Raw genomic sequence first — 55,972 nt, 5'->3', positions numbered from 1 at the left:
GCCCCGTGATCGAGCGCTACCAGGAGTCGGCGGCCCGGATGTTCCTCGGCGTGTGCTCGGAATGCGGCAGCAGCCTGGCGTTCGAGGAGGCTGCGCGAAGTGCTACGCTTGCGGCCACAGCGAGTGCGGATGACCGTTCGGTTGTAGATTCACCCGGGACGGGGAGCGCCCTTTCCGCCCCCGTCTCCGGAGCGCCGCGATGGTGCCCCGCGACGCACGAACTCCATCGCTGCGGGGGAGCCGCTTGAACACACCCTCCACGTCACGTCGTGCGACGACACCGGTCGATATCGGGGGCGTTCCCGTGGGTGCGCCCCACCCCATCGTCGTCCAGTCGATGACGAACACCGAAACCGCGGACGTGGACGCCACCGCACGGCAGGTCCGGGAGCTGCACGAGGCGGGCTCGGAGATCGTCCGCATCACGGTGAACACGCCGCGCGCGGCCGCGGCCGTACCCCGGATTGCGGAGCGCCTCGCCGACCGCGGCGTCGATGTCCCGCTGGTCGGCGACTTCCACTTCAATGGTCACATCCTGCTGCCCGGCCATCCCGGCTGCGCCCGCGCCCTCGCCAAGTTCCGCATCAATCCCGGCAACGTGGGACGCAAGCGCCGGGACGAGCAGTTCGCGACGATCGTCCGCTGCGCGATCGAGCATGAAAAGCCGGTGCGGATCGGGGTCAACTGGGGGTCGCTGGACCCGATCCTCCTGACGCGCCTCATGGACGAGAACGCGGCGCGGGACGAGCCGCGCGATGCCCACCGCGTGACGCTCGACGCCATCGTCGAGAGCGCCCTCCGCTCGGCCGAAGCCGCCGAAGCCCTCGGCCTCGCACCGGATCGCATCGTCCTCAGCGCGAAGGTGTCGCGCGTGCCGGACCTCGCGACCGTGTACCGCGAACTCGCGTCACGCTGCGACTACCCCCTGCATCTCGGGCTCACCGAAGCGGGCATGGGGCGCAAGGGGACGGTCGCCTCCTCGGCCGCGCTCGCCATCCTCCTCTCGGAGGGGATCGGCGATACGATCCGGGTCTCGCTCACGCCGGAGCCCGGCGCCGACCGCACGGAGGAAGTGCGGATCGCGCAGCAACTCCTGCAATCGCTGGAGCTGCGGAGCTTCAAGCCCCAGGTGACGGCGTGCCCGGGCTGCGGCCGCACGACGAGCACCTTCTTCCAGCAGCTGGCGCTCGATGTGGAGCAGCACATCGCGGACCGTCTCGCGGCGTGGCGCGACCGGTATCCGGGAGTCGAGGAGCTTTCGGTGGCCGTGATGGGGTGTGTCGTGAACGGGCCGGGCGAGTCGAAGCACGCGGACCTCGGGATCTCGCTGCCGGGCGTCGCCGAGGCGCCGACCGCGCCCGTCTACATGGACGGCGAGCATCATTCGACGCTGCGCGGCGAGGGAATCGTGGACGAGTTTCTGCAGATTCTCGACGGGTACGTGGAGCGGCGGTTCGCCGGGTGACCCGTGAGGGAGGCTTGCCCCGGGGCGGTCGGGGCGGTTAGCTGCGGGCCTTCTGGCGCCGCCGCCGCCGCCGCCGCCGTCGCTCCGCGGCCTTCATCTTGCGACGACGGGCCTCGCTCGGCTTCTCGTAGAACCGGTGCTTCTTGATGTCCCGGAAGATCCCGGCCCGCTGGACCTTTCGGCGGAACTTCCGCAGTGCGCGGTCGAGTTCTTCGTTGTCGCGTAGCGTATACTGCAAGTGTGCGCCTCCTCCCCGGCAGGGTGAACCCCCAATTCTAGCGACCCGCGCGAAGGCGCGTCAAATATTCCGCCGGGGCGGGGAGAACCCCGACGATCCCCGGCGGGGCCGGCGCCGGGGAGAGAGGGTGCTCGGAGGTTGCATCGAGAGCCGGTAACGGCATATAGTATGCTCAGGAAGCCCGGGGACCGTGTGGCTGGGGTGGGGAGAATCGAAGAGGATTGTCCATGCCTTCCGGCAACACGGTCTTTTGCGTCTCTGCCTTTGACGTAAGGAGACTGGATATGGCATCTCGGCTTGCCATCTCTTCGGACGGCACCTTCGAAGTCGAAGGGCACGCCTACCTGATCCCCTCCGAGTTCTCCGCCCGCGAAGTCTACAGCTACCGCCGACTCATAGAGCCGATCCCGGACATCCCCGGGGGCACCAGCCTCAACCCGGAACAACGAAGGCGGCAGCGCGCTTACTTTCTCCGCCGGGCCGCCGCCTGTATCATCCCCGGCTTGCAGGTGCAGTCCCTCGAGGGGCTCCCGCTCGGCCAACTGCAGAACATGCACGAGTGGATCGTAGCCCACCGACCTAACCTCTCGGAGGTCGCCCGACTGCCTGGATAGGACCGTGGCCTCCCACCTGATCTGGGCCGCGGATGAGCGCAGGGTTCCGAAGAGCGAAGATCGTCAGCACGATCGGCCCCGCTTCGTGGGAACGGGACGTGCTGTACCCGTTGATCGAAGCCGGCACGGACGCGATCCGCCTCAACTTCACGCACTTGCCGACTTCTCGTGCGGGCGGGGTCGTTCGGAAGGTCTCGGAGGCGGCGCGGGATGTCGGACGCCCCGTCGCGATCATCGGCGACCTCGGGGGCCCCAAGATCCGGGTCGGAGATCTCCCCGGCGGCCGTCTCGAAATCGAGCCCGAAGAGACCTACTGGTTCTTCCCCGAGGGTGAAGACCCCCCTGAGGAAAGTCCGCCCGGCCGGCGGATTCCCACCACCTACCCGGAGTTGTCCGAGGAGGTGGAGCCCGGGACCCGCATCCTCCTCGACGACGGCCACTTCGAGTTCGTGGTGAAGGAGGTGTCCGCCGACGACCCGTCCTGGGTCTCGGCGCGGGCCTTCAGCGTCGGCGTGCTGAAGTCCCAGAAGGGGATCAACCTGCCGGGCGTGCGCGTCGGCGCGCCCGCCCTCACCGAGAAGGATCTCGCGGACATCGAATTCTCCGTCGAACACGTGCTCGACTACCTGGCGCTCAGCTTCGTGAGAAGGCCCGAGGATCTCGAGACCACGCGCCGGAAGATGGACCGCGGGTCCCTGCTCATCGCGAAGATCGAGAAGTCGCAGGCGCTCGAGAATCTCGCGGAAATCCTGCCCCTGAGCGACGCGGTGATGGTCGCCCGGGGCGACCTCGGCGTCGAACTGCCGTACGAGGAAGTCCCCATGATCCAGAAGCGGATCATTCGGCTCGCCCAGGAGCGCGCCCGCCCGGTGATCACGGCCACGCAGATGCTGGAATCGATGATCGAGAGCCCCCGCCCCACACGGGCGGAAGTCTCCGATGTCGCGAACGCGCTGCTGGATGGGACCGATGCGGTGATGCTCTCCGCGGAGACGGCGATGGGTGGGTATCCGGTCGAGGCCGTGCGCACCATGGACCGGGTCATCCGGCGCATCGAGCATGAACGCCTGGGGCGGACGGGCCGGGCCGGGACGCACGTCCAGGGCCTCTCGCAGATCCAGCAGACGACCTCGGGGGCGATCGCCGCGTCGTCGCTGATCGCGGTCGAGCGCGTCGACTCCCCGTTCATCGTCACCTTCACGCAGAGCGGCTATACGGCCCGGATCGTGTCGGCGCAGCGGCCATCCGTCCCCATCCTCGCGATCACCGACCAGTGGAGGACCTACAACCAGCTGGCGCTGGTCTGGGGCGTGCAGCCCGTCCTCTTCCGCGGGGGGATCAGCTACTCCAGCATGCTGGACAAGGCGCGGCATGAGGCTCTCGAACTCGGGATGGGCGAGCCGGGCCAGCGCTTCGTGGTGACGGCGGGGGTGCCGTTTCACGTCCCCGGCACGACGAACATGATGCGCGTCGAAGAGTTGTGATCCGCCTCTTCCGGCGCTGACGGCCGACCGTGAGAGTCCGATTCCTCGGAACCGGTACTTCGTTCGGAGTCCCGGTGATCGGCTGCCGCTGCGCCACCTGTCGATCCCGGGACCCGCGGGACCGCCGCACGCGTCACGGCCTCCTCATCGAAGCGGGGGAGGCCCGCCTCCTGGTGGACACGCCCCCCGAACTTCGTGTCCAGCTCCTCGGCGCGAAGGTCGACCGGATCGACGCCGTGTTCCTCTCGCACGAGCACGCGGACCACACGCACGGGATCGACGACCTGCGCATCTTCTCCCTGCGCCGTGGCGGCCCGATCCCCCTCTACGTGGCGCGTGAGTTCGAGTCAGCGATCCGGCGGCGCTTCTCGTACATCTGGGGCGGCGGCAGGGCGCAGCCCGGATCGGCGGTGCCGCAGCTCGACCTCAGGACCTTCGAGGACCGCGAGGTGATCGCGCCGGCCGGGCTCGAGTTGCGGGTCGTCGCCCTCCCGCACGGCGTGTACCGCAGCTACGGCTTCCGCACGGGAGGGCTCGGCGTGCTCATCGACGCGAAATCGATACCGGAGGATGCCGTCGGAGTCTTCGCGGGCGTGGACGTCCTCATCATGAACGCACTCTGGTTCGGGGACCCGCACCCCGGACACTTCTCGATCGAGGAGGCGGTCGCCACCGCGCGGCGACTGGGGGCGGGGCGGACGTACCTCACGCACATCGCGCACCGAACGACCCACGCCGAGATCGTGCGCCGCGTGCCACCGGGCATCGAACCCGCCCATGACGGACTGGTGGTGGAGCTTTGAACCAGCGACGGATCCGGAACTTCTCCATCATCGCCCACATCGACCACGGAAAGTCGACGCTGGCGGACCGGCTGCTCGAGCGCACGGGCGCGGTGGACCCCCGGAGGATGCGGAAGCAGGTCCTCGATTCCATGGAGCTGGAGCGCGAACGCGGGATCACGATCAAGCTCAACGCCATCCGCATGTCCTACCGGCACCCCGACGGGGAGGAGTATCAACTCAACCTCATCGACACGCCGGGCCACGTCGACTTCACCTACGAGGTGAGTCGGAGCCTGGCCGCGTGCGAGGGCGCTCTGCTCGTCGTCGACGCGACGCAGGGCATCGAGGCGCAGACGCTCGCGAACCTCTTCCTGGCCGTCGAAGCGGGCCTCGAGGTGGTTCCCGTGATCAACAAGATCGATCTCCCGGCGGCCGATCCGGAGCGGGTGAGCGAGGAAGTGTCGGAGTTGCTCGGGATCGATCCCGCCGCGGCGATCCGCGCCTCGGCGAAGGAGGGGGAGGGGATCGACGCGGTCCTCGAAGCCATCGTCGAGCACGTGCCGGCTCCGGGTGGAGATCCGGATGCACCGCTCAGAGCGCTGATCTTCGACTCGCAGTACGACCGCTACCGCGGAGCGACCCCCATCCTGCGCGTGGTCGACGGCCACCTCCGCGAGGGCATGCGCATCGGGTTCGGGCGGCACGACGCGGTGTACGAGGTCGACGAGGTCGGCTTCATGAGCCTCGGCTTCGAGCCGACCGGCGTCCTCGGCTGCGGCGAGGTGGGTTATCTCACGGCGCAGATCAAGAAGGTGGGGCACACCCGCGTGGGGGACACGGTCCTCGACGCGGACGACCGGGCCCCGGACGTCCTCCCCGGCTACCGGGAAGCGAAGCCGATGGTGTTCGCGGGGCTCTACCCGATGGACTCGGACGACTTCGAGGAGCTGCGGGAGGCGCTCGAGAAGCTCCAGTTGAACGACGCCAGCCTCCACTACGAACCCGAGACATCGGGGGCGCTCGGGTTCGGTTTCCGCTGCGGCTTCCTCGGACTCCTCCACATGGAGATCGTGCAGCAGAGGCTGGAGCGCGAGTTCGGCGTCGATCTCATCACGACGCTGCCCAGCGTAGAGTATGAACTGACCCTCACGAACGGAGACGAGATCCGGCTCGAGAACCCGTCGAAGATGCCCGAGCGCGTTCACATCGCCGAGGTCCGGGAGCCGTTCGTCCAGATCCGGGTCGTGTCGCCGGCGGACTACATCGGGGCGATTCAGAGGATCTGCCACAACCGCCGCGGCCGGTACGTCAACCTCCAATACCTGGACCCCACCCGGGTGGAGATCGCCTATTCGATGCCGCTCGGCGAAATCGTGCTGGACTTCTACGACAAGCTGAAGTCCGTGTCGCGCGGGTATGCGTCGCTCGACTACGACATCTCCGGACACGAGCCGTCGGACCTCGTGAAGCTGGACATCCTGCTCAACGGTGACCCGGTGGATGCCCTGAGCGTCATCGTCCACCGGAGCCGGGCCTACGAGTTCGGGCAGAAGATGGCCCGCAAGCTCAAGGAACTCATCCCCCGGCAACTCTTCGATGTGGCGATTCAGGCGGCGATCGGGCGGGATGTGATCGCGCGGACGACGGTGAAGGCGTTACGGAAGAACGTGACCGCCAAGTGCTACGGCGGCGACATCACGCGCAAGCGGAAGCTCCTCGAGAAACAGCGCGAGGGGAAGCGGCGGATGAAGCAGTTGGGTAGCGTCGAAGTTCCCCAGGAGGCCTTCCTCGCCGTGCTGCGGGTCGAGGGCGACTGACAGCCGCGGGCACCGCCGACCCGCGGCCGCGAAGCGTCGGTCTCTTGGAGGGGGCCGGCTCGGCGGTCTATCATTTCCCGGACCGGGCGTTGGAATCCCGCCGAACCCCGGAGAGAGGACGTGGGCGAGAGCGTGAGCGACAGGCGTTACATCATCGGCGTCGACCTCGGGGGGACGACGATCAAGGTGGGGGCGGTGCCGGTGGGCGGCGGCACGGTCCTCGGCATGCGCACGCTCCCGACCGACGCGCACGTCGGCGCGAAGTTCGTCGTCGACCGGATCGTGTCGATGATCTTCGAGGTCAAGCGCGACGCGGCCCGCGAGGGGGGTTTCGGGGAGGACGCCTTCGTCGGAATCGGACTCGGATCCCCGGGACCGCTGGACCGCGAGGCCGGAACCGTGATCGAGACGCCGAACCTCGGCTGGAGGAACTTTCCCCTCCGCGACCTCATCGTGAAGGCGACCGGACTGGAGGCGGAACTCGACAACGACGCCAACGCGGCGACGCTCGGCGAATGGTGGCAGGGGGCGGGGCGCGGGGTCGACCATCTGGTCGGGGTTACGCTCGGGACGGGGATCGGCGGCGGGATCATGCTGGGCGGGGAACTCTACCACGGGACATCGGATGTGGCCGCGGAGATCGGGCACATGACGATCGACTTCACGGGGAGAAAGTGCGGCTGCGGGAACTACGGGTGTCTCGAGGCCTACGCGTCGGGGCCCGCCATCGCGGCCCGGGCGCTCGAGGGACTCGAGGCGGGCGCCGCGAGCCTGATCCCCGACCTGGTGGGGGGCGATCTGCGGGCCGTCACGGCGGAGATCGTGTCGGACGCGATCGTGGCCGGAGACGACTACGCCGTTGACGTGATGCGGGACACCGCGGCCTTTCTGGGGACCGGCCTCGCGAACCTCATCAATATCCTGAACCCGGAGATGATCGTCGTCTCCGGGGGGGTCACGAGGGCGGGGAAGCATCTGTTCGATCCGCTCCGGAACGAAGTGCGAAAGCGGGCGTTTCGGCCCGCGGCCGAGGCCTGCCGGATCGTGAGCAGCGAACTCGGGGGCATGGCCGGCGTGATCGGCGCCGCCGCCACCTACCATCTCGCCCGACTCGGAGGCCTTTGAGTTTCGAATGCCGCGGCTGGGGATCGTGGGGACGATGGTGTGGGATACGATCCGCGCGCGCCATATGGGCCGGGAGGCGCCGGTCCGCGAGTGGGGCGGGATCGCCTACGCGCTCGCCGCCGCCGATGCGGCGCTCCGGGAGGACTGGTCCCTCTTCCCGATCATCAAGATCGGACAGGACATGCGTGAGGCCGCTGACGTCTTCCTCGGGAGCCTCGAGCGTCTCGACTCCCTCGACGGCGTCCGCACCGTGCCGGAACCGAACAATCGGGTCGAACTCGTCTACCGCGACGAGGCGCGGCGGTGCGAGAAGCTCACGGGCGGGGTGCCGGGATGGACCGCGGAGGAGGTGCTGCCGCTCGCGCGGTCGTGCGACGCCGTCTACGTGAACTTCATCGCGGGCTGGGAGCTGGATCTGCCGGCCGCCGCCGCGCTGCGGCCCGCGACGGCCGGTCCGGTCTACGCCGACCTGCACTCGCTGATGCTGGGGGTCGGGGCGGACGGCTTTCGTGCGCCGCGACCCCTCGCTGACTGGCGGGCCTGGCTCTCGTGTTTCGACATCGTGCAACTCAACGAGGACGAACTCATGACGCTCGCCGCGGGCTGGGACGACCCCTGGGCGCTGGCCGCCGATGTCGTCGGACCGGTGACGCGCGGGCTCCTCGTCACCCTCGGCGAGCGGGGCTCGGCCTGGGTCGCGACGCGCGGTTTCCGGGAGGCGCCGACCGCGCCGCGCCTTCCCCTGCACGCGCTGGGACCGGCCGAGGCCCTGGTGAGCGGGAAGGTCGAGCCGGAGTCCGCCGTCGCGGGCGGTGACCCCACAGGCTGCGGAGATGTATGGGGGGCCACCTGCTTCGCGAGGATGATGGGCGGGGAGGGTCTCGAGGACTCGATGCGCGCCGCGACGGGGGCCGCCCGGCAGAACGCCGGTTTCCGCGGAGCGACGGGCCTGGGAGAATTCCTGCGGTCCGAGACGGGCCTGCTCACCGGCGCCCCGCGCGGGCGGGAGCGAGGTCCCGCGTGAGCCGGGTCGTCCGGGTCCCCGCCACGCTGGACGAGGCGGCGTTCGAGGTGCTCATCGGCCGCCTGCGCTCCGGCTGCGACGAGCAGGCCCGGCTGCTGCTCGACGCCCGGGCGGTGCGCTGGGTGTCGCCGTACGGGCTCATCGGCCTGCTCGCGGTCGGGCAGGAAGCGCGCCTCCGCACCGGGCTGCCTCCGCTGATCGAGCCTCCCCGGGATGCGGAGGTCCGCTCCTACATCAACCGGATGCACTTCTGGACCGCGGCGGCCGAGGTGTTCGACCTCAAGGCGGTGCCACCGCGCCCGCCCAGCATCACCGAGGCGCTGATCGAAGTCACGGCGATCCGTTCGCACGAGGATGTGCATTCGGTCGTGGAGGGCGTCCGCGAGCGCGCGCAGCGGATCCTCCACCGGCGGCTCGGCTACCCGAGGCCGGCCGTGATCCACTTCTCGGTCATGCTGTCGGAGGTATGCCAGAACATCCTCGAACACGCCGGCTCGATCGGCTGGGTTTGCGCCCAGCGCTATCGGTGGAAGCGCCGCCTCGGCCGCGACGTGGTCGTGCTCGCGGTGATGGACGTCGGGGTCGGGTTCGAGGGCTCGCTGGGCGCCGAACACGCGCGCCGCACGGGCGAATCGTGGTCGGCCGCCTCGGTGCTCGAGGCCGCCTTCCTGCGCGGCGAATCGAGGTTCGCCGACCCGGGGCGCGGCCAGGGGCTGCAGGCGATTCGGAGCCAGGTCATCAAGTGGAACGGCGTCGTCCGGATCCGGAGCGGCGACGCGATGATCGCCCGCGTTCCGGCGTGGGACGACGCCGAGTCGCTCCGGACCGGGCTCACGCGATTCCCGGGCGCTCAGGTCCTCATCGTGCTGCCGGAGCGGGTGGGTCGGGGGGAGTCGTGATGCCATGAGACCGGCGATCGCCCACACCAGGCTCTTCAGCTATCTCGTCACCCGGCCCACCGGCCGTACGGTGCGGACGAACGTCGAACGCCAGATCGCCGCGGCGGGCCGCACCGTCCTCGCGGTCCTCGACCTCCGCCACGTCCCCGTGATCGATTTTTCGTGCGCGGACGAGGTCGTGGCGAAGCTGGTCCTCCTCGCGTCCGACCCTTCGACCCGGCGTCGGTTCGTCCTCTTCCGCGGGATCGCCGAACATCACCTCGAGCCGATCGAGTCCGCCCTCCGGCGGCAGGGCCTGGCGGCGGCGGGGGAGAGCGCGGACGGGCAACCCCTGCTCATGGGTGCCCTCGACTCGGGCACGGTCGCCGTGTGGCGGGAGATCTGGGTGCTGGGTCGCACCCGTGCGTCTCCCCTCGCGAACCGGCTCGATCTCCCGGTGGAGCGGGTGCGGGGGGTGCTCGAGGACCTCGTAACCCGCGCGCTCGTGATCCGCGATGGCGACCGGTACGTGTCGCTCGGCCGGGCGCTGCGCGACGCGGGCCCGCCTCCGGATGAGGAGCGCGAGGACCGGTGAGGCTGCGTCGCCGGACGACCGCGGTCCTCGCGGCGCTGGGGGTGGCCGGGGGGCTCGTCGCGACCTTCGCCTTCTTCCAACTGCAGCGGTCGATACAGCCACGTTCCGGCGAACACGCGATCGCGGGCCTCACCGGGGCGGCCGCGGCGACCTTCGACGAATGGGCCATCCCCTCCATCTCGGCCGCCACCGAACTCGACGCGATGCGGGTCCAGGGATTCGTGCACGCCTCGGAGCGGCTGTGGCAGCTGGAGTTCTTCCAGCGCGTGGCGCGCGGGCGTCTGGCGGAACTCTTCGGCGAGGCGGCGCTCGACGCGGACCGGCTCATGCGGACGCTCGACGTGTGGTCGGCGGCCGGCCGGGAACTCGAATCCGCGACGCCCGCGGACCGGGCCGTCGTCGAGGCCTACGCGCAGGGCGTGAACGCCCGCATCGCGAGCTGGCGCGGGCCGTGGCCCCCGGAGTTCCTCCTGCTCGGGATCGAGCCACAACCGTGGAGCGCGCAGGCCTCGCTCTCGATCGGCCGCATCATGGCGCTGGATCTCACCGAATGGCGCACCGAACTGTCGCGGACCCGCGCGCTGGCGACGCTGGACGTCGCCCATCGGCGTGCCCTCGGCGCGGGCTATCCGGCGTGGGGGCCCACGATTCTCCAGGACACGCTCCCGGCGGGGACCGCGCCCCCGCGCCTCGCAAGAGGCTCGGAGCCGGAGGTCGCGGAGATCGCCGCCGCGTCCGTATCCGGAAGCGCTCCCAGCGGCGGGCCGCCCCGCCTGTCCCTGCTCGATCTGGGCTTCCGGGCGTCGAACTCCTGGGCCCTGGCGGGATCGCGTACGGCGGACGGGTACCCTCTGCTCGCGAACGATCCCCACCTGGCGCTACGCGCCCCCTCGACCTGGTATCTTAACGCCATCGCGTGGAGGGAGCCCGAGCAAGCCGTGGCCGGACTCTCGATCCCGGGCGTCCCGGGCGTCGTCATCGGACTCAATCGCGATGTCGCGTGGGCGTTCACGAATGCCATGGTCGACGACGCCGACTTCATCGTCGAGGGGACGAACCTCGACAGGTCGATGTACCGGGATACCGACGGGTGGCGCCCCTTCGAGTCGCGGACCGAGGAGATCACGGTACGGGGCCGGGACGAACCGGAGACGTGGGTCGTCCGCGAGACCGTCCGCGGGCCCGTACTCACCGACCTCGTGCCTGCCGGCGGTCTCACGCTCTCCATGCTTTGGACCGGGCTCGAGCCCGGCGGTGCCGTGGCGGGCCTTCGCGGCATGAACCGGGCGGGCGATGCGACCGCTTTCGAGGCGGCCGTGGCGCGCTTCCGGTCCCCGCACCAGAACGTGATCTACGCGACGCCGGAGGGGGAGATCGGATACCGCATGGGAGGTTCCGTCCCGAACCGGCCGCCCGGCTCGGGGGCGTTGCCGATCTCCTTCGAGCGCATGCCGGCGGGCTGGACGGGATTCTGGCCTCCCGACGCGATGCCGGCGCTTCGTGCGCCCGGGAGCGGCTACCTCGTCAGTGCGAACAACCTGCAGTCCCGGCCGGCATACGGCCGGGTGGGCGTCGACTACCCGGCCCCCTTCAGGGCGCGGCGCGTCGAGGACCTCGTCTCGAGCGCCACGGACTGGACCGTCGACGAGATGCGGTCGACCCAGCTGGACAGCTACAGCCTGTGGGCGGAGCGTTACCGTCCGCGCGCGGTCGGCGCGGCCCGCCGCGCGGGTCTCGACTCGCTCGCGGCCGTCCTCGAGGCATGGGACCTGCGCACGGAAACCACGTCGCTCGGAGCGGCGCCCTTCTACACCTGGCTCTACCGGCTCCGCGAACTCCTCGTCGCGGATGAGTTCGCGGAAGGAGATGGCTGGTTTCCCGACCTCGCCTTCATGGAGATCGTCGAGAACGATGTGACCGTCTGGATCGACGACCCCGGGACGCCCGGGATCGAGACGCTGGAGACGCTGGAGGAGGAAGCCGCGCGGACCGCCGCGGGGTCGCTCGGCCGTGCCTGGGGGGAGGTCCACGGCGAGCGCTCGGCCCACCCGCTCGGGACCGTCGGACTCCTCGACCGCGTCTTCGGCTTCCACGTCGGTCCGTACCCCTCCCGCGGCGGACGTCACACCGTGCGCCCCGACGCCCCGTCGCTGAGAGCCCGGCTCGACTCGACCGCGTGGCACCTTCCCGTCGTGAGCGAGTACGGGCCCAGCGCGCGGTTCGTCGCCCGCGCTGCGCCCGGCCGGATGACGGGCCACTTCCTCCTCCCGACGGGCCAGTCCGGCAACCCTCTCGACCCCCACTACCGCGACATGGCCGCCGTGTGGGCCGAGAGCCCGCTGATCGAGCTTCAACCCGGCCGGCCGCCCGACCCCGCTGCGGACACGCTCCACTTCCTTCCGCGCGAAGCGCCGGGGATGTCCTCGGATCCCCCTCGCTCTCGTTGACCGCCGGACGGCGGAATCCTAACTTTCGCCGGTGCCATGGGAGCCGGTTTTCAGGGCACCCGAGGGGTATGGAATCGCCCCCGACCCGCGCCAGGACCCGACTGACTTGAGTACCGCCACCGGCGAGAGCACGCTCGACCAGATCGAGAAGATCCTCGACGACATCCGCCCGGCTGTGCGGGGCGACGGCGGCGACATCCAACTCGTCTCCTTCGAGCCCGAGCACGGCCTCGTCGAAGTTCGACTCGTCGGCGCCTGCTACGACTGTCCCATGTCCACTGCCACCCTCCGGGCCGGAATCGAGCATCAGTTGCGGCACGCGCTTCCCGTGGTCCACTCGGTCGAGGCCGTCGCCTAGCCAGGCGCCGAACCCCTGTGTCCGACACCCCCGCGCGCGGCCCCCGGCCGCTCCCGATCATGGACCCGGCGCCGAAGCGTCCCGCCCCTCCTCCCAAGGGGGATGACCGCGAAGCGTCCCGCCGGCACCCATCGGAGGCCCCGCCCATGCCGGGCGTCCGGCGCGTCGTCGCCGTCAGTTCGGGGAAGGGGGGCGTCGGAAAATCCACTGTCTCGACGAATCTCGCCGCCAGCTGGAGCCGCGGCGGACACCGCGTCGGCCTGCTCGACGCCGACATCTACGGTCCCGACATCCCGACCATGTTCGGCATACAGGAGAAGCCCCGGATCGATCGTGAGGAGGTCGTGCCGCTGGAGGCGCACGGGGTGAAGCTCATGAGCATCGGGTTTCTGATCGAGGAAGATGCTCCGGCGATCTGGCGCGGGCCCATCATCATGGGAGTGATCCGGCAGTTCCTGCAGCAGGTGGCCTGGGGCGAACTCGACTACCTCGTCATCGACCTCCCCCCGGGGACCGGCGACGCTCAGCTGTCGCTCTGCCAGCTCGTGCGGGTGGATGGCGCCGTGATGGTCACGACGCCTCAGGATGTCGCCGTCGGCGGCATGCTCCGCGGCATCCGGATGTTCGAGAAGCTGGAGGTGCCCGTCCTCGGGATCGTCGAGAACATGCGCGGCTTCGCGTGTCCCGGGTGTGGAGAGACGCACGACATCTTCGGCGCGGGCGGGGGGGAGCGGCTCGCCGCATCGATCGACGTTCCCTTCCTGGGGGCCGTCCCGCTCGGCGTGGCCGTCCGCGAGGAGGGCGACCGCGGAATCCCGACCTCCATGGGGAGGCCGGACGCGCCGGAGGCCCGGGCATTCGGTCGCATCGCGACGACCGCCACGGCCCGGCTGGAGGAGCTGGAGGCGAAGCGGGGCCGGACTCGGGCGTAGGCGGCTATCCGCGCTCGACCGTGACGCTCCCGAGCCCCGCCACGAGGGTGATCTCCAACCGCACCCGAGCCGATTCCCAGTTGGGGCTCAGGTAGGCGTCCCCCACCTTCCGGAAGTCCTCCGCCGCAAGGGATGCGAGTCCGCGCCGCCGCACGCGCACGCCGATCTCGGACGGAACCCGCATGACCAACTCGCCCAGCGCCATCCGGACCTCCGCCTCGGCGCTGGAGCGCCATGCACCCGAAAAGTCGAGCACGACATCCCCGACGACGCCGTCGAACTCCATGCGCTCGAAGCGGGCATTGCCGAGGTTCTCGGCCACGAGCCCCGTCGCGCCCGACTTCATCGACAAGAGTTCCATCGGCACCCGGTTCTCGCGCGCGAAGCCGATCCGGACGTCGCCGGCGCCCGTCAGGAACTCGAACGCCGTGAGCGTCATCCCGCCGAGCTCGAGCCGGGCCCGCCCGGCCCCCACGCCGACCCGAAGCGTAGTGGGCACGGACGGGTGGACGGAGAACGCGAGACGTCCGCCCTGATCGAGACCGCGGTCCAGGTCCGCGAGGTCGAAATCCGGATCCCACTCGTCCAGGCGAGCCGCGGCGTCCTCCTCATCCCCGCGTTCGGGGAGCAACGTCGTGCCGAACCACAGCCGTCCGGTGTCGCCGTCGCGGCGCCAGTTCCGGCCGGGTGCCGAGCGCCCGGCATCATAGAGGAGCCGCGCGTCGTAGAGCAGCGCCGGTTCCCCCGGAGAGACCCGCAGGGTGCCCCCCGCGTAGAGCAAATGCACGTCCAGCCCTTCCACATCCCCGACCTGTCGCGCCGACCGGAAGTCATGCCATTCCTGCCCGGCTGCGGGCGAGGCCGCACAGATCGGGATCAGGGAGAGGCAGGCCGCCGTCAGGGCTCGGCAGGGGCCCGAATCAGGCATCGGGGGCCGGGCCGGAAGGCTCATCGCCGACATCGACCTCGATCCCGACGTCTGCGGGCTCGGCTCCGGCCGACCAGTCGACGACCACGCTGCGGCTGCCGGCGCGCGTGAGCAGCACGCCTCCGAACCCCGCTGTGACCAGGACCCAGGTCCCGAGGCCCGCCACGAAGAAGATCAGGCCGCGTACGAAGCCCGCCGCGCCGCCGAACACCCACAGGAGCGCGCCCGCGGCAAACGGGAGGATGAGCAGGACGAGTCCGCTGCCGACGTAGTAATAGGAGTTCGATCGCCGGAGTCCCTCCAGCCACGCGTAGCGATAGCGGCGGCGGGCGAACATCTCGCCGGCGCCGTGCGCCACCGCGACGTACCCCGCGAGCCCGGCGAGCGCTGCCGTGAGCACGAAGAAAGGCACGACGGGCCACGTGATGAGGAATACGATGAGCACGAGGAGGGCGGGGAAGAAGAGGATCTGTCCGGCGAGCCCCATGGCGAAGGAGCGAGCGAACTCGCGCCGCACCGTATCCGAGACGGTCTCGAGCCGGCTCCGCGCGAAGTAGACGAGGAGCAGCCCCAGCACGACGAGGCCGACGAGGGTGGAGATGGCCCCGATCAGACCTTCGACCGCGTTGCCCAGGTTGCGGACGAAGCGGGACCCGGGCCCCTGTCTGCGTGGACGCTGCCGGGCCGAGGCGGTGACCACCTCGGCCGCCGCACCGGGCGGCGATCGCGGAGCGGCCTCCGTGGCGGGGTCGGGCTCGGCGAGCGCGATGTCGGACAGGATCTCGCCCCCGACCGTGGCCATCTCCCCGCGGAAGAGGAGTTCGCCCCCGACCCGGAGCACATCGCCCTCCACCCGGGCAGCGTCGGCGAGCAGGAGCGTTCCGTCCAGCAGCAGCACATCGCCTTCGACCGCGCCGGCCAGGCTCAGCGTCCCGTCGAGAATCGCGATGTCCCCCGTGATCGTCGTCTCCGCCGGGATCCGGTAGTCTCCGTGCACGATCATGGCCAGATCGCCTTCGACGGACTCCCCGGCGGTGCCCAGCCGACGGAGCGCCTCCCGCAGGCGTTCCAGTCGGTCGCCGACATCGAAGCCAAGTCCGCCGGGGACGATCTGCAACGACCCGGGGCGCAGCCCCGTCTCTCCCTCGTCAGCCCTCGCGACGGCCGGGGCCTCCACGGCAGGCTCGAGGATCTCTTCCAGCCGGAGACCCAGCGCCCGGGCCGCGTCCCGTTCGGACCCGGTCTGGACCGTGGCCCACTGGGCCAGCAGGGCGCGGAAGCCACGGAGGCCCTCGCGCACCCTCGCGCCGTCCTCCCCGGCGTGCTCGCGAAGGAACTCACGCCAGCCGACGACGATCGTGCCGGGGTCCCCGTAGGAGCCGATCACTGCGCCGTCGAGCTCGATGGTCTCCCCCTCGAAGCGCAGCCGATGCTCGGTTCCGTCCTCCAGCTCGAACCACAGCTCGGCGCGCCCGCCGGCGGAAAGCGTGATCACGGCGTCCGCGATCTCGACCTCCTGCGCGCTCGCCGGGAGCGGTCCCGGGAAGCAGGCGAGAAGCGCCACGAGCGGGACGACGCCGGCCGTTCCGCGGAGCCGGACCGGCTGGCGGGCCGGCCGCCGGAAGAGCGCGGTCATGACCCACAGCGACGCCATGCCGGCGAGGCCGGACAGCGCCAGGCTCGTGAGCGCCGCGGCGGGGCTGATCCGATCGAGGACCGACCCGCCGGCGTCCACGAGACCCAGGCGATACCCGACCCGTCCCGCGGCCAGCGCCGCGTCCACGAGCACCGTCCGCGCGCCATCCAGCGTGAACGCGAGGAGTTGGCCGGGCGCGAAGCCTCCGGCTCCGAACAGCCAGGCCGCGACCCCTGCCGAAACGCTCAGCGTCGCGGCGCCGGCCGTGGCGAGCGCCGCCCGGCGCCGGCGCGCGAAGCGAAGCAGACGTTCGGGCCACGGCACCGGGAGCCGCACGCGGGCCAGCACCGCGGACGCGAAGCCGGGCGCCGGCAACCAGCCGGGGAGCCGGCCCAGTTGGCGATCCAGTGCGGCCGCCGCCAGGTCGATCCGGCGCGCCACACCGTCCGCGAACCCGGCCGCGGGTCGATGCCGTTCCATGCCATCGAGACGCACGAGCACGGCGCGAAGCGCCTCGACTTCTCGCCGACAACGAGCGCACGACGCCAGATGCCGCCCTGCGCCCCGGGGCGGGGGCGAAGCGCCTCGCTCTTCGGCGCGTCGCTGGATTTCGTCAGGCGTCAGATGCCGCACGTTCGCTCCTGTTTCCGCGAGGCGGTCCCGGGGTCCACATACGTTCGCCTTCGCGGGCCGGTTTCGTCACGCGCGCGCGTCGCCGCTCTCGGTGCGACGCGGGGTTACTCCACGGACTGCCAGGCTAGGCTAGGGCTCGGTCAGATGTACGAGAGCGGCCTTCAGTTCGTTTCTGCCCCGATGGATGTAGGTCTTGACCGTCCCCAGCGGGATGTCCATGACGCCGGCGATCTCGTCGTACGTGTGCCCCTCGACGTGCCTGAGGAGGATCGCCGTCCGGTATTCGGGCCTCAACCGCCCGATCGCCTTCTCGATCTCGGACCCGAGTTCGCGCGCCTCGAGAAGCTCATCCGGCCGCTCGTCCGGCGACACCAGGGTGATCTCCGTCGCGGCGCGCCGGTCCGGGGTCACGGCGTCCGGCGCTCCATGGATCGACACGACGTTCAGTTCCTTCTTCCGGAGATGGTCGATCGTGAGGTTGTAGCCGATCTTGAAGATCCAGGAGGAGAACTTGTAGGAGGGGTCGTAGCGGCGGAGGTTGTTCAGCGTGCGGACGAAGGTCTCCTGGGCCAGGTCTTCGGCCAGTTCGCGATCACGAACCATGCGCAGGATGAGGGAGAACACCGGGCGCTCGAAGCGCAGCACGATCTCCCGTGCGGCCCGCTCGTCGCCGTGGAGACACATCTCCACCAGCGTCTGATCGCTGTGATCCGAGTAGCCCACTCCATCTCGCCCGTTCGAGTGGCGGCGACAGGGCCCGCGACATGCGGGCCGGCGGCGTTGCTCTCCGACTTCCGGCCCACTCTACCCGCGCCGGTGCTCAATATGCGGGCGGCGCCCCGCGGACCGCATCGCCGGGCGGCGGGGACGCGGCTCCCGGTCAGCGCTGGCAGTCGGCGCAGAAGAAGGAACTCCGCCCCGCCTGCACGATCCGCACGATCGACCCGGAGCAGCGCCGGCATCTCGATCCTTCGCGCTGGTAGACGCGAAGTCGGGTCTGAAAGGACCCCGAGAGCCCGTTCACGGCCCGGTAGTCCCGGAACGTCGTTCCCGCGTCCGCGAGCGCCTCGCGCAGGACGGCCCGAACCGCGCGCTGCAGCCGGCGCGTCTCGGACGTGTCGAGCGAGCCGGCGGCCCGCTGCGGGTCGATGCGGGCGCGGTGCAGCGCTTCGCTCGCGTAGATGTTCCCTACGCCCGCCAGCCTTCTCTGATCCAGAAGGACGTTCTTGATCGGGGCGCGTAGCGGCGCGAGTATCCGCGCCAGTTCCGCGGCGGTGAACGCACGGTCCAGCGGTTCGGGTCCCAGCGCCGCGGCGCGCGCCTCCCACGCATCCGGCGTCAGCAGGTCGAAGCCGCCCAGCCGGCGCACGTCGTCGTAGAACAGCGTCCGGCCGTCGTCGAGGACGAAGTCGACCCCCGGGTGCCGGAAATCGGGCCCGTCCGGTCGGTCGGCCGCGAGCGCGAACCGGCCGGTCATGCGCACCTGCACGCGCATGACGCGCTCCACGGGACCCTCGAGGTCGTTCGCGGCGTGCAACGGGAAGAGCAGGTACTTCGCGCGCCGTCCCGCGCTCCCGAAGGTGCGGCCGCGAACGGCGCGCCGGAACGCAGGTCCCGTCATGCCGCCCAGGATGAGGTCGTCGTGGTGGACGCGTACGCGCGCGATGCGCCGGCCTCGCAGCAGCGGGGCGAGGTCGCGCCGCATCGTCTCGACCTCGGGAAGCTCAGGCACGATCGGCCGGTTACGGCCTCGGGTCCCCGGGGGACGCGATCAGCGCGCGCTCGCCCGCGGGGAGCCGGGCGGGCTCGAGTTCGTGCCAGCCGATGTCGGCGCGCGAGTGCGCCCCCTCGAACCGGATGTGTTCGACGGCCTTGCGGCTCCGTCGCGCCGCCTCCTCGAGCGTGGTGCCGAACCCGGCGACCCCGAGCACGCGCCCGCCCGCCGTGACCAGCCGGTCCCCGCGAATGGCCGTCCCGGCATGAAACACCTTGACCTTCTCCGGGTCGAAGGCCGGAATCTTGATCGGCCGCCCCGAGTCGGAGCCCTCGGGATAGCCGGCGCTCGCCATGACCGTCACAAGGGCCGCGCCGGTCGCAGCTTCGGGGTGCCAGCCGCGAAGCGAATCGTCGTGAGCCACGCGGAGCATGGGTTCCAGCAGGTTCGAGCGCGTGAGGGGGAGGACGACCTGGGTCTCCGGGTCCCCCATGCGGCAGTTGAACTCGACGACCCGCGGCCCCTCCTCCGTGAGCATGAGGCCCGCGTAGAGAAAGCCGCGATACGGCGCGCCCGCCTCGCTCATCGCCTCGAGGACCGGCTGGGCGATCGTCCGCCGCACCCGCTCGATGAACGCCGGCCCGGACGGCGCGGCCGGGGCGTACGCCCCCATCCCCCCGGTGTTGAGTCCGCGATCTCCGTCTCCCACCCGCTTGTAGTCCCTCGAGGTGAGGAGGGGAACCGCCCGCTCCCCGTCCGCGACGAAGAAGACGGACAACTCGACGCCCCGCATGAACTCTTCGATCACGACGCGTGCGCCCGCCTCGCCGAACCTGCCTCCGATCATCATCTCCCGGATGGCGGTCCGCGCCTCCGCACGCGACTCGCAGGCGATGGCGCCCTTCCCGGCGGCGAGTCCGGAGGCCTTGACCACGAGCGGCTCGTCGTGACCCGAGACGTAGTCCAGCGCGGCTTCGGGATCGTCGAACGTCTCGTGGTCGGCGGTGGGCACCCCCCGCTCGCGCATGAGCCGCTTGGCGAAGGCTTTCGAAGCTTCCAGCCGGGCCCCGGCGCGGTCCGGCCCGAACACCGGAAGCCCGGCCTCCCGGAAACGGTCCACGATCCCCGCGGCGAGCGGCGTTTCCGGCCCGACGACGGTGAGATCGACGCGGTGCTCGACGGAGAACTCGACCAGCGCGTGGATGTCTCCGGCCGGGATGTCGACGAGTTCGGCCGTGCCCCGCATGCCCGGATTGCCGGGCGCCGCATGGATCGTGGCGTCGGGGGCGTCTCGCCGCAGACAGTCGGCGATCGCGTGCTCGCGGCCGCCGCTCCCGATGATCAGAAGGTTCATGGCGGCAGGATGACGGGCGAGCGCCCGCCCGGCAACGGGCTAGCGTTCCTTGCGGCCCCGGAACGTCTCCGAGATCCGGTCGCGCAGCCGGTCGACCGCGGCGTCCACCTCGTCGAAGATCTCGCGGGCGCCCTCCTGGTAGCCCGTCATCGCCTCCTTCAGATCCTCGCGATAGGGGCGGTCGTCCTTCTCGCCGCGACGCTGGTACTCGCCCGAGAGGATGCGCTCGTACTCGCCGCCTTCGATCCAGTCCCGCAGTTCCGCGACGCGCATGACCGCGAACGGGTGCGTCTGGCCGAGCACGTTGAGGATCTTGTAGACCGCGTCGAGGAGATCGCCGCCCTCACGGTATTCGTCCGACTGGGCGATGAACTCGTCGAGGTCGAGGTCGACGCCCCGGGTGCCGCCCGCGAGTTGCATCAGCGCCGACATCGTGACCCGGGGGTTCTGCACCGCGAGCACCCCGGCGCGGTCCGAGGAGAGTTCGCTCTTCCGGTACCACTCCCAGAGGGCCATGAGGATCGGTCCGAGCGCGAGGCCGGCGAGCGTGTAGCGGACGAGGACCAGTTTGAAGATCAGGATGAGCAGCGTCCGGTAGAACACGTGGCCGGAGAGGATGTGTCCGACCTCGTGACCCAGCACGGCCTCGACCTCGTCCTCCGAGAGCACCTCGAGCATGGAGGAATTGAGGACGATGAACGGCTCCCCGAAGCCGACGGCGCCCGCGTTCACGATCGGGGTCTGCGAGATGTAGCACTCCGGCGGATTCTCCAGGTCCAGGACTTCGCATACGCGGGCCAGCCGCGCGTGGATCCAGGCGTACTGCTTCTCCGATGTCCGCACGGCGTTCGCCTTGAAGGCGAGCCTGAGCGCGCGCTCCCCGAACAGCGCGAAGATCTTGCGCAGGACGAGGTCGAACCCCGGAATCCTGCGCAGCGCGTTGAGGGCCGCCCGGTCCGCCGGGTGCTCCCACGAAATCGGGGCGATCTGCGTGAGGATCCGTCTCTGGTTGTCTTCGCTTGCCGCCATGGGTCACTCTCCTGCGCGCCACACCGTTTCGCGTTCGGCCCGCCGCCCTCGCGCCGGGCCCGCCGTCAGCGCCCCCGCTCCTACGTCAGGCCCCCGTCGCCTGTTTCAGGCATCCGGACGCCCGCTCGGAGGGCGGCGAGCGCCTGCGTGATGTCGTCCACGAGGTCGTCGCCGTCCTCCACCCCCACCGAGAGCCGCACGAGTCCCGGACCGAGTCCGATCTCCTTCTTCTTCTCCTCCGGCACCGAAGCGTGGGTCATGGACGAGGGGATCGAGACGAGACTCTCGACGCCGCCGAGGCTCTCCGCGAGCTGGAAGAGCCGGGTCGAGGCGGCGAAGCGGTTCGCCCGTTCCTCCGAACCGAGATCGAAGCTCACCATCGACCCGAAGTCGCGCATCTGACGCTTCGCGAGCTCATGCTGCGGGTGGTCCTCGAGACCCGGGTAACGCACGGATTCGACCTCGGCGTGTCCGCGCAGAAGGTCCACGACGCGTCTCGCGTTCGAACAATGAGCCGGCATGCGGAGGTGCAGCGTCTTGGTGCCGCGCAGGACCAGCCAGCAGTCGAAGGGGCCCGGGACGGCACCGGTCGTCCTCTGCTGAAAACGGAAACCCTCGGCCAGCTCATCCGAATTCGTGAGGAGCGCCCCGCCGATCATGTCGCTGTGGCCGTTGAGGAACTTCGTCGTCGAGTGCATCACGATGTCCGCCCCCTCGTCGAGCGGGCGCTGGAGGAAGGGCGTCGCGAAGGTGTTGTCGACGGAGAGCACGGCCCCCGCGGCGCGCGCGATCCCGGCGCAACCCGCGATGTCCGTGATCGTCATCGTCGGGTTGCTCGGCGTCTCGACGTGGATGAGCCGCGTTTCGGGCCGGATCGCGGCCCGGACCCGGTCGAGGTCGGTCGTGTCCACGAAATCGAAGGCGACCCCGAACCGGACCCACACGTATCGCAGCATGCGGTCGACGCCTCCGTAGACGTCCGCCCCGCAGATGAGGTGGTCGCCGGCGTCGAGCACCGTCTTGATGATGGCTTCCGTGGCGGCCAGGCCCGAGGAGAAGGCGGCGCCGTGCCGGCCGTTCTCGAGCGCGGCGAGGTTGGCCTGCAGCGCGTCCCGGGTGGGGTTGCCGACCCGCGCGTAGTCGTATCCCCCGCGGGGCGAACCGACGGCGTCCTGGACGTAGGTCGACGTCTGGAAGATCGGCGTCATGATCGCGCCGGTCGTCGGGTCGGGTCGCTGCCCGGCGTGCACGGCGCGCGTCCCGAAGCGCTGGGCGGCTGGGTCCACGTCGTCGTCTCCGGTTCGGGTCGAGGCCTGCGGCGCGCGCAGCGGCGCGTCGCCGGGTTGTCGGGGGGGGAAGGTATTCCCGGAATCCGGGCGGGGCGACCGGAGGCGGCGGTCGGCCTCGCCAAGCCGGGGCGACGCCCGGCTATTACACTACGGCCGTCCAGCTCGCCCGCCGCGCCGAAAGGGGTCGGCCGCCATCGGGCCGCTCCCCGCCGGCCGCATCCCGAAGACCTCGAAAGGGGGGGGTACGCGAAGCGTGTCCAGATCGCTCATGGTCTCCGCCTCCGGCATCCGCGGCATCGTCGGACGGGGGCTCACGCCGGCGATCGTCGCCCGCTACGGCGCCGCCTTCGCCGCGCACGTCGCCGCGGGCAGGCCCGGCCGCGGGGTCGTTCTCATCGGACGCGACAGCCGGGTCTCCGGACCCGCCCTGCTCGACGCGGCGTCCGCCGGCGTACGGGCCGTGGGGTTCGACGTCCACGACCTGGGCATCGTCTCGACGCCCACGGGCCTCCTGGCGGTGGGAGGAGACGAGGACGCGGCCGGCGGACTCCTCGTCACCGCCTCGCACAACCCGGCGGAGTGGAACGGACTCAAGCTCGTGTCCCGCGAAGGACGGTTTGTGTCACCGGCCGCCGGGCGGGACATCCAGCGCCGCTTCGAGGGGGAGATCGCGTACGCGGGTCCGATGGAGATCGGGACCCGGACCGCGCGCGAAGGGGCGATCGCCGCCCATGTCGCGGCGATCCTCGCGCTCCCGCTCCTCGATCCCGCGCGCATCGCGGCGCGCGGCTTCCACGTCGCGCTCGATTGTGTCCGCGGGGCCGGCGGGCTGATCCTTCCGCCGCTCCTCGAACGGCTGGGCTGTCGCGTCAGCGGCCTCGATCTCGAAGCGGACGGTCGGTTCACACGGCCTCCCGAACCGGTGCCCGAGAACCTCGGGCGGCTCTCGGAACTGGTCACGGCGACGGGGGCGGATGTGGGGTTCGCGGTGGACCCCGACGTGGACCGGCTCGCCCTCGTCGATGAGAGCGGCCGGCCCGTGGGGGAGGACTGGACGCTGGCGCTGGCGGTCGAACTCGTGGCGGCGCGCGAGCCGGGGCCGGTCGTGACGAACCTCTCCTCGAGTCGCTCCGTGCAGGATGCCGCCGAGCGGGTCGGCGCCCCGTTCCACCGCACGCCGGTGGCGGAGGCCAACGTCGTCGCCCGCATGCTCGAGGTCGACGCGAGCATCGGCGGTGAGGGCAACGGCGGCGTGATCTATCCCGGGCTGCACCTCACACGTGACGCGCCGCTCGCCGCCGCCCTGATCCTGCAGTTCCTGGCGGAAAGCGGGTCCTCACTCGGCCGTCTGATCGACGAGCGGTCCTCGTACCGGATCGTCAAGCGAAAGGTCTCGCGAGAGGGCCTGGGGGTCGATGAGGCGCTCGCGTCGATCGCGGCGGCGGCGGGGCCGGAGAGCGGCAGGGACCTTCAGGACGGGATCCGGCTCGACTGGCCGGACGGGTCGTGGGTGCACGCGAGGCCGTCGGGGACGGAGCCGGTCTTCAGGATCATGGCGGAGGCCGCGGACGAGACGCTGGCGAACGCCCGCGCGGACTGGGTCGAACGCCTCGTGCGCGGCGCCGGCTGAGCGGCCGATGTGCGGCATCGTCGGATACGCGGGTCAGGGGGAGGCGCCGCCGGTTCTGCTGAGCGGGCTGCGCCGCCTCGAATATCGCGGATACGATTCCGCGGGCCTCGCCGTCGATGGTCCGTCGGGGCTCGAAGTGCGCAAGTCCGCCGGGCGGATCGACAACCTCGCGGCCCTTCTCGAACGGCGGCCGGTCCGCGGGACGACCGGCATCGCGCATACGAGATGGGCGACGCACGGCGCCCCCACCCGGAACAACGCCCACCCGCACACGGACTGTGAGGGCCAACTCGCGCTCGTCCACAACGGGGTGATCGAAAACTGCGATATCCTCCGGACCAAGCTCACCGAGATCGGACACCGGTTCGCGACGGACACGGACACGGAGGTGCTCGCCCACCTCATCGAGGAAGCGTTCGAAGGGAACCTCGAGCGGGCCGTGGCCGCCGCGCTGACGCAGGCGGAGGGTACGCTGGGGATCGCCGTCATGAGCAACGCCGACCCCGCCAAGATCGTGGTCGCGCGCCGCTCGGCGCCCCTGCTGCTCGGGATCGGCGAGGATGGCGACGGCGCGACGTGGGTGGCTTCCGATGTCGCCGCTATCCTCGGGCACACGAGACAGGTCGTCTATCTGGACGACGATGAGATCGCCGTGCTCACGCCGGCCGGATACGAGACGATCGAACTCGGGGCGGAGCGCCGTCGGGTCGGCCGGGAACCCATCCGGAAGGAGATCAGTCACATCGACTGGGACCTCGAACGGATCGAGCGGGCGGGATACCCGCACTTCATGCTCAGGGAGATCCACGAACAGCCCAACACCCTGCGCGATGCGACCCGCGGCCGGCTGCTCGAGGAAGAAGGCACGGCACGTCTCGGTGGGCTGGATGAACTGGAACCGCAGATCTCGCGCGCCGGGCGCATCATCCTCACCGGCTGCGGGACCAGTTGGCACGCGGCGCTCGTGGGCGAGTACCTCATCGAGGCCCTCGCCCGCGTCCCCGTGGAGGTCGAGTACGCCTCGGAGTTCCGCTACCGCAAGCCGGTCCTGGCCGCGGACACGCTGGTGGGCGGGATCTCCCAGTCGGGGGAGACGGCGGACACGCTGGCGGCGGTGCGCGAGGCCAGGCGGCGTGGCGGCGTGGCGTTCGGGATCGTGAACGTCGTGGGGTCGACGATCGCGCGGGAGACGGACGCGGGCGTCTACCTGCACGCGGGACCGGAGATCGGCGTCGCCTCCACCAAGGCCTTCGTGGCGCAGATCACCGCCCTCGCCCTCTTCGCCCTCATGGTCGCGAGGCGGCGCGGGATGGACCGCGAGGCCGGGCGCCGGTTCGTCCGGGCGATCCGGGGGCTCCCGGCCCTCCTCGAAGAGGTGCTCGAGAGCGAGACGCGCATCCGCCGCGTGGCGGAGGAATTCGGGGATGCCCGGAACTTCCTCTATCTGGGGCGGGGCCCGAATTTCCCGATCGCCCTCGAGGGCGCGCTGAAGCTGAAGGAGATCTCCTACATCCACGCCGAGGGGTATCCGGCCGCGGAGATGAAACACGGGCCGATCGCGCTCATCGACGACGAGATGCCCGTCGTCTTCATCGCCCCCCGGGACTCGGTCTACCCGAAGGTCCTCCTCAACATCGAAGAGGTGAAGACCCGCGGCGGGCGCGTGATCGCCCTCACCACGCGCGGGGACGAGGGTCTCGCCGCGAAGGTGGACCACCTGATCCGGGTGCCGAAGACGCTCCCACTCCTCCAGCCGATCGTCAACGCGGTGCCGCTCCAGCTGCTCGCCTACCACATCGCCGTCCTTCGGGGGTGCGACGTGGACCGGCCGAGGAACCTCGCCAAGACCGTCACGGTTGAATAGCCGGCCGCCCCACCGATAGTTTGTCCGGGCGGCGCGGGCCTGCCGGTGAGCGGGCCGCGTCTCACGCCGAGGAATCCACGGGAGCGGGAGCGGAAGGGATGCGGAGTGCGTACCTCCAGGGGCTGACGGAGCAGGTGGCCAAGTACGCGGGCACCCTGCGTGACGTGGTCATCCTCGCCCCCGTCTACGGGATGCTGATGTTCACCCTCATGAAGGATCCGCGCCTGGGCCGGCAGCAGCGCCTCCTGGTGGACGCGGCCATCGCCTACCTCGTGAGTCCCGATGACGTGATCCCGGAGGATGAGGTGGGGCCCTACGGCTTTCTGGATGACGTGTTTTGCTGCGCCTACGTGGCGCACCGGATCGGAGAGGAACTTGGCTGGGATGTGGTGGAGGAGCATTGGACGGGCGAACGCTCGGCGCTCGAGGTCTCGAACCATCTGCTCGCCCGCGAGCGGGAACTGCTCGGCGGGGCGGGCGACGACGTTCTCGAGTTCGCGGGGCTCCTCGAGCGGCGGCCGGACTCCGATGCGGAACGCGGGCCACTCGGACTCACTCCGGTCGGCTAGCCGCTCCGCTCGCGGGAGAGCCGCGTTCGTGCTCCTGGTCGGGCTGTCGGCCGGCATCGCCGCCGCCACGCCGGCCGAGGCCCAGTACCGTCTGACGGCCCCTTCCGGCGCGGTGGTCGAGTTCGAAGCGGACCGTCTCCTTCGCTTCCGCGACCGCTCCGACTCCCTGATGACCGACCTCGTGGAAGATCCCCTCGTCCTCTACTACCGGTCCTTCGGGCGTGATCTCGACGAGTCCGAGGCGCGGGATGCCTGGCCGTGGAACGCGGCCGAGGTCGTGACCGACTCGCTCGCGGCACTCGTGATGCCGGGCAACCTGCGTGAAGCCGGCCGCGCGTACGAGAGCTACGTCGTCCTCCGGATGCACGCGGTGCGCCAGGACCCGGACGTGCCCTGCGAAACGCTCCTCGGGCGGGAGATCGATGCCCTCGACGGCTTCATCGACGGGTGGATCGTGACGAGGCTGCTCTTCGGCGGGCCCGCGTACGAGCCGCTCGATGAACTGGTGTTCGCGCGCGAGGCCGAAGTTCTCGGCGGCCTGATCCTCGACCGGTCGAACCGTCAGCTGGGCGGGTGCCTCGCCGTCGTTCGTCAGCGACGCGAGGACGAGATCGCCGCCTACCGATCCTGGCGGGCGGAGAACTACCTCCCGCCCCGCGGTCGATGAGTCTTCGGCTGCACGACTCCCTCACGCGGAGACTCCGCCCCTTCGAAACGGTCGAACCCGGCCGGGTCCGGATGTACACGTGCGGGCCGACGGTCTACGACCGCGCGCACATCGGGAATTTCCGCGCGTTCACCTGGGAGGACCTCCTCCGGCGCCACCTCCGGTTCAAGGGGTACGAGGTCGAACAGGTCATGAACCTGACCGATGTCGACGACCGCACGATCGGCGCGGCCCGGGCGCGCGGCGTCTCGCTGGCGGAGGTGACCGATCCGGTCATCGAGATGTTCCTCGAGGACTGGCGCACGCTCGGGCTCGAGGATCCGGAACACGTCCCCCGCGCGACGCGACACGTACCCGGGATGATCCGGCTCATCGAGGCGCTCTCCGACTGCGGGCTCACCTACGAGAGCGAGGGTTCCGTCTACTTTGCGATCGGGCGTTTCCCCGGATACGGGCGGCTGGCCGGCATCGACGCCGCCGAAGTGGCGACCGCGGGCCGCGCGTCGGGCGACGAGGAATACGACAAGGACGACCCCAGGGACTTCGTCCTCTGGAAGGGCGGGGACCGGGGGGGCGAGGGCGCGGTGGCGGCGTGGGAATCGCCGTGGGGGACCGGCCGGCCGGGCTGGCACCTCGAGTGCTCGGCGATGGCCATGCACTACCTGGGCGAGACGCTGGACATCCACGCGGGCGGCGTCGACAACCTGTTCCCGCACCACACGAACGAGATCGCGCAATCCGAAGGGGCCACGGGGAAGACGTTCTCGAAGTTCTGGCTGCACGCCGAGCACCTCCTGGTGGAGGGGCGGAAGATGTCGAAGTCGCTCGGCAACTGCTTCACGATCCCGGAACTGACCGCGCGTGGACACGCGCCCTCGGCCATCCGGTATCTCCTCCTGAGCGGACACTACCGGACGCAGCTGAACTTCACCTTCGAGGGCCTCGAGGCGTCGGCAAAGGCCGTGACCCGACTGCACGAATTCCGACGACGCCTGCGCGCGGCGATCGAGGCCGGGGTCGGACGGGGCGACGGACCGGCGGACCTCGGCACGCTCGCGGGGCGGAGCCGCGACGCCTTCGAGGCCGCGATGGACGACGATCTGAGCGTGAGCGAAGCCCTCTCCGCCGTGTTCGGGCTCGTTCGGGAGGCGAACCAGACGCTCGACGTCTGCCGTCCCCACGCCCCGTCGGGGGCCGAGGCCGTCCTGGCCGCGATCGACGCCTTCGACCGCGTGTTCGGCGTGCTGGCGCTCCGCGACCTCGAGTCCACGGGGGCCGACGAAGGACTCGTGGAATGGGCCAGGGCCCGCGTCGGCGACCGCGAGCGTGCCCGCGCGAACCGGGAGTTCGCCCGGGCCGACGCGATCCGGACGGAGCTGGAGGCGCGCGGCGTGGTGGTGGAGGATCTGGCGGACCTCACCCGTCTCCGCGTGGGGTCGCATACCGTCCTCGTGCCGCGGGTTCCGCGATAGCGGCCGCCGCCGGGAATGCCGGCTCTCGATGCTTGACGATCGGGCCGGAGGGTCCGTATGTTAGCAAACTGTTCCGTGGACGGGTCGCTGGCGTAGCTCAACCGGTAGAGCGTCGGATTTGTAATCCGGAGGTTGTGGGTTCGAGTCCCACCGCCAGCTCGGTCGAGTTCGGACGAACAGCCACCCCGAAGCGATCGGGTGTACGGCGCCGGTGGGTGGGGTACCGAAGCGGCCAAACGGGGCAGACTGTAAATCTGCTGGCTTATGCCTTCGGAGGTTCGAATCCTCCCCCCACCATTCTTGTCGAGCAACTGACGAAACAAAGGGCGTAGCCCGCTTGGGGCCGGGGATCGCGCGCGTCGGGCAGACGCGCAAGAGGCGAAACCCGCGCAGGGCGAAACCCCACCGTGAGGAGAAACAGGGGCGATGGCGAAGGAAAGGTTCGAGCGGACGAAGCCGCACGTGAACGTGGGCACGATCGGACACGTGGACCACGGGAAGACGACGCTGACGGCGGCGATCACGCAGGTACAGGCGACGAAGGGATACGGGGAGTACGTGGCGTTCGACCAGATCGACAAGGCTCCGGAGGAACGGGAGCGCGGGATCACGATCGCGACGGCGCACGTGGAATACGAGTCGGAGGGCCGGCACTACGCGCACGTGGACTGTCCGGGGCACGCGGACTACGTGAAGAACATGATCACGGGCGCGGCGCAGATGGACGGGGCGATCGTGGTGGTGTCGGCGGCGGACGGTCCGATGCCCCAGACGCGGGAGCACATTCTGCTGGCCCGGCAGGTGAACGTGCCGTACATCGTGGTGTTTTTGAACAAGGTGGACCAGGTCGACGACGAGGAGTTGCTGGACCTGGTGGAGCTGGAGGTCCGCGAGCTGCTGAGCGAGTACGAGTTTCCGGGCGACGACGTGCCGGTGATCCGGGGCTCGGCGCTGCGGGCGCTGGAGAGCGGGGATCCGGAGGCGGAGGAGACGGCGTGCGTCGCGGAGTTGATGGAGGCGCTGGACACGTACATCCCGGTGCCGGAGCGGGCGACGGACAAGCCGTTCCTGATGCCGGTGGAGGACGTGTTCACGATCACGGGCCGGGGGACGGTGGTGACGGGCCGGATCGAGCGCGGGGTGGTGAAGACGGGCGAGGGCGTGGAGCTGGTGGGGCTGGGCTCCGAGAAGAAGACGGTGGTGACGGGCGTGGAGATGTTCCGCAAGATCCTGGACGAGGGCCGGGCGGGGGACAACGCGGGCCTGCTGCTGCGGGGCGTGGCGAAGACGGAGGTGGAGCGCGGGATGGTGATCGCGCACCCCCGGTCGATCACGCCGCACCGGAAGTTCAGCGCGGAGGTGTACGTGCTGACGAAGAACGAGGGGGGCCGTCACACGCCGTTCTTCAACGGATACCGGCCGCAGTTCTACTTTCGGACGACGGACGTGACGGGCTCGGCGGAGCTTCCGGAGGGGGTGGAGATGGTGATGCCGGGCGACAACGTGAACATGGCGGTGGAGCTGATCGCGCCGATCGCGATGGAGGAGAACCTGCGCTTCGCGATCCGCGAGGGCGGACGGACGGTGGGTGCCGGCGTCGTCACCGCGATCCACGACTAGCCCGACGCCCCGGCCGGGGCGCGGACCATTCACGCCGCCCGGCCGCTCGTCGGAGTTCGGCCACGATCTTCGGGAGACGCATAAATGAGGGTTCGGATCACGCTCGAATGCACGCAGTGCAAAGAGCGAAACTACACGACGACGAAGAATCGGCGGACGCACCCGCAGCGGGCCGAGCGGAAGAAGTACTGTCGGCGCTGTAACGGCCACACCACGCACAAAGAAACGCGGTAGAGAGATTCGATTGGCCGGGATCGTCAGGAGAACCCAGGAGTTCGCGGAGCAGGTGCAGGTCGAGATGCGTCGCGTCACGTGGCCCGACAGGGATCAGCTGCGCGGCGCGACGATCGGCATCCTGATCTTCGTCATGATCATGGCGGTCATCATCGGCGCCATGGACTCCGTGTTCGCTGCGTTCGTTCGTTTCGTCGTCGGAGCCTTCAGTGGCTGAGCGAACGGGCGCGGAGGCCGGGACGACGGACGCTCCGAACGACGATCTGCGGTGGTACGCGCTGCAGACCTACTCCGGCCACGAGCGGAAGGTGATGACCCTCCTGGAGCAGAAGATCCAGGAGTACGATGGAGAACCGCCGATTCGGGATGTGATCGTCCCGACCCAGGAAGTAGTCGAGATCAAGGGCGGCAAGCGCGTCAAGTCGACGAAGCGGCTTTACCCGGGATACGTGCTCATCCAGATGCTGCTGGATCAGAACACGATGTACGTCGTGAACAACGTCCCCGGCGTGATCAAGTTCGTGGGCAGCGGGAAGGCGCCGCAGCCCCTCAAGACCGAGGAAATGAACAAGATCCTCGGCATCGCGGACGAACTCGAACAGGCGGGCCCGGAAGCGGAGATCCCGTTCCGGCCGGGACAGGTCGTCGAGGTGATGGAGGGACCGTTCAGCGATTTCAGCGGAACGGTGGAGGAAGTGTTTGCGGAGAAGGGAAAGGTGCGCGTGCAGGTGAGCCTGTTCGGGCGCCCCACATCGGTCGAACTGGACTACACGCAGCTGCAGGGCTTCTGAATGCCCCGCGCAGCACACGGCCGGCAACCCATCGACACGGACGGCTAGATGCCGCCTAGGAAACAGGCCACGGGATTCATCAAGCTGCAGATTCCGGGTGGGCAGGCGAACCCCGCTCCGCCCGTCGGTCCGGCGTTGGGCCAGCACGGCCTCAACATCATGGACTTCTGCAAGGCGTTCAACGCGCAGACGCAGCAGGACGCGGGCACGATCATCCCGGTCGAGATCACGATCTACAAGGACCGGACGTTCAGCTTCATCACCAAGACGCCACCGGCGGCGGAGCTGCTCAAGAACGAACTGGGTCTCGATTCGGGCTCGGCGGAGCCCAACCGCGACAAGGTGGGGACGGTCACGGGTGATCAGCTGCGCAAGATCGCCCGGATCAAGATGAAGGATCTGAACGCGGCCGACGAGGAAGCCGCGATGCGGATGATCGAGGGCACCGCGCGATCCATGGGGATCGAGCGCGCAGACTGATCGGGAGAAATCGGGGAAGATGCCGAAACGCGGCAAGAAATACCGCTCCGCGGCCGCGACCGCTCCGCGGAACGGTTCGCTCGCGCCTCGCGAAGCGCTGGAACGCGTCCGGACGATGGCGTTCGCGAACTTCGACGAGACAGTGGAGGCCGCGGTGCGTCTGGGAGTGGACCCTCGCAGGGCCGACCAGATCGTGCGGGGCACCGTCATCCTGCCGGCCGGCACGGGACGTCCCGTCCGCGTACTGGCGCTCGTCCCGGCGGATCGGGAGGAGGAGGCCCGGGCGGCCGGAGCGGACTACGTGGGCACGGACTACATCGCCCGGATCCAGGATGGGTGGCTCGACTTCGATGTCGCGATCGCGACGCCGGACCTCATGAAGAACGTGGCCCGGCTCGGTCGCATACTCGGTCCCCGCGGCCTCATGCCGACACCCAAGGCGGGCACGGTCACGATGGACGTGGGGCGCGCCATCCGGGAATCGAAGGCCGGCAAGATCGAGTTCCGGGTGGACCGCACGGGCAACGTCCACGCGCCGATCGGCAAGGTGAGCTTCGAAATCGACCAGTTGGCCGGGAACTTCGAGGCTCTCATGGACGAGATCGTGCGCTTGAGACCGGCCGCGGCGAAGGGGCGATACGTGAGGAGCGTCACCGTGGCGAGCACCATGGGCCTCGGTGTTTCCGTAGACGAAGACATCTATCGGTAGATCGAACCGGCATATCGATGAGACTCGAAGAAAAGCAGCGCGTCACCCGCGAACTGAGCCAACAGCTCGAGGCGAACGGGACGATCTACCTGACCGACTTCACGGGATTGAACGTGAAGGCGGTCACGGAGTTCAGGGCCCGGCTCCGGGAGCAGGGGCTGACCTACCGGGTCGTCAAGAACACGCTCATGAAACGGGCGCTCGAGAATGTGGACCTTCCGGACCTGAGTCCGCACCTGGAGGGCCCCACGGGGCTCGTGCTCAGCGAATTCGACCCCGTCGTTCCGGCCAGGATCCTCAAGGAGTTCGCGAAGGCGCACGAGGATCGGCCGGTGGTGAAGGTAGGCGTCATCGACAGGGTGGAGGCGACGCCGGAGGATGTCGGACGATTGGCCGATATCCCGCCGCGCGAGGTGCTGCTGGGCGGCATCGCCGGTGGGCTGACGGCGAGTGTGGGCGGCATCGCCGGTGCACTGGGGGCGCTCATCCGCGACATCGCGGACATGATCGAACAGGTCGCGAAGAAGAACCAGGCCGCTTGAGGCGGGGGCGCGCCCGCGACGTGCGGGCGCGCGGAATGCGTGCATAAAGGATCGAGGGAACGGTAGAACATGTCCAAAATCGAAGACCTTCTGCAGCAGATCGGCTCGCTGACGGTGCTCGAAGCCGCCGAGTTGAAAGACAAGATGGAAGAGACCTTCGGGGTCACGGCCGCCGCACCGGTCGCCATCGCCGTCGGGCCCGGCGGCGACGGTGGCGCCGCCGAAGAGGAGAAGACGGAATTCGACGTCATGCTCACGGCGGTGGGCGACAAGAAGATCCAGGTGATCAAGGTCGTCCGCGAGGTTACGAGCCTCGGACTCAAGGAGGCGAAGGCCGTCGTCGACAACGCCCCCGGACCCGTCAAGGAAGGCGTGTCCAAGGAGGAGGCGGAAGAGATCAAGTCCAAGCTCGAAGCGCAGGGCGCCACGGCGGATCTCAAGTAGTCACGCTGGCAGAGCGTGGCGGGATCCGGCACCGAACTCCATGCCTCGGACCGCGGCTTGACCGCGGTCGGGGCCGCGGTGTCGCGGTCCGACCCCTCACGGTGCATGAACCGGAGCGCCCGCTCGTCGGCGGCCCCGGCTTCTGCGCATCTCCGATGTAAACGAGCGGTTCCCGGGGGAGGTACGATTTGACGGCAAACGGCAGACCCGCAGTCTCGTTCGCCAAGCTCGACCGTCCGATATACATGCCGCATTTCCTGGACGTGCAGCGAGTGGCCTTCGAGCGTCTGTTGCAGACGAAAGAGAGCGAGGATGACCGGAGGGACCTGGGTCTCGAACGGGTCTTCCGCGAGATCTTCCCGATCACGGACGTGAACGACAACTTCTCGCTCGAATTCGTGAGCTACGCTCTCGGAGAGCCGAAGTACGTCGTGGAAGAGTGCATCGAGCGCGACATGACGTACTCGGCGCCCCTGAAGGCGCAGCTCCGGCTCGTCATCTTCGAGACCGTGGGGAGGGACGGCGAGAAGCGTCCCGGCAGCATCCTCGAGAAGGAAGTCTACCTGGGCGACCTTCCGCTGCTCACGGAGCAGGGCACGTTCGTCGTGAACGGCGCCGAGCGCGTCATCGTGAGCCAGCTGCACCGTTCCCCGGGGGTCGTGTTCGAGGAGACCGTGCATCCCAACGGGACGCGCCTCTACTCGTCCCGCATCATTCCGTTCCGCGGTTCGTGGGTCGAGTTCACGCTCGACATCCACGACGTGATCCACGTCCACATCGACAAGAAGAAGAAGTTCCCGGCCACGGCGCTGCTCCGGGCGCTGGGCTACGGACGGAGCGTCGACATCCTGGACTTGTTCTACAGGCGCCGGGTCGTGCAGATCGAAGCCGACGAGGAAGAGGGGGCGGCGCGCCGCGAGTTCACGGGCACGCTGGTCGCCCGGAGTATCCCGAATGCGGATTTCGGGGAAGAGCCGACGTCCCTGAGACTCGACGAACTCGAGCCGGATTCGGAACAGCCTCGCTGGCTGGCGGAAGATCTCCCCGCTCCGGCGGAGGGGGGGGCGATCGGGGCCGCCGGCGACCGGATCGCCGATGAACTCGTGAACCGCGCCTCCGAGGCGGGGATCGAGAGTGTCGCCACGTTCGAGGACGACGAGGCGTTCATCGTTCGGCGCGGCGAAACGCTGACCGAGGAAGCGATCGAGCGCCTCGCGCGTGCCGGCGTCTCCGAGGTCGAGGTTTACTCGAGCGCCACCTTCGTGGCCCTGCGCGGGACGTACGAGGACCTCGCCATGCGGCGCGACTGGAGTTCGAGTCCGCAGCTCGCCGCGGCTGTGGCCGACAGGGACACGGGCGAGGTGCTTGCCGAGGAGGGTGTCCCGTTCGATACGCGGCTCTTTGCGGAACTGAAGGCGGGCGGCGTGCGCGAGGCGCTCGTCTTCACCGGTGGCCCGCGCGGGGAGTCGCCGCTCCTCCGGAACACCCTGGCCAAGGATCCGACTTCGAGCGAGGCAGCCGCGCTGCACTCCATCTACTCGCTGGTCCGGCCCGGCGAAGCGCCGAATCTGGCGACGGCCCGGGGGGCGCTCGACCGGCTCTTCTTCAACCCCAAGCGATACGATCTGGGGCGGGTCGGGCGGCACAAGGTCAATCACCGCCTGAAGGACGTGTACCGGCTGGTGGGCCTCGAGGCGCCGAAGGACGACCTCGTGGTACTGGACCCCTCGGACTTCGTCGCGATCATCCGCTACCTCATCGAGTTGCACGAGGGCCGCGGCTACACCGACGACATCGATCATCTCGGGAACCGGCGCGTACGCTCGATCGGAGAGCTGATCGCCAACCAGTTCTCCGTCGGACTGTCGCGCATGGCGCGTCTGGTACGCGAGCGCATGTCGATCAACAGCGATCCCGACAAGATCTCGATCGACGATCTCGTCAACGCGCGAACGGTGAGCGCCGTCATTCAGGCCTTCTTCGGCAGCTCGCAGCTCAGCCAGTTCATGGACCAGACGAACCCGCTGGCGGAGCTCACGCACAAGCGCCGCCTGAGCGCGCTCGGGCCCGGCGGCCTGACCCGGGAGCGCGCGGGGTTCGAGGTGCGCGACGTACACTACTCTCACTACGGCCGGATGTGTCCGATCGAGACCCCGGAGGGGCCGAACATCGGGCTCATCACCTCCGTGACCACCTACGCCCGCCTGAACGAGCTGGGTTTCCTGGAGACCCCGTATCGCCGGGTCATCGACGAGACGGTGTCGACCGAGGACCTCGTCTGGCTCTCGGCCAGCGAGGAAGAGGAGTACGCCGTCGCCCAGGCAAATGCGGAGCTGAATCCCGATGGGACCTTCAAACGGTCCCTCGTCCTCTGCCGGCGCCGCGACGACTATCCGCTCCTGCCGCCGGAAGAGATCGACTTCATGGACGTCGCGCCCGATCAGCTCGTCGCGGTGTCGCCCGCGCTGATCCCGTTCCTCGAGCACGACGACGCGAACCGGGCCCTGATGGGGTCCAACATGCAGCGGCAGGCGGTCCCGCTCCTCTTCCCCGAACGTCCGCTCGTCGGGACGGGGCTGGAGAGCAAGGTGGCGAAGGACTCCGGGGCGGTCGTGCTGGCGCGCCGCGCCGGTGTCGTTACGGGGGTCACGGCGGACGAGATCGAGATCGATACCGGCAGGCCGCGCCAGGCGGCCGGCGAGATTCCGCTCGCCCGTCTCACGCAGTACGACAGCTACCGGCTGCGGAAGTTCTGGCGCACGAACCAGGACACGGCCATCAACCAGCGGCCCATCGTTCGCCTCGGCGACACGGTCGAGGCCGGGGACGTGATCGCCGACGGAGCGGGCACCGACGGAGGGTCGCTCGCCCTTGGCCGCAACGCCCTGGTCGCCTTCATGCCCTGGTTCGGACACAACTTCGAGGACGCGATCGTGATCAGCGAGAGGCTGGTCAAGGATGACGTCTACACATCGGTCCACATCCAGGAACTCGAACTCCACGTGCGGGACACGAAGCGCGGGATGGAGGAGATCACGCGCGAGATCCCGAACGTGGCCGAGGAAGCGCTCGTCGACCTCGACGACCGGGGCATCGTGCGCATCGGCGCGGCGGTCCGGTCCGGGGACATCCTCGTCGGGAAGATCACGCCGAAGGGGGAGACGGAACTCTCGCCCGAGGAGAAGCTGCTCACCGCGATCTTCGGCGAAAAGGCGAAGGATGTGAAGGACAGCTCGCTGCGCGTGCCCCCCGGCGTCGAAGGCACCGTGATCGACGTCAAGATCTTCTCGCGCCGGATCGACGACCCGCTGCTCGAGCGGGAGCACGGGGAGCGGATCGCGGAACTCCGCGAGACCGAACGGGAGGAGATCTCTCGCGTCATCGATGCCCGCGACGAGGAACTCGCGGAACTGCTCGATGGAGAAACGGTGGTCCTGTGTCTCCGCCGCGGCGCCATCGAGCCCTGCTTCGCCGAGGGCGCGAAGCTGAACATCGAGGCGCTCCGCGACATCGATTTCGGAGAGGTCGACCTCGGCACGCTCAAGGTGGAGGACGACAAGTCGAACGACCTCGTCCGTCGCGTCGTGGCGGAGGCCAGGGCCCGCGTCGAGCGGATCCGGGAGCGGACCGAGGACGGTATCGACAAGATCTTCCAGCCCGACGAATTGTCGCCGGGCGTCGTCCAGCTCGTGAAGGTCTATCTCGCCGAGAGGCGGAAGATCTCGGTCGGGGACAAGATGGCCGGCCGTCACGGGAACAAGGGCATCATCGCCCGGGTGGTGCCGGAGGAGGACATGCCCGTCCTGCCCGACGGCCAGTCGGTCGAGATCGTGCTCAACCCGCTCGGCGTGCCGAGCCGGATGAACGTCGGCCAGATCCTCGAGACCACTCTGGGGTGGGCAGCCGAGGCGCTCGGGTTCGAGGCGAATACGCCCGTATTCCAGGGGGCGACCGAACACGAGATCGGAGCGCTGCTGAAGATCGGGGGCGCGCACTGGGCGGCCCGGACCCTCGGTGCGCGGGTGGCCCGGCCCGACCTCCCGTACCAGACGATCCAGAAGATCGTGAACGAGATCCAGGCCTGGGAAGGTGACGATCACGGGTCGAGTGACGCCGCCGGCCTGGGTAGGGAGCTGGACGCCTATCTGACGGGGAAGGGCGAACTGGCGAAATACCTCAAGAGCCTGGCCAGGTTCGTCCTCCACGCGGTGCGCGATGTATCGGGGGGGACCACAGCGGCCAAACTGGAAGCCGCGGGCTGGCCGAAGACCGCCGCTCTCTCGGGCCGCCGCAAGGTGACCGAGGGTCTGGACGCGGCGGTCGTGGAGTTGATGGAGCGCGCAGGACTGCGCCCCACCGGCAAGATGCGGCTCCGCGACGGGCGCACGGGCGAGGAGTTCGTGGCGGACATCGCCGTGGGCGAGATCTACATGATGAAGCTCTCGCACCTCGTCGACGACAAGATCCACGCGAGGTCCATCGGTCCGTACAGCCTCGTCACGCAGCAGCCGCTCGCCGGGAAGGCGCAGTTCGGGGGACAGCGTTTCGGCGAGATGGAGGTATGGGCGCTCGAGGCGTACGGGGCCGCGCATACGCTGCAGGAGATGCTGACGGTGAAATCGGACGACGTCACCGGGCGGAGCCGGGTGTACGAGGCGATCGTCAAGGGTGACAACCTGCCCAAGCCCGGAGTTCCCGAGAGCTTCAACGTGCTCGTCAAGGAGCTTCAGGCGCTGGGGCTGAGCGTGACGCTGGGGAGCGACGAGTCCGACCCGCTCTTCTAGCCGTCAGGCGTTCGACGAGGGGCGGCGGGCGGATCGGCCGGGCGCGAGCCCGGATCCGGAACGAACCAAGAGGGTGACAGATGATCGATTTTCCGCGACAGCGCAGCAGCGGCACGGCCGAGTTCGACTGGATCCAGATCAAGCTCGCAGCCCCCGAGGAGATCCGCTCCTGGAGCCATGGTGAGGTCACGAAACCCGAGACCATCAACTATCGCTCGTTCAAGCCGGAGCGCGACGGTCTCTTCTGTGAGCGGATCTTCGGGCCGGTCAAGGACTGGGAGTGTCACTGCGGGAAGTTCAAGCGGATCCGGTACCGCGGCCACATCTGCGACAAGTGCGGGGTGGAGGTCACGCTCTCCAAGGTCCGCCGCGAGCGGATGGGCCATATCGAACTCGCGGTGCCCGTGGCGCACATCTGGTTCTTCAAGACGCTCCCGTCGCAGATGGGCTATCTGCTCGGGATGAAGCTGAGGGACCTCGAGAAGGTCATCTACTACGCGGCGTACGTGATCACCGAACCCGGCCGGCAGGACGTCGAGTTCAAGCAGGTGATCGAGGAGGACGAGTACTGGGATCTGACGGACAAGGCGCGCGAGGAAAGGGACACGGAGTTCCGGGCGGAGATCGGCGCCGAAGGGGTCCGCACCCTGCTGGGCCAGCTCGATATCGACGAACTCGCCGAACAGCTGCGCTACGAGGTCGTGCACGAGACCTCGAAGCATCGCAAGAAGAAGAAGCTGAAGCGCCTCAAGGTCATCGACGCGATCCGCAACAGCGACGAGGAGGTCTCGAAGCGCAACAGCCCGGAGCACATGATCATGGACGTGATCCCGGTGATTCCGCCGGACCTCCGTCCTCTCGTCCCGCTCGATGGCGGCCGGTTCGCGACCTCCGACCTCAACGACCTGTACCGACGCGTCATCAACCGGAACAATCGGCTCAAGAAGCTGCTCGAGATGCGCGCGCCGGAAGTGATCCTGCGCAACGAGAAGCGCATGCTCCAGGAGGCGGTGGACGCGCTGTTCGACAACGGGCGGCGCGGGAAGGCGATTCGCGGGCGCGGCAAGCGGCCGCTCAAGTCGCTGTCGGACATGCTCAAGGGGAAGCAGGGGCGCTTCAGGCAGAACCTGCTCGGCAAGCGCGTCGACTATTCGGGTCGCTCGGTGATCGTCGTCGGCCCCGAGTTGAAGCTGCACCAGTGCGGGCTGCCGAAGAAAATGGCGGTCGAACTGTTCAAGCCGTTCATCGTCCACGAGCTCGAGCGGCGTCTCCACGCCGAGACGGTGAAGCGCGCCAAGAAGCTCGTCGAGCTGGACGACCCGACGGTCTACGAAGTCCTCGAGGACATCATCAAGGACCACCCGGTACTCCTGAACCGGGCACCGACGCTGCACAGGCTGGGGATCCAGGCCTTCGAACCCGTCCTCGTCGAAGGGAAGGCGATCCGCATCCATCCGCTCGTGTGTGCCGCGTTCAACGCGGACTTCGACGGCGACCAGATGGCGGTGCACCTCCCGCTGTCGTTCGAATCGCAGCTCGAAGCGCGAGTCCTCATGCTGTCGAGCAACAACATCCTGAAGCCGTCGAGCGGTCGGCCGATCGCGTCTCCGTCGCAGGACATGGTCCTGGGCTGCTACTACATGACGAAGGTGCGGCCGGACTTCGAGGCGCAGCAGAGCCGCACCGATCTTCCGCACTTCGCGGACGCGGCGCAGGTCGAACTCGCACTGGAAACCGGATATCTGCGATCGGCCGCGGGGACGCCGGACTATCACATGCCGATCCGGCTCCTCGTGGAGGAGAAGACCGACGACGGACAGAACGAGAAGAAGTGGATCGTGACCAGCGTCGGACGGGCTCTCTTCAACGCGATCCTTCCGGACCGGGTGCCGTACGTGAACGAGACGCTCGGCAAGGGTGCGCTGGGAGACCTCGTCTTCCAGTCGTTCCGGCTGGCTGGCCTCGAGGAGACCACGACCTTCCTGGATGAACTCAAGGAGTTCGGGTTCACGTACGCCACCCGGGCCGGCGTCTCGATCGGGCTCGACGACATGGAGATCCCGACGGAGAAGCAGGAGATCCTCGGGGAGGCGCAGGAGGACGTGAATCGCTTCACGAAGGCGTACCACCGAGGCGTGATTTCCTTCGGCGAGCGATACAACAAGGTCATCGACGCCTGGACCCACGCCAACAACGATGTGGCCGACGCCATGGTGGGGGGGCTGAAGAGCTCGAGAGAGGGATTCAATCCCATCTACATGATGTTCGATTCCGGCGCGCGGGGTTCGCGCGATCAGATCCGACAGCTGGCGGGGATGCGCGGGCTCATGGCGAAGCCCCAGAAGAAGCTGACGGGCGGAATCGGAGAGATCATCGAGAGCCCGATCCGCTCGAACTTCCGGGAGGGCCTCAGCGTACTCGAGTACTTCATCTCGACCCACGGGGCCCGCAAGGGACTCGCGGACACCGCGCTCAAGACGGCCGATGCCGGCTACCTGACGCGGCGGCTCGTGGATGTGGCGCAGGACGTCACGATCATCGAGGAGGACTGCAATACGATCCTCGGGCTGGACGTCACGGCTCTGAAGGAGGGCGAAGACATCATCCAGCCGCTGTCGGATCGCGTGGCGGGCAACATCGCGGCCGAAGCCGTGATCGATCCCATCGACGACGAGGTCATCGTCGAGTCGGGCGAAATGATCACGGAGGCGCGGGCCCGGGCCATAGACGAGAGCGGGGTACAGCAGGTACGGATTCGCTCGGTCCTCACCTGCGAGTCGCGGCGGGGCATCTGCCAGCAGTGCTACGGCCGCAACCTGGCGACGATGGGGCCTGTCGACCTGGGGGAGGCGGTCGGGATCCTGGCCGCGCAGTCGATCGGCGAGCCCGGCACGCAGCTCACGCTGCGGACTTTCCATATCGGAGGGACGGCGGCCCGGATCGCGGCGCAGACGCAGCGTCGCTCGAAGCTCGAGGGCATGGTCGCCTTCGAGCGCGTCACGACCGTGGAGGACCCCTCGGGCGATACGATCGTCACGAGCCGCGAGGGTGAACTGCTCATGAAGACCGCGGATGATCGCATCCTCTCGCGTCTCGCGGTCCCGTATGGCGCGACGCTCATAGTTGAAGACGGCGTGGAGGTGTCGCACGGCGATCTGCTCTTCGGCTGGGACCCCTACTCCGAGCCGATCGTGGCCGACAAGAAGGGCCGCATCCGCTTCACCGACATCGTGCCGGAGGAGACGGTGCGCGAGGAGCTCGACGAGGCGACCGGCCGGCGCCAGCAGGTCATCATCGAGGACCGCGAAAAGAAGCTCCACCCGGTCCTCGACATCGTCGATGGGAAAGGTCGGAAGCTCCGCGAGTTCATCGTCCCGGTCGGCGCGCAGCTCCTGGTGCAGAACCGCCAGGCGATCAGCGCGGGCCAGGTCCTCGCCAAGATCAGCCGGGAAGCGTACAAGACCCGTGATATCACGGGAGGCCTGCCCCGGGTCGCCGAACTGTTCGAGGCCCGGAGGCCCAAGGACCCGGCGACGATTACGGAGGTCGACGGCCGCGTCTCGTTCGGCGGGATCAAGCGCGGGAAGCGCGAGATCATCGTCACGATGGACGGCGACGAGGAGATGGTGTACCAGATCCCGGTCGGGAAGCACCTGCGCGTGCACGAAGGGGACCTCGTACGCGCCGGAGACCGGCTCTCCGAGGGACCCGTGAACCCGCACGACATCCTCCGGGTGAGGGGACCGCGCGCCGTCCAGGAGTACCTGTTGAACGAGATCCAGGAGGTCTACCGGCTGCAGGGGGTGCGGATCAACGACAAGCACATCGCGGTCATCGTGCGCCAGATGCTGCAGAAGGTCCGCATCACCGACCCGGGAGCGACGGAGTTCCTGGAGGGCGAGCACGTCGATCGCATGGAGTTCCGCGACGCCGCGCGCCGGGAGCTCGGGAGCGGGAGCAAGCCGCCCCGGGCCGAGCCCATTCTCCTCGGGATCACGAAGTCGAGCCTGACGACGGAATCGTTCATCAGCGCGGCCTCGTTCCAGGAGACGACGCGCGTCCTCACGGACGCCGCGGTACGGGGGGCGAAGGACCAGCTGCGGGGACTGAAGGAGAACATCATCATTGGGCATCTCGTCCCGGCCGGGACGGGGACGCACCGTTTCTCCGACATAGAGTTCCTGATCGACGACTCGCTCAAGGCGCAGATCGATTCCATGCGCCGCCGGGTACTGCCCGAGGAAGCGCCCCGGAGCCTCTTCTCCGATCTTCGGGACCAGGCGGAGGAGGAGACGGCCCCGGAGGAGAGTGCGCTGCTGACCACCTGATCCGCGCCTCCGGCCGGCCGCTCTCGAAACGGCCCAAAGCCGCTTGACACCGGCACGTAGCGTCACTACTCTCCGTGTTCTGTCGACCGGCCGGTCGGCAGTCGCCGCGGGGGCGGTTTTGATCCGCCCCCGATTTTTTTCTCCCCAACGGCCGGGCCCTTGTTCGGTGATCGGCGCACCGGTGCGGCCGGAGGGAGCGATGGAGCGGGAATGCCGACCATCAATCAGTTGGTCCGCAAGGGCCGCCGAAAGGTTGAGAAGAAGAGCAAGGCACCCGCGCTGGAGGGGAATCCCCAGAGGCGCGGCGTCTGCACGCGCGTGTACACCACGACGCCGAAGAAGCCCAACTCGGCTTTGCGCAAGGTCGCGCGCGTGCGGCTCACGAACGGCTATGAGGTGACGGCCTACATCGGGGGAGAAGGGCACAATCTCCAGGAGCACAGCATCGTGCTGATTCGGGGTGGACGAGTGAAGGATCTCCCGGGTGTCCGATACCACATCATCCGGGGAACGCTCGACGCTTCCGGTGTGGACGACAGGAACCAGGGCCGGTCGAAATACGGTTCGAAGAAGAGGAAATAGTTCGGGGTCCTCCCCGGAGATTCGAGCGGGCCGGACGATCCGTCGTCCGGAGCGGTTCACCCGCGGGTGAAACAGGGCCCGGCCTCGGAGTCCGTGGCCGGGCCTTGGCGCATGTACGAGTTCTCCGGGTGGACCGGAGACGCACACGGCGGGACGAGATGCCACGACGAAACCGTGCTGAACAGCGTGAGGTGACCCCGGACTCCCGGTACGGGAGCACCGAAGTCACGAAGTTCATCAACATGCTGATGCTGGACGGGAAGAAGTCGCTCGCGGAGCGAATCTTCTACGACGCGATGCGGACCGTCGAGATGAAGACGGGACAGCCCGCGATGAACGTGTTCCGGCAGGCGCTGCAGCACGTGAAGCCGATCCTCGAGGTGCGGAGCCGCCGGGTGGGCGGCGCGACGTACCAGGTGCCCATGGAGGTGTCGTATCGGCGGCGGGACTCGCTCGCGCGCCGATGGCTCGTCCAGCACGCGCGCGGGCGCTCCGGCAAGACGATGGCGCAGCGTCTCGCGGGCGAGTTTCTTGAGGCCGCGCGGGGTGACGGAGGGGCGGTGAGGAAGAAGGAGGATGTCCACCGGATGGCCGACGCGAACAAGGCGTTCGCGCACTACCGGTGGTAGGGCGGCGTTTCCGGATGAACGCGGCCGCAACGGGTCCCGGACACGATTCCAGGTACAGATAAATCGATCGATGGAAAGAAGAACGCCGCTGGAGCGGCTTCGGAATATCGGCATCATGGCGCACATCGATGCCGGGAAGACGACGACGACCGAACGGGTCCTGTTCTATACCGGCCGGACGCATCGCCTGGGTGAAGTGCATCATGGCGACGCGACCATGGACTGGATGGAGCAGGAGCAGGAACGCGGCATCACGATCACATCGGCCGCGACCACCTGTTACTGGGAGCGCCACGAGGAACCGTACCGCATCAACATCATCGACACGCCGGGGCACGTGGACTTCACGGTCGAGGTGGAGCGAAGCCTGCGGGTGCTCGATGGCGCGGTCGCCCTGTTCTGCGCGGTCGGCGGCGTAGAGCCGCAATCGGAGACCGTTTGGCGCCAGGCGGACAAGTACGGCGTCCCTCGCATCGCGTTCGTCAACAAGATGGACCGCGTCGGCGCCGACTTCATGAACGTCGTCCACATGATGCGCGAACGGATCGGCGCGAACGCGCGGCCTCTCCAGATCCCGCTCGGCGAGGGCGAACTCTATACCGGCATGGTCGACCTCGTGCGCGAGGTCAAGGTCGTCTATGACAATGAGTCGCTGGGTGCCCGCTGGAGCGAGGGCCCCGTTCCGGATGCGCTGCTGGAAGAAGTGGCGCAACTCCGCAGCGAACTCATCGAGGCCGCGGTCGAGTACGACGAGTCGCTGCTCGAGAAGTATCTCGACGGCGAGGAACTTACCGAAGACGAGGTTCGGCGGGCCGTCCGCAGGGCGACGCTGGCGAATGGGATCACACCGATCCTGTGCGGGTCCGCTTTCAAGAACAAGGGCGTGCAGCGGCTCCTCGACGCGGTGATCGACTACCTCCCCTCTCCGCTCGACGTGCGTCCGGTCACGGGCCACCTCCCGCAGCGGGACGAGTCCGTGGTCGAGCGCGGGGCTGACGAGGCGGCGCCGTTTTCGGCGCTCGCGTTCAAGATCGCCACGGATCCGTACGTGGGACGTCTCACCTACTTCAGGGTGTACTCGGGGACGGCGAAGGCCGGATCATACGTCCTGAACTCGTCCCGGGGCCGGAAGGAGCGTGTCGGACGCCTCCTCCAGATGCACGCGAACAAGCGTCAAGAGCGGGACGAGGTGTTCGCCGGAGACATCGCGGCGGCGATCGGGCTCAAGCACACCCGGACGGGGGATACGCTCTCGTCCCGGAGCGACCCGATCGTGCTCGAGTCGATGAGCTTCCCCGAACCGGTCATTCGGGTGGCGATCGAACCGAGGACGAAGGCGGACCAGGAAAAGCTCGCGGAAGCCCTGGCGAAGCTGGCCGAGGAAGATCCGACCTTCCGCGTCCATACGGACGAAGAGACCGGGCAGACGATCATCAGCGGGATGGGCGAACTCCATCTCGAGATCATCGTCGACCGCTTGCAGCGCGAGTTCCGCGTGAACGCCAATGTGAGCCGGCCGCAGGTGGCCTACCGGGAGACGATTCGCAAGGCGGTCCGGAAGGTGGAGGGCCGCTTCGTGCGTCAGTCGGGAGGGCGCGGGCAGTTCGGGCATGTGATCATCAACCTCGAGCCGACCGACCCCGGGGGAGGGTTCGTCTTCGACTCCGAGATCCGCGGCGGGAACGTGCCGCGTGAGTACGTCATGTCCGTGGAGCAGGGGATTCGCGAAGCGCTCGATTCCGGCATCGTCGCCGGCTACCCGATCATCGACGTCAAGGCGACGCTGATCGACGGGTCGTATCACGAAGTCGACTCGAGCGAGATGGCGTTCAGGATCGCGGGCTCGATCGCCCTGAAGGAAGGCGCCCGCAAGGCGCAGCCGGTGTTGCTCGAGCCGGTCATGAACGTTGAAGTGGTCACGCCGGACGACTATCTCGGCGACGTCATGGGCGATCTGTCGAGCCGGCGCGGAAAGATCGGCGGCATGACGCAGCGTTCGTCCGCGCGGGTGATCGGAGCGTCCGTGCCGCTGTCGGAGATGTTCGGCTACGCGACCTCGCTTCGGTCGATGAGCCAGGGGCGCGCGGTCTATACCATGCAGTTCTCTCACTACGAGGAAGTTCCGGGATCCAAGACGGCGGAGATCGTCTCCGCCAACGGCGCATAGCGGTCCGGGACCGCCGGGGCTCCGCACCAGCGGGCACCGGAGGCCGGGCCTGAGCCGGCACAAAGGAGAAACAGGGGCGATGGCGAAGGAAAGGTTCGAGCGGACGAAGCCGCACGTGAACGTGGGCACGATCGGACACGTGGACCACGGGAAGACGACGCTGACGGCGGCGATCACGCAGGTACAGGCGACGAAGGGATACGGGGAGTACGTGGCGTTCGACCAGATCGACAAGGCTCCGGAGGAACGGGAGCGCGGGATCACGATCGCGACGGCGCACGTGGAATACGAGTCGGAGGGCCGGCACTACGCGCACGTGGACTGTCCGGGGCACGCGGACTACGTGAAGAACATGATCACGGGCGCGGCGCAGATGGACGGGGCGATCGTGGTGGTGTCGGCGGCGGACGGTCCGATGCCCCAGACGCGGGAGCACATTCTGCTGGCCCGGCAGGTGAACGTGCCGTACATCGTGGTGTTTTTGAACAAGGTGGACCAGGTCGACGACGAGGAGTTGCTGGACCTGGTGGAGCTGGAGGTCCGCGAGCTGCTGAGCGAGTACGAGTTTCCGGGCGACGACGTGCCGGTGATCCGGGGCTCGGCGCTGCGGGCGCTGGAGAGCGGGGATCCGGAGGCGGAGGAGACGGCGTGCGTCGCGGAGTTGATGGAGGCGCTGGACACGTACATCCCGGTGCCGGAGCGGGCGACGGACAAGCCGTTCCTGATGCCGGTGGAGGACGTGTTCACGATCACGGGCCGGGGGACGGTGGTGACGGGCCGGATCGAGCGCGGGGTGGTGAAGACGGGCGAGGGCGTGGAGCTGGTGGGGCTGGGCTCCGAGAAGAAGACGGTGGTGACGGGCGTGGAGATGTTCCGCAAGATCCTGGACGAGGGCCGGGCGGGGGACAACGCGGGCCTGCTGCTGCGGGGCGTGGCGAAGACGGAGGTGGAGCGCGGGATGGTGATCGCGCACCCCCGGTCGATCACGCCGCACCGGAAGTTCAGCGCGGAGGTGTACGTGCTGACGAAGAACGAGGGGGGCCGTCACACGCCGTTCTTCAACGGATACCGGCCGCAGTTCTACTTTCGGACGACGGACGTGACGGGCTCGGCGGAGCTTCCGGAGGGGGTGGAGATGGTGATGCCGGGCGACAACGTGAACATGGCGGTGGAGCTGATCGCGCCGATCGCGATGGAGGAGAACCTGCGCTTCGCGATCCGCGAGGGCGGACGGACGGTGGGTGCCGGCGTCGTCACCGCGATCCACGACTAGCCCGACGCCCCGGAAGCGAAACGACCGAGACATGGCTCAGAAGATTCGGATTCGGCTGAAGGCGTTCGATCCGGCGGTGATCGACCAGACGGCGTCGGACATCGTTCGGACCGCCCAGAAGACCGGTGCGACCGTCAGCGGGCCGATCCCGCTGCCCACGCGTCGCCAACTGTTCACGGTCCTGCGGAGCCCGCACGTGGACAAGAAGTCGCGCGAGCAGTTCGAACTCAAGACGCACAAGCGGCTCATCGACATCCACGACTCCCGTCCGCAGACGATCGACGCGCTGACCAAGCTGGATCTGGCTGCCGGCGTCGACGTCGAAATCAAGGTCGGGTAGCGAGATGCCCGGGTTGATCGGCCGCAAGATCGGCATGACGCAGATCTTCGACGACGACGGGAAGGCGGTCGGCGTCACCGTGCTCGAGGTCGGGCCGTGTCCGGTGGTTCAGATCAAGACCGCCGAGCGCGACGGATACGACGCGGTCCAGCTCGGCTTCGGCCGCGTGAAGGAGAGCAACGTCCGAAGGCCGGCCAAGAAACCGGCCAAGGGCCACGCCGCGCGCGCCGGACTCGACCACGTACCGCGGGTCCTGGCCGAGTTCGATTTCGGGAATGAGGATCTCGAGCCGGGCCAGCAGCTGACGGTCGACATGTTCGAAGTCGGATCGCGGGTGAGCGTGAGCGGCGCGACGAAGGGCCGCGGCTTCCAGGGCGTCGTGAAGCGGCACGGCTTCGCCGGCGGCCGCGGCTCTCACGGCGGGACGTCGGTCCTGCGGGGGCCGGGCTCGATCGGGGCGGGCACGGATCCGTCCCGCGTCATCAAGGGCGTCAAGATGGCGGGCCGCATGGGTGGGACGAAGCACATGGCGATGAGCCGCAAGGTCATTCGCGTCGATGCCGAGAAGAACCTGCTCATCGTCCAGGGCTCCGTACCGGGCGCGCGCAACAACATCGTCACGGTGAGGTCGGGCCGATGAAAGTCTCGACGTACCGGGCCGATGGCACTTCCGGCGAGGAGCGGATGCTGCCGCGAACGCCGTTCGACGGCACCGTCAACGAGGATGCGCTCCACCAGGTCGTCACCGCCCTGCTCGCGAACCGGCGCCAGGGCACGCATTCGACCAAGAGCCGCTCCACGGTACACGGGGGATCCCGCAAGCCCTGGCGGCAGAAGGGGACCGGTCGCGCCCGCGCCGGCACGATCCGCTCCGCGTTGTGGCGGGGCGGCTCGGTCGTCTTCGGCCCGCACCCGCGCTCCTATCGCGTCCGCATGCCCCGGAAGCTGCGTCGGCTGGCGATCCGGTCGGCCCTCAACACGAGAGCGCTGAGTGGCGATCTGGCGCTGGTGGAGCACCTGGACTTCGACCCGCCGAAGACTCGCGAGGTGGCCGCGCTCCTGACCCGCATCGGACGCGAGTCCGAGAACGTTCTCCTCCTGACTTCGGGCCACAAGCCGAGCGTCTACCTCTCGGCGAGGAATCTGCCCGGAGTTCGCGTGCTCCCGTGGGGCGACGCCTCCGCGTACGACATCCTGTGGTCGGACCTGGTGCTGGTGGAGGCGTCGGCCTTCGATGCGTCGGCCGGGCCCGGCGAGGAGGGCGACGCATGAGACGCACGCCGAACGAGATCATCCTCCGTCCTCTCTTCACCGAGAAGAGTTCGACCAGCCTGCAGTCCGAGGGGACCGATGGGGTGGGCCGCAGGCTCCAGGCCCGAATCGAACGCGGGGAAGTCGAGCCCCGCCCGAAGTACACCTTCGAGGTGGCGCCGGACGCGAACAAGATCGAGATCCGCAAGGCCTTCGAGGCGATCTTCGAGGGCTGTCACGTGACTTCGGTGCGCACGATGAACGTGCGGGGCAAGAAGAAGCGCGTGGGGCGCACCATGGGTCGGCGGCCGCACTGGAAGAAGGCGATCATCGAGGTCGCGGATGGGCCCGTTGACGTGCTGGAAGGAGCTTGATCGATGCCGATTCGAAAGTTCAAGCCGGTCACGTCGGCCTCCCGTTTTCGCAGCGTCTCGACCTTCGAGGAGATCACGCGCAGCGAGCCCGAGAAGTCGCTCACCGAGGGGCTGCCGAAGAAGTCGGGCCGCAACCACCACGGGCGGATCACGAGCCGGCGGCGGGGCGGCGGCCACAAGCGACGCTACCGGCGGATCGACTTCAAGCGCCGGAAGGACGGGGTGCCGGGGGTCGTGGCGGAGATCGAGTACGATCCGAACCGGTCGGCCCGCATCGCCCTCATTCATTACGCGGATGGCGAGAAGCGCTACATCCTCCACCCCCGGGGACTGGGCGTGGGGGACACCGTGCTCTCCGGTTCCGGCATCGATCCCGCGCCGGGGAACTCTCTGCCTCTGAGCGAAGTCCCTCTCGGGACCGTCGTGCACGGGGTGGAACTCGTCCCCGGCAAGGGGGCGCAGCTTGCCCGCTCGGCGGGAGCGGCGGTGCAGGTCGTCGCGAAGGAGAGGGGCAGGGTGACGCTGCGGCTTCCGAGCACCGAGATGCGCATGGTGCCGGAATCGTGCCGGGCCACGGTCGGCCAGGTGGGCAACGTCGATCATGAGCTGATCCGCGCCGGGAAGGCCGGTCGCTCACGGTGGAAGGGTCGCCGGCCCAAGGTCCGGGGTGTGGCGATGAACCCCGTCGACCACCCCCTCGGGGGCGGCGAGGGCCGCAGTTCGGGCGGCCGTCCACCCGTCTCGCCCTGGGGCAAGCCGGAGGGACGGAAGACGAGGAAGAGGCGGAAGGCGAGCGACAAGCTGATCGTGCGCGGCCGCAAGCGCGGCAAGGCCACGAAGTAGGAGCGGGGGAAAGCAATGCCGAGAAGCGTCAGGAAGGGACCGTACATCGACGAGAAGCTGCTCATGAAGGTGCAGCGGATGAACGAGTCCGGAGGCAAGTCGGTCATCAAGACCTGGGCGCGCGCCTCGACGATCAGTCCCGATTTCGTGGGGCACACCCTCGCCGTGCACAACGGGAACAAGTTCATCCCGGTCTATGTGACGGAGAACATGGTGGGCCACAAGCTGGGAGAGTTCGCGACGACGCGGACGTTCCGGGGTCATGCCGGTTCTGTGCGGGACCGGAGGGGACGGGTCTGATGCGGGCCGCGGCGAAGGCGAACAACGTCCGCATGTCGGCGCGGAAGATGCGGCTGGTCATCGACCAGATTCGCGGCCGCGACGTAAACGAGGCGTACGCCATCCTGCAGTTCTCGAAGAAGAAAGCGGCCCGGTCCGTCGGCAAGGTCCTCCGCTCCGCCGTCGCGAACGCGGCCTATCGGGCGGACGAGGAGGGCGAGGTCGTCGATGTGGACGAACTCTTCGTGCGTGAGGCCTATGTGGACGAAGGCAGGACGCTTCGGCGCTGGCGCCCCCGCGCATACGGGCGGGCCACGCCCGTGCTCAAGCGGAGCAGTCACGTGACGGTCGTCGTGGAGACGAGGGACTAATGGGGCAGAAGACACACCCGTACGGATTCCGGCTCGGCTCCGTCAAACCCTGGCGGTCGCGCTGGTACGCGCAGGGGAGGGAATTCCCCAAGCTGCTCGCGGAAGACGAGAAGCTGCGGAAGTACCTGCACGCCCGGCTCGGTCACGCGGCCATCTCCCACGTGGAGATCGAACGCAAGCCGTCCAAGATCGTCGTTACGATTCACACCGGCCGGCCGGGCGTCGTCATCGGCAAGCGCGGGGCCGAGGTCGACAAGCTGCGCGACGAGCTGGCGCTCCTCACCGAGGCGGAAGTGTCCGTGAACGTAGAGGAGATTCGCCGCCCGGAGACCGCGGCCCAGCTGGTGGCCGATAATGTCGCCCACCAGTTGACGCAGCGCATCAGTTTTCGACGGGCGATGAAGCGGGCCGTGCAGGCGGCCATGCGCGCCGGCGCGGACGGCATCCGCATCCAGTGCGGCGGCCGCCTCGGGGGGGCCGAGATCGCGCGTTCGGAAGGCTATCACGAGGGGCGCGTCCCGCTGCACACGCTGCGCGCCGACATCGACTATGCGGAGCGCCAGGCCAGGACGACGTTCGGCACGATCGGGGTGAAGGTGTGGATCTTCCACGGCGAAATCGTGGAGGACCGCCGGGGTCAGACGTATACCGCGGGCGGTCGCCGTCGCGGCGGCCGCAGGCGAGGGTAGAAGGAATATGCTGCAACCGAAGCGCATCAAGTACCGGAAACAGCAGAAGGGCCGCCTGCGGGGCAGTGCGCACCGCGGGAACAAGGTCTCCTTCGGTGACTACGCCCTCCAGGCGATCGAACCGGGCTGGATCACGAACCGGCAGATCGAGGCGGCGCGTGTCGCCATGACGCGACACATCAAGCGGGGCGGGAAAGTCTGGATCCGCATTTTTCCGGACAAGCCGCTCACGCAGAAGCCCGCCGAGACGCGGATGGGCAAGGGCAAGGGGAATCCCGAGTACTGGGTCGCTCCCGTGAAGCCGGGGCGCGTCATGTTCGAACTCGAGGGCGTGGATGTCGAACTCGCGCGGCGCGCGATGGAACTGGCGTCCGCGAAGCTCCCGATCAAGACGCGCTTCCTGGTGCGGGAGGAATAGATGGCGATGACCGCGATGGAGATCCGGGAGTTCACGGACGAGGAACTCGCGGAGGAACTCGCCCGCGCGAAGAACGAGATCGCGCGCCTGCGGTATCGGGTGGCCTTCGAGGAGCTGGAGAACCCGTCGCTCCTCCGGACGCTGCGGCGCGAGATCGCCCGGCTGAAGACCGTGCAGTCCGAACGGGCGCGTAGCGAGGAGAACCAGGTTGGCTGATCAATCCGGGACGAAGGGCCGCCGGAAGCTCCGGCTCGGGACGGTCGTGAGCGACCGAATGGACAAGACCGTCGTGGTCTCCGTGGAACGGCGCCTCGCCCATCCGCTGTATGGCAAGCAGGTGAGCCGGGGGAAGCGGTACCAGGCCCACGACGGGACGAACGAGTACAGGGTCGGCGACATCGTCCGGATCGAAGAGACCCGGCCGCTGTCCCGGCACAAGCGCTGGCGCGTGCTCGAGTTGATCCGGCGCCCGGACTAGCGAGGGGCACGAGATGATCCAGCAGGAGTCCATGGTCCGGATCGCGGACAATTCCGGCGCGCGCCGGGCCCTCTGCATTCGAGTTCTCGGAGGGTCGCGCCGCCGGTATGCACGCGTCGGCGATGTGATCGTCGCGACGATCAAGGACGCGACGCCGCACGGCAACGTGAAGAAGGGCGAGGTGGTGCGAGCGGTGGTCGTGAGGACCGCCAAGGAGAGCCGCCGGCGCGATGGCAGCTACATCCGCTTCGACGAGAACGCGGCGGTGATCATAAACGACGCGGGAGAGCCGACCGCCACCCGAATCTTCGGACCGGTGGCGCGCGAACTCCGCGAGAAGAAGTTCATGAAGATCGTATCGCTCGCTCCCGAAGTCATCTGAGAGCCGCGCGAGGATTCGAGCCGAACATGACCCAGAGGAAGCTGAACCTGAGGACCGGAGACACCGTCAGGGTGATCGCGGGCAACGACATCGGCGCCCAGGGACGGATTCTGCGCGCGATCCCCGCGCGCGCGCTCGTCGTCGTGCAGGACGTCAACATGCGGAAGCACCACAAGCGCCCGGCGGCGAACGCGAAAGGCGGCATCACGGAAGGCGGGATCGTCACGTACGAGGAGCCGGTCAGCGTCTCGAACGTGATGCTCGTGTGTCCTCATTGCGATGAGCCGACACGGGTTCGACGACGGCACGACGCGGACGGCACGATCGAGCGGATTTGCAAGCGCTGCGACAACCCGATCCCGACGGCGGGCTGAGGGGCGACGAGGAAACGATGAGTTCGAAAAATGGAAAGCCGCGGCTGCGGATACACTACGATGACACGGTTCGGCCGAAGCTCGCCGAGGTGTTCGGATTCGAGAACCCGCACCAGATCCCGGGGCTCGAGAAGATCGTGATCAATGCGGGGCTCGGCGAAGGGAAGGACAACCCGAAGCTGCTCGAGTCCGCCGCGAACGAACTCGCGGTGATCAGCGGCCAGCGCCCCGTGACTACGCGAGCGCGGAACTCCATCTCGAACTTCGGCCTGCGCGAGGGCATGCCCGTCGGGACGAAGGTCACCCTCCGCGGCCCGCGAATGTACGAGTTCCTCGACCGCTTCATCAGCACGGCGGTGCCGCGAATTCGGGACTTCCGGGGGTTCAGGAGCCGGGCGTTCGACGGTCGCGGCAACTATACGGTGGGGATCCAGGAGCAGATGGTCTTCGCCGAAGTCGACTACGACGAGATCGTCAAGATCCACGGCATGAACATCACATTCGTCACGACCACGGACCGCGACGACGAGGCGCTCGTCCTGCTTCGCGAGATGGGGATGCCGTTCCGCGACGAAGTCCCGGTCGTCATCTAGGCGGAGTTCCGCCCCGGCGGGGCCGCCGGAGACGGCTCACATCAGGAAAGACCGCATGGCCAAGACGTCGTTGATTCAGAAAGCGAACCGGAAACCGAAGTTCAGCTCCCGCACGGTGCGGCGCTGCAACCGGTGTGGCCGGGCCCGGGCCTACATGAGGAAGTTCGGCCTCTGCCGAATCTGCTTCCGGCAACAGGCGCTGCGCGGAGAGATCCCCGGGGTTCGGAAAGCGAGTTGGTGACATGAGCATGACCGATCCGATCGCGGACATGCTGACCAGGATCCGCAACGCGGGGGGCGCGGGACACCGGCGGGTCGACATCCCGCTCTCGAAGATCAAGGTCGAGATCGCGCGCATCCTCACGGAGAACCATTTTCTGCGCGGCTACAAGGTGCTGGACGATAACCGGCACGGTCGCCTGCGCGTGTACCTGAAGTACACGTCGGACGAGCGGCCCGTGATCCGGCTCCTCGAGCGGGTGTCGAAGCCGGGGCTGAGGAAGTACGTGGGCGCGAGTTCGGTCCCCAAGGTCCGGGCAGGGATGGGGATCGCGATCCTGTCGACATCGAATGGACTGATGACCGATCGCGAGGCCCGCAGGCAACGCGTCGGCGGCGAAGTCATCGCGAAAATCTACTAGCCGCACCGCGGGGCGGTCCGCGTCGGCGGCGCACCCGCGAGGGAGCAGATAGCGTGTCGAGAATCGGAAAGCTGCCGATCCCGGTGCCGGACGGCGTCGAGGTCACGATCGACGGTGTCGGTGTGCATGTGAAGGGGCCGAGGGGCGAACTCGAGCGCTCCTTCAGCTCCGATATGGAGATCACCCTCTCCGACGGGGCCGTACGCGTGGCGCGAGGGTCCGACGAAGCGCGGCAGAGGGCCCTGCACGGGCTGACCCGGTCGTTGATCGCGAACATGGTCACGGGAGTATCCCGGGGATACGAGAAGAAGCTGGAGATCCACGGCGTCGGATACCGCGCCGAGCAGAAGGGCCGGGATCTCGTGTTCAGCGTCGGATACAGCCACACGGTCACGGTGGAGCCTCCGGCGGGCGTGGCGTTCGGGCTCGAGTCTCCGACTCGCGTGAAGGTGATGGGCATCGACAAGGAGAGGGTGGGCCAGATGGCGGCCGAGATCCGCGCGATCCGCCCGCCCGAGCCCTACAAGGGGAAGGGAATCCGCTACGTGGGCGAGCATGTGCGCCGCAAGGCGGGCAAGGCGACGGGCTGATCCGGCCGGCAACGGGGGAGAGCGGGAAGCACGATGGACATCAGGGGACGGACAAAACAGAGGCATCGACTCCGGACGCGTCGTCACGCCCGGATCAAGAAGAAGATCCGGGGCACGGCGGCACGCCCGCGTCTCGTGGTGTTCCGCAGCCTGCGGAACCTTGAGGGCCAACTCGTGGACGACGACCGGGGCATCACCCTGATCGGCGTGTCGACGCGCGCCGGGACGGAGGGCGACGCGGGCGCCCGGTCGGGCAAGGTCGCCGACGCATACCTGGCGGGGAGAAGGCTGGCGGAGAAGGCGGTCGGGTCCGATGTCGAAGAGATCGTGTTCGACCGTGGGGGTTATCCCTACCACGGCCGGGTACGCGCGTTTGCGGAGGGCGCCCGCGACGGCGGCCTCCGATTCTGACGAGAGGGCTTCATGGCTAGAAGAGGGAAGCGGCGCGACGACGGTGACAACTTCAAGGAGAATGTCATCTTCATCAATCGCGTCTCGAAGGTCGTAAAGGGGGGGCGTCGCTTCTCCTTCACGGCGCTCGTCGCGGTCGGTGACGGGCAGGGCAGGGTCGGGACGGCCCTGGGCAAGGCGAACGAAGTCGCCGAGGCGATCCGGAAGGGGTTCGAGCAGGCCCGGCAGGCCATGGTCAAGGTGCCGATCGTGAACGGTACGATTCCGCACGAGATCCTGGGCCGACACGGCGCCGGCAAGGTGCTGCTCAAGCCGGCCGGTCCGGGGACGGGCGTGATCGCCGGCGGCCCCGTCCGCGCGGTGCTGGAGTGTGCCGGAGTCCAGGACATCCTCACCAAGAGCCTCGGTACGAACAACCCGCTCAACATCGTCCGCGCGACGATGAGCGGTCTCCAGGAACTCGTCACGCCGGAGCAGATCGCGATCGAGCGGGGCGTGGATCTGGCCACGATTCGGGAGGCCATGCGTGGGTGAGCAGTTGAAGATCCGCCAGGTGAAGAGCGGCCTCGGAGCGCAGCGAAAGCAGCGCGACACCCTCCGCGCCCTGGGGCTGAAGCATCATCAGGACCAGGTCGTACAACCGGACAACCCGGCGATCCGCGGCATGATCCACGCCGTCGCGCATCTCGTCGAGGTCGAGGAGGTGGGGAGCGATGGCTGAACGCGAGCGGATCGGTCTCGACAATCTCTCTCCGCCCCGGGGTTCGAAGCGTTCCGCGAAGCGGCGGGGGCGCGGCCACGGGTCGGG

Annotated in this window: 60 protein-coding genes and 2 tRNA genes (1 of these 62 cut by a window edge); 54 read left to right on the top strand and 8 right to left on the bottom strand. The window is 68.6% G+C overall.

From position 1 onward, the window contains the following. Positions 1-199 precede the first annotated feature (199 nt). The gene (gene ispG, locus ACOQPP_RS07660) at positions 200-1,465 is read left to right on the top strand and encodes a flavodoxin-dependent (E)-4-hydroxy-3-methylbut-2-enyl-diphosphate synthase (RefSeq protein WP_420636193.1); all 1,266 of its coding nucleotides are present in this window, start codon (positions 200-202) and stop codon (positions 1,463-1,465) included. 37 nt (positions 1,466-1,502) lie between these two features. Here ispG and rpsU read toward each other — a convergent pair whose 3' ends face one another. After that, a complete protein-coding gene (gene rpsU, locus ACOQPP_RS07655; RefSeq protein ID WP_419163569.1) occupies positions 1,503-1,703 on the bottom strand; it encodes a 30S ribosomal protein S21 in 201 nt (66 codons plus the stop codon). Between the two features lie 284 nt (positions 1,704-1,987). On the opposite strand from rpsU, the gene ACOQPP_RS07650 reads away from it, so the two are divergent. From ACOQPP_RS07650 to ACOQPP_RS07600, 11 genes are all read left to right on the top strand, one after another. Then, complete coding sequence (locus tag ACOQPP_RS07650) at positions 1,988-2,317, top strand: hypothetical protein (RefSeq protein WP_419164749.1); 330 nt, start codon at positions 1,988-1,990, stop codon at positions 2,315-2,317. A gap of 32 nt (positions 2,318-2,349) precedes the next feature. Continuing rightward, on the top strand, positions 2,350-3,801 hold the full coding sequence (gene pyk / locus ACOQPP_RS07645; RefSeq protein WP_420636192.1) for a pyruvate kinase: 1,452 nt from the start codon (positions 2,350-2,352) through the stop codon (positions 3,799-3,801). Between the two features lie 74 nt (positions 3,802-3,875). Next, the gene (locus tag ACOQPP_RS07640; RefSeq protein ID WP_419164751.1) at positions 3,876-4,604 is read left to right on the top strand and encodes an MBL fold metallo-hydrolase; all 729 of its coding nucleotides are present in this window, start codon (positions 3,876-3,878) and stop codon (positions 4,602-4,604) included. Further along, entirely contained in the window at positions 4,601-6,403 is a 1,803-nt protein-coding gene (gene lepA / locus ACOQPP_RS07635; RefSeq protein ID WP_419164752.1) for a translation elongation factor 4, read from the top strand. The genes ACOQPP_RS07640 and lepA overlap by 4 nt, the downstream gene beginning before the upstream one ends. Positions 6,404-6,535: 132 nt before the next feature. Beyond that, on the top strand, positions 6,536-7,528 hold the full coding sequence (locus tag ACOQPP_RS07630; protein ID WP_419164753.1) for an ROK family protein: 993 nt from the start codon (positions 6,536-6,538) through the stop codon (positions 7,526-7,528). 7 nt (positions 7,529-7,535) lie between these two features. Then, the gene (locus ACOQPP_RS07625; RefSeq protein WP_419164754.1) at positions 7,536-8,552 is read left to right on the top strand and encodes a hypothetical protein; all 1,017 of its coding nucleotides are present in this window, start codon (positions 7,536-7,538) and stop codon (positions 8,550-8,552) included. Further along, on the top strand, positions 8,549-9,451 hold the full coding sequence (locus ACOQPP_RS07620; RefSeq protein WP_419164755.1) for a hypothetical protein: 903 nt from the start codon (positions 8,549-8,551) through the stop codon (positions 9,449-9,451). Before ACOQPP_RS07625 ends, ACOQPP_RS07620 begins: the two co-directional genes overlap by 4 nt. A 4-nt stretch (positions 9,452-9,455) precedes the next feature. Then, positions 9,456-10,025, top strand: coding sequence for a hypothetical protein (locus ACOQPP_RS07615; protein ID WP_419164756.1), 570 nt, complete (start codon positions 9,456-9,458; stop codon positions 10,023-10,025). Then, complete coding sequence (locus tag ACOQPP_RS07610) at positions 10,022-12,472, top strand: penicillin acylase family protein (protein ID WP_420636191.1); 2,451 nt, start codon at positions 10,022-10,024, stop codon at positions 12,470-12,472. The genes ACOQPP_RS07615 and ACOQPP_RS07610 overlap by 4 nt, the downstream gene beginning before the upstream one ends. 106 nt (positions 12,473-12,578) lie before the next feature. Further along, positions 12,579-12,830 carry a NifU family protein gene (locus ACOQPP_RS07605; RefSeq protein WP_419164758.1) on the top strand — a complete coding sequence of 84 codons (252 nt, stop codon included), beginning with the start codon at positions 12,579-12,581 and terminating at the stop codon, positions 12,828-12,830. A gap of 146 nt (positions 12,831-12,976) precedes the next feature. Continuing rightward, positions 12,977-13,762 carry an Mrp/NBP35 family ATP-binding protein gene (locus ACOQPP_RS07600; protein WP_419164759.1) on the top strand — a complete coding sequence of 262 codons (786 nt, stop codon included), beginning with the start codon at positions 12,977-12,979 and terminating at the stop codon, positions 13,760-13,762. A gap of 4 nt (positions 13,763-13,766) precedes the next feature. Here the strand turns inward: ACOQPP_RS07600 and ACOQPP_RS07595 are convergent, their stop codons facing one another. The 7 genes from ACOQPP_RS07595 to ACOQPP_RS07565 all read right to left on the bottom strand — a co-directional run bounded on the left by ACOQPP_RS07595 (position 13,767) and on the right by ACOQPP_RS07565 (position 22,342). After that, on the bottom strand, positions 13,767-14,690 hold the full coding sequence (locus tag ACOQPP_RS07595) for a hypothetical protein (RefSeq protein ID WP_419164760.1): 924 nt from the start codon (positions 14,688-14,690) through the stop codon (positions 13,767-13,769). After that, positions 14,683-16,806, bottom strand: coding sequence for a hypothetical protein (locus ACOQPP_RS07590; protein WP_420636190.1), 2,124 nt, complete (start codon positions 16,804-16,806; stop codon positions 14,683-14,685). Before ACOQPP_RS07590 ends, ACOQPP_RS07595 begins: the two co-directional genes overlap by 8 nt. A 282-nt stretch (positions 16,807-17,088) precedes the next feature. Continuing rightward, positions 17,089-17,682: an RNA polymerase sigma factor gene (locus tag ACOQPP_RS07585; protein ID WP_419164762.1), complete on the bottom strand. Its 594-nt coding sequence runs from the start codon at positions 17,680-17,682 to the stop codon at positions 17,089-17,091. Positions 17,683-17,839: 157 nt separating this feature from the next. After that, positions 17,840-18,691 (bottom strand): bifunctional DNA-formamidopyrimidine glycosylase/DNA-(apurinic or apyrimidinic site) lyase, encoded by an 852-nt coding sequence (gene mutM / locus ACOQPP_RS07580; protein ID WP_419164763.1) that lies wholly within the window; start codon positions 18,689-18,691, stop codon positions 17,840-17,842. 10 nt (positions 18,692-18,701) lie between these two features. Beyond that, positions 18,702-20,027 (bottom strand): phosphoribosylamine--glycine ligase, encoded by a 1,326-nt coding sequence (gene purD, locus ACOQPP_RS07575; protein ID WP_420636189.1) that lies wholly within the window; start codon positions 20,025-20,027, stop codon positions 18,702-18,704. 39 nt (positions 20,028-20,066) lie between these two features. Continuing rightward, positions 20,067-21,056: a M48 family metallopeptidase gene (locus tag ACOQPP_RS07570; protein WP_419164765.1), complete on the bottom strand. Its 990-nt coding sequence runs from the start codon at positions 21,054-21,056 to the stop codon at positions 20,067-20,069. Positions 21,057-21,136: 80 nt separating this feature from the next. Beyond that, positions 21,137-22,342: a cystathionine gamma-synthase gene (locus ACOQPP_RS07565; RefSeq protein ID WP_419164766.1), complete on the bottom strand. Its 1,206-nt coding sequence runs from the start codon at positions 22,340-22,342 to the stop codon at positions 21,137-21,139. A gap of 256 nt (positions 22,343-22,598) precedes the next feature. Between ACOQPP_RS07565 and glmM the strand changes: the two genes are divergently transcribed. From glmM to rplO, 42 genes are all read left to right on the top strand, one after another. Then, positions 22,599-23,975: a phosphoglucosamine mutase gene (gene glmM / locus ACOQPP_RS07560; protein WP_419164767.1), complete on the top strand. Its 1,377-nt coding sequence runs from the start codon at positions 22,599-22,601 to the stop codon at positions 23,973-23,975. Between the two features lie 7 nt (positions 23,976-23,982). Beyond that, positions 23,983-25,839: a glutamine--fructose-6-phosphate transaminase (isomerizing) gene (gene glmS, locus ACOQPP_RS07555; protein WP_419164768.1), complete on the top strand. Its 1,857-nt coding sequence runs from the start codon at positions 23,983-23,985 to the stop codon at positions 25,837-25,839. Positions 25,840-25,937: 98 nt separating this feature from the next. Beyond that, positions 25,938-26,408, top strand: a complete 471-nt coding sequence (locus ACOQPP_RS07550; RefSeq protein ID WP_419164769.1) for a YkvA family protein — start codon at positions 25,938-25,940, stop codon at positions 26,406-26,408. 28 nt (positions 26,409-26,436) lie between these two features. Continuing rightward, positions 26,437-27,075, top strand: a complete 639-nt coding sequence (locus ACOQPP_RS07545) for a hypothetical protein (protein ID WP_419164770.1) — start codon at positions 26,437-26,439, stop codon at positions 27,073-27,075. Beyond that, positions 27,072-28,547, top strand: a complete 1,476-nt coding sequence (gene cysS, locus ACOQPP_RS07540) for a cysteine--tRNA ligase (RefSeq protein ID WP_419164771.1) — start codon at positions 27,072-27,074, stop codon at positions 28,545-28,547. Before ACOQPP_RS07545 ends, cysS begins: the two co-directional genes overlap by 4 nt. Positions 28,548-28,633: 86 nt before the next feature. Next, positions 28,634-28,706: transfer RNA gene (locus tag ACOQPP_RS07535), tRNA-Thr, on the top strand. A 55-nt stretch (positions 28,707-28,761) separates the two neighbouring features. After that, positions 28,762-28,844, top strand: a tRNA-Tyr gene (locus tag ACOQPP_RS07530). A 129-nt stretch (positions 28,845-28,973) separates the two neighbouring features. Beyond that, positions 28,974-30,167 carry an elongation factor Tu gene (gene tuf, locus ACOQPP_RS07525; RefSeq protein ID WP_419164772.1) on the top strand — a complete coding sequence of 398 codons (1,194 nt, stop codon included), beginning with the start codon at positions 28,974-28,976 and terminating at the stop codon, positions 30,165-30,167. 84 nt (positions 30,168-30,251) lie between these two features. Further along, on the top strand, positions 30,252-30,401 hold the full coding sequence (rpmG, locus tag ACOQPP_RS07520) for a 50S ribosomal protein L33 (RefSeq protein ID WP_419164773.1): 150 nt from the start codon (positions 30,252-30,254) through the stop codon (positions 30,399-30,401). A 10-nt stretch (positions 30,402-30,411) separates the two neighbouring features. Next, the gene (gene secE, locus ACOQPP_RS07515; RefSeq protein WP_419164774.1) at positions 30,412-30,618 is read left to right on the top strand and encodes a preprotein translocase subunit SecE; all 207 of its coding nucleotides are present in this window, start codon (positions 30,412-30,414) and stop codon (positions 30,616-30,618) included. Further along, entirely contained in the window at positions 30,611-31,192 is a 582-nt protein-coding gene (nusG, locus tag ACOQPP_RS07510; protein ID WP_419164775.1) for a transcription termination/antitermination protein NusG, read from the top strand. The genes secE and nusG overlap by 8 nt, the downstream gene beginning before the upstream one ends. A gap of 48 nt (positions 31,193-31,240) precedes the next feature. Continuing rightward, positions 31,241-31,672, top strand: a complete 432-nt coding sequence (gene rplK, locus ACOQPP_RS07505; RefSeq protein WP_419164776.1) for a 50S ribosomal protein L11 — start codon at positions 31,241-31,243, stop codon at positions 31,670-31,672. Positions 31,673-31,691: 19 nt separating this feature from the next. Next, positions 31,692-32,381 carry a 50S ribosomal protein L1 gene (gene rplA, locus ACOQPP_RS07500; RefSeq protein ID WP_419164777.1) on the top strand — a complete coding sequence of 230 codons (690 nt, stop codon included), beginning with the start codon at positions 31,692-31,694 and terminating at the stop codon, positions 32,379-32,381. Between the two features lie 17 nt (positions 32,382-32,398). Next, a complete protein-coding gene (gene rplJ, locus ACOQPP_RS07495; RefSeq protein ID WP_420636188.1) occupies positions 32,399-32,923 on the top strand; it encodes a 50S ribosomal protein L10 in 525 nt (174 codons plus the stop codon). A 69-nt stretch (positions 32,924-32,992) separates the two neighbouring features. Continuing rightward, the gene (rplL, locus tag ACOQPP_RS07490; RefSeq protein ID WP_419164779.1) at positions 32,993-33,367 is read left to right on the top strand and encodes a 50S ribosomal protein L7/L12; all 375 of its coding nucleotides are present in this window, start codon (positions 32,993-32,995) and stop codon (positions 33,365-33,367) included. A gap of 245 nt (positions 33,368-33,612) precedes the next feature. After that, entirely contained in the window at positions 33,613-38,151 is a 4,539-nt protein-coding gene (rpoB, locus tag ACOQPP_RS07485; protein ID WP_419164851.1) for a DNA-directed RNA polymerase subunit beta, read from the top strand. A gap of 80 nt (positions 38,152-38,231) precedes the next feature. Then, on the top strand, positions 38,232-42,479 hold the full coding sequence (gene rpoC, locus ACOQPP_RS07480; RefSeq protein WP_419164780.1) for a DNA-directed RNA polymerase subunit beta': 4,248 nt from the start codon (positions 38,232-38,234) through the stop codon (positions 42,477-42,479). A 210-nt stretch (positions 42,480-42,689) separates the two neighbouring features. After that, the gene (gene rpsL / locus ACOQPP_RS07475) at positions 42,690-43,061 is read left to right on the top strand and encodes a 30S ribosomal protein S12 (RefSeq protein ID WP_419164781.1); all 372 of its coding nucleotides are present in this window, start codon (positions 42,690-42,692) and stop codon (positions 43,059-43,061) included. Positions 43,062-43,219: 158 nt separating this feature from the next. Continuing rightward, the gene (rpsG, locus tag ACOQPP_RS07470; RefSeq protein ID WP_419164782.1) at positions 43,220-43,690 is read left to right on the top strand and encodes a 30S ribosomal protein S7; all 471 of its coding nucleotides are present in this window, start codon (positions 43,220-43,222) and stop codon (positions 43,688-43,690) included. A gap of 70 nt (positions 43,691-43,760) precedes the next feature. After that, entirely contained in the window at positions 43,761-45,857 is a 2,097-nt protein-coding gene (gene fusA / locus ACOQPP_RS07465; RefSeq protein ID WP_420636187.1) for an elongation factor G, read from the top strand. Between the two features lie 79 nt (positions 45,858-45,936). Then, positions 45,937-47,130, top strand: a complete 1,194-nt coding sequence (gene tuf, locus ACOQPP_RS07460) for an elongation factor Tu (protein ID WP_419164772.1) — start codon at positions 45,937-45,939, stop codon at positions 47,128-47,130. Between the two features lie 31 nt (positions 47,131-47,161). Then, complete coding sequence (gene rpsJ, locus ACOQPP_RS07455) at positions 47,162-47,470, top strand: 30S ribosomal protein S10 (protein ID WP_419164785.1); 309 nt, start codon at positions 47,162-47,164, stop codon at positions 47,468-47,470. A gap of 4 nt (positions 47,471-47,474) precedes the next feature. Continuing rightward, positions 47,475-48,110, top strand: a complete 636-nt coding sequence (gene rplC, locus ACOQPP_RS07450) for a 50S ribosomal protein L3 (RefSeq protein ID WP_419164786.1) — start codon at positions 47,475-47,477, stop codon at positions 48,108-48,110. Next, positions 48,107-48,742, top strand: coding sequence for a 50S ribosomal protein L4 (gene rplD / locus ACOQPP_RS07445; RefSeq protein ID WP_419164787.1), 636 nt, complete (start codon positions 48,107-48,109; stop codon positions 48,740-48,742). The genes rplC and rplD overlap by 4 nt, the downstream gene beginning before the upstream one ends. After that, a complete protein-coding gene (gene rplW, locus ACOQPP_RS07440) occupies positions 48,739-49,095 on the top strand; it encodes a 50S ribosomal protein L23 (protein ID WP_419164788.1) in 357 nt (118 codons plus the stop codon). The genes rplD and rplW overlap by 4 nt, the downstream gene beginning before the upstream one ends. 3 nt (positions 49,096-49,098) lie before the next feature. Further along, positions 49,099-49,938, top strand: coding sequence for a 50S ribosomal protein L2 (gene rplB, locus ACOQPP_RS07435; RefSeq protein WP_419164789.1), 840 nt, complete (start codon positions 49,099-49,101; stop codon positions 49,936-49,938). 15 nt (positions 49,939-49,953) lie between these two features. Further along, positions 49,954-50,238, top strand: a complete 285-nt coding sequence (gene rpsS / locus ACOQPP_RS07430) for a 30S ribosomal protein S19 (protein WP_419164790.1) — start codon at positions 49,954-49,956, stop codon at positions 50,236-50,238. Further along, the gene (gene rplV, locus ACOQPP_RS07425; protein ID WP_419164791.1) at positions 50,238-50,588 is read left to right on the top strand and encodes a 50S ribosomal protein L22; all 351 of its coding nucleotides are present in this window, start codon (positions 50,238-50,240) and stop codon (positions 50,586-50,588) included. Before rpsS ends, rplV begins: the two co-directional genes overlap by 1 nt. Further along, positions 50,588-51,277 (top strand): 30S ribosomal protein S3, encoded by a 690-nt coding sequence (rpsC, locus tag ACOQPP_RS07420; protein WP_419164792.1) that lies wholly within the window; start codon positions 50,588-50,590, stop codon positions 51,275-51,277. Before rplV ends, rpsC begins: the two co-directional genes overlap by 1 nt. Before the next feature lie 7 nt (positions 51,278-51,284). Continuing rightward, positions 51,285-51,695 (top strand): 50S ribosomal protein L16, encoded by a 411-nt coding sequence (rplP, locus tag ACOQPP_RS07415; RefSeq protein ID WP_419164793.1) that lies wholly within the window; start codon positions 51,285-51,287, stop codon positions 51,693-51,695. Then, entirely contained in the window at positions 51,696-51,911 is a 216-nt protein-coding gene (gene rpmC, locus ACOQPP_RS07410) for a 50S ribosomal protein L29 (RefSeq protein ID WP_419164794.1), read from the top strand. Further along, positions 51,904-52,173, top strand: a complete 270-nt coding sequence (gene rpsQ, locus ACOQPP_RS07405; RefSeq protein WP_419164795.1) for a 30S ribosomal protein S17 — start codon at positions 51,904-51,906, stop codon at positions 52,171-52,173. Before rpmC ends, rpsQ begins: the two co-directional genes overlap by 8 nt. Positions 52,174-52,186: 13 nt before the next feature. Then, positions 52,187-52,555 (top strand): 50S ribosomal protein L14, encoded by a 369-nt coding sequence (gene rplN, locus ACOQPP_RS07400; RefSeq protein WP_419164796.1) that lies wholly within the window; start codon positions 52,187-52,189, stop codon positions 52,553-52,555. A 26-nt stretch (positions 52,556-52,581) separates the two neighbouring features. Then, entirely contained in the window at positions 52,582-52,929 is a 348-nt protein-coding gene (rplX, locus tag ACOQPP_RS07395; protein ID WP_419164797.1) for a 50S ribosomal protein L24, read from the top strand. Between the two features lie 17 nt (positions 52,930-52,946). Then, positions 52,947-53,522 (top strand): 50S ribosomal protein L5, encoded by a 576-nt coding sequence (gene rplE / locus ACOQPP_RS07390; RefSeq protein WP_419164798.1) that lies wholly within the window; start codon positions 52,947-52,949, stop codon positions 53,520-53,522. Between the two features lie 55 nt (positions 53,523-53,577). Further along, positions 53,578-53,763 carry a type Z 30S ribosomal protein S14 gene (locus tag ACOQPP_RS07385; RefSeq protein ID WP_419164799.1) on the top strand — a complete coding sequence of 62 codons (186 nt, stop codon included), beginning with the start codon at positions 53,578-53,580 and terminating at the stop codon, positions 53,761-53,763. 1 nt (position 53,764) lies between these two features. Next, on the top strand, positions 53,765-54,163 hold the full coding sequence (rpsH, locus tag ACOQPP_RS07380; protein ID WP_419164800.1) for a 30S ribosomal protein S8: 399 nt from the start codon (positions 53,765-53,767) through the stop codon (positions 54,161-54,163). A 53-nt stretch (positions 54,164-54,216) separates the two neighbouring features. Then, the gene (rplF, locus tag ACOQPP_RS07375) at positions 54,217-54,753 is read left to right on the top strand and encodes a 50S ribosomal protein L6 (protein WP_419164801.1); all 537 of its coding nucleotides are present in this window, start codon (positions 54,217-54,219) and stop codon (positions 54,751-54,753) included. Positions 54,754-54,786: 33 nt separating this feature from the next. Further along, positions 54,787-55,164, top strand: coding sequence for a 50S ribosomal protein L18 (gene rplR, locus ACOQPP_RS07370; RefSeq protein ID WP_419164802.1), 378 nt, complete (start codon positions 54,787-54,789; stop codon positions 55,162-55,164). Positions 55,165-55,176: 12 nt separating this feature from the next. Beyond that, the gene (gene rpsE / locus ACOQPP_RS07365; protein WP_419164803.1) at positions 55,177-55,698 is read left to right on the top strand and encodes a 30S ribosomal protein S5; all 522 of its coding nucleotides are present in this window, start codon (positions 55,177-55,179) and stop codon (positions 55,696-55,698) included. Continuing rightward, positions 55,691-55,885: a 50S ribosomal protein L30 gene (gene rpmD / locus ACOQPP_RS07360; RefSeq protein ID WP_419164804.1), complete on the top strand. Its 195-nt coding sequence runs from the start codon at positions 55,691-55,693 to the stop codon at positions 55,883-55,885. Before rpsE ends, rpmD begins: the two co-directional genes overlap by 8 nt. A 10-nt stretch (positions 55,886-55,895) precedes the next feature. Further along, on the top strand, positions 55,896-55,972 hold the beginning of the coding sequence (rplO, locus tag ACOQPP_RS07355) for a 50S ribosomal protein L15 (RefSeq protein WP_419164852.1). 364 nt of this gene lie beyond the right edge of the window; only the first 77 of its 441 coding nucleotides appear in the window; its start codon is at positions 55,896-55,898; its stop codon lies off the right edge, out of view.

The sequence above is a fragment of the Candidatus Palauibacter sp. genome (assembly GCF_965222475.1).
GTDB lineage: Bacteria > Gemmatimonadota > Gemmatimonadetes > Palauibacterales > Palauibacteraceae > Palauibacter.
The sequence above is the reverse complement of the archived record's forward strand: the minus strand, read 5'-3'. Positions and strand labels throughout refer to the sequence as shown.

Excerpts from the sequence above, each read along its gene's own strand:
- rplV (WP_419164791.1), top strand. The coding sequence starts at position 50,238 with ATGCGGGCCGCGGCGAAGGCGAACAACGTCCGCATGTCGGCGCGGAAG.
- rplK (WP_419164776.1), top strand. The coding sequence starts at position 31,241 with ATGCCGCCTAGGAAACAGGCCACGGGATTCATCAAGCTGCAGATTCCG.
- rpoC (WP_419164780.1), top strand. The coding sequence starts at position 38,232 with ATGATCGATTTTCCGCGACAGCGCAGCAGCGGCACGGCCGAGTTCGAC.
- rplC (WP_419164786.1), top strand. The coding sequence starts at position 47,475 with ATGCCCGGGTTGATCGGCCGCAAGATCGGCATGACGCAGATCTTCGAC.
- ACOQPP_RS07570 (WP_419164765.1), bottom strand. The coding sequence starts at position 21,056 with ATGGCGGCAAGCGAAGACAACCAGAGACGGATCCTCACGCAGATCGCC.
- rplL (WP_419164779.1), top strand. The coding sequence starts at position 32,993 with ATGTCCAAAATCGAAGACCTTCTGCAGCAGATCGGCTCGCTGACGGTG.
- ispG (WP_420636193.1), top strand. The coding sequence starts at position 200 with ATGGTGCCCCGCGACGCACGAACTCCATCGCTGCGGGGGAGCCGCTTG.
- ACOQPP_RS07550 (WP_419164769.1), top strand. The coding sequence starts at position 25,938 with ATGCGGAGTGCGTACCTCCAGGGGCTGACGGAGCAGGTGGCCAAGTAC.
- rpsH (WP_419164800.1), top strand. The coding sequence starts at position 53,765 with ATGAGCATGACCGATCCGATCGCGGACATGCTGACCAGGATCCGCAAC.
- ACOQPP_RS07650 (WP_419164749.1), top strand. The coding sequence starts at position 1,988 with ATGGCATCTCGGCTTGCCATCTCTTCGGACGGCACCTTCGAAGTCGAA.
- pyk (WP_420636192.1), top strand. The coding sequence starts at position 2,350 with ATGAGCGCAGGGTTCCGAAGAGCGAAGATCGTCAGCACGATCGGCCCC.
- rplJ (WP_420636188.1), top strand. The coding sequence starts at position 32,399 with ATGAGACTCGAAGAAAAGCAGCGCGTCACCCGCGAACTGAGCCAACAG.
- rpmC (WP_419164794.1), top strand. The coding sequence starts at position 51,696 with ATGGCGATGACCGCGATGGAGATCCGGGAGTTCACGGACGAGGAACTC.
- ACOQPP_RS07590 (WP_420636190.1), bottom strand. The coding sequence starts at position 16,806 with ATGGAACGGCATCGACCCGCGGCCGGGTTCGCGGACGGTGTGGCGCGC.
- rplX (WP_419164797.1), top strand. The coding sequence starts at position 52,582 with ATGACCCAGAGGAAGCTGAACCTGAGGACCGGAGACACCGTCAGGGTG.
- rpsC (WP_419164792.1), top strand. The coding sequence starts at position 50,588 with ATGGGGCAGAAGACACACCCGTACGGATTCCGGCTCGGCTCCGTCAAA.
- rpsJ (WP_419164785.1), top strand. The coding sequence starts at position 47,162 with ATGGCTCAGAAGATTCGGATTCGGCTGAAGGCGTTCGATCCGGCGGTG.
- rplA (WP_419164777.1), top strand. The coding sequence starts at position 31,692 with ATGCCGAAACGCGGCAAGAAATACCGCTCCGCGGCCGCGACCGCTCCG.
- rpsS (WP_419164790.1), top strand. The coding sequence starts at position 49,954 with ATGCCGAGAAGCGTCAGGAAGGGACCGTACATCGACGAGAAGCTGCTC.
- ACOQPP_RS07385 (WP_419164799.1), top strand. The coding sequence starts at position 53,578 with ATGGCCAAGACGTCGTTGATTCAGAAAGCGAACCGGAAACCGAAGTTC.
- ACOQPP_RS07600 (WP_419164759.1), top strand. The coding sequence starts at position 12,977 with ATGCCGGGCGTCCGGCGCGTCGTCGCCGTCAGTTCGGGGAAGGGGGGC.
- tuf (WP_419164772.1), top strand. The coding sequence starts at position 45,937 with ATGGCGAAGGAAAGGTTCGAGCGGACGAAGCCGCACGTGAACGTGGGC.
- rplE (WP_419164798.1), top strand. The coding sequence starts at position 52,947 with ATGAGTTCGAAAAATGGAAAGCCGCGGCTGCGGATACACTACGATGAC.
- rplN (WP_419164796.1), top strand. The coding sequence starts at position 52,187 with ATGATCCAGCAGGAGTCCATGGTCCGGATCGCGGACAATTCCGGCGCG.
- rplD (WP_419164787.1), top strand. The coding sequence starts at position 48,107 with ATGAAAGTCTCGACGTACCGGGCCGATGGCACTTCCGGCGAGGAGCGG.
- cysS (WP_419164771.1), top strand. The coding sequence starts at position 27,072 with ATGAGTCTTCGGCTGCACGACTCCCTCACGCGGAGACTCCGCCCCTTC.
- glmS (WP_419164768.1), top strand. The coding sequence starts at position 23,983 with ATGTGCGGCATCGTCGGATACGCGGGTCAGGGGGAGGCGCCGCCGGTT.
- purD (WP_420636189.1), bottom strand. The coding sequence starts at position 20,027 with ATGAACCTTCTGATCATCGGGAGCGGCGGCCGCGAGCACGCGATCGCC.
- rplW (WP_419164788.1), top strand. The coding sequence starts at position 48,739 with ATGAGACGCACGCCGAACGAGATCATCCTCCGTCCTCTCTTCACCGAG.
- rpoB (WP_419164851.1), top strand. The coding sequence starts at position 33,613 with ATGCCGCATTTCCTGGACGTGCAGCGAGTGGCCTTCGAGCGTCTGTTG.
- rpsE (WP_419164803.1), top strand. The coding sequence starts at position 55,177 with ATGGCTAGAAGAGGGAAGCGGCGCGACGACGGTGACAACTTCAAGGAG.
- fusA (WP_420636187.1), top strand. The coding sequence starts at position 43,761 with ATGGAAAGAAGAACGCCGCTGGAGCGGCTTCGGAATATCGGCATCATG.
- tuf (WP_419164772.1), top strand. The coding sequence starts at position 28,974 with ATGGCGAAGGAAAGGTTCGAGCGGACGAAGCCGCACGTGAACGTGGGC.
- rpsL (WP_419164781.1), top strand. The coding sequence starts at position 42,690 with ATGCCGACCATCAATCAGTTGGTCCGCAAGGGCCGCCGAAAGGTTGAG.
- rpsG (WP_419164782.1), top strand. The coding sequence starts at position 43,220 with ATGCCACGACGAAACCGTGCTGAACAGCGTGAGGTGACCCCGGACTCC.
- rplR (WP_419164802.1), top strand. The coding sequence starts at position 54,787 with ATGGACATCAGGGGACGGACAAAACAGAGGCATCGACTCCGGACGCGT.
- ACOQPP_RS07595 (WP_419164760.1), bottom strand. The coding sequence starts at position 14,690 with ATGCCTGATTCGGGCCCCTGCCGAGCCCTGACGGCGGCCTGCCTCTCC.
- rplB (WP_419164789.1), top strand. The coding sequence starts at position 49,099 with ATGCCGATTCGAAAGTTCAAGCCGGTCACGTCGGCCTCCCGTTTTCGC.
- rpmG (WP_419164773.1), top strand. The coding sequence starts at position 30,252 with ATGAGGGTTCGGATCACGCTCGAATGCACGCAGTGCAAAGAGCGAAAC.
- ACOQPP_RS07615 (WP_419164756.1), top strand. The coding sequence starts at position 9,456 with ATGAGACCGGCGATCGCCCACACCAGGCTCTTCAGCTATCTCGTCACC.
- rplP (WP_419164793.1), top strand. The coding sequence starts at position 51,285 with ATGCTGCAACCGAAGCGCATCAAGTACCGGAAACAGCAGAAGGGCCGC.
- ACOQPP_RS07625 (WP_419164754.1), top strand. The coding sequence starts at position 7,536 with ATGCCGCGGCTGGGGATCGTGGGGACGATGGTGTGGGATACGATCCGC.